This is a genomic window from Microbacterium sp. Cr-K20 (assembly GCF_000708325.1).
Taxonomy (GTDB): Bacteria; Actinomycetota; Actinomycetes; order Actinomycetales; family Microbacteriaceae; genus Microbacterium.
Window position 1 is genome coordinate 1 of sequence record NZ_JARE01000004.1, and the last position, 54,361, is coordinate 54,361.

Sequence of the window (54,361 nt, forward strand, 5' to 3'; positions counted from 1 at the left end):
GTGCAGGGCGCGGTCGCGCTTGCGGTGGGTTCTCCTGCGACTCGCGCGATGGCCGCGGTCCGCGCGCGCCGGGCGCCGTCCGGCGGAGGCACCTGGTCCGATGCGTCGACGGACTACACGCTCGAGCCGAACCCGTTCGACGACTCCCTCCGGCGCTGAATCGGCGGTCTCAGCGCCCGAGGAGGGCGACGATCTGACGGTCGATGTCGTCGACGAGCTCGTCGACGGTCAGGCCGACGTTCGTGCTCGCCGTCAGGGTGAGGAACATGATGGCGGACACGATACGGGCGAGGGCGGCGGCACGTTCCTCGCTCGTCTTCGGGTCGCGGCGGAGGATCGACGCCACGGCGTCCTCGGTCTCGCCCACGATGCGGAGCGCTTCGGCATGGTGCCCGTCAGAGGGTTCGGCGAACACCATCTCGCGCAGGTAGGTGCGTCCGTTCTCGACCTGAACGCGGTTGCACTCGACGATCGGTCGCAACAGTGCGAAGATCGCCGCGCGCGCATCGGGAGTCGCTTCGGCCGCAGCGATGCCCTTCTCGAGGGCGACGGCATAGTGCGCGTTCTGCACGAGCAGCAGCAGCTCGCCCTTGGTCTTCGCGTAGAGGAACAGGGTGCCGGTGCCGACATCGGCCCGCTCGGCGATCTGCTGGGTCGTGACATCGTCGATGCCGTGCTCGGCGAAGAGCTCCGCCGCCGCGGCCGTGATCCGTTCGAGTTTCTGCTGCTTGTTGCGCTCGCGACGACCGAGGGCGTTCGAAGCGGACGTCGACATGCTTTTCCTCCGGGAATAGAAACTGATTACGCTCAGTTATGACGAGAGTCGCTTATGCGCACGCTCAACTATCACTCATCATCGCAAAGAAGAGAGCAGTCCATGCCTTCACTCCACGGAGCCGTCGTCCTCGTCACCGGAGCGAACGGAGGCATTGGCACGCAGTTCGTCCACCAGGCGCTCGCGCGCGGAGCCGCCAAGGTCTACGCCAGCGCCCGCACCCCGCGCACCTGGGACGACGAGCGCGTCGTCCCTCTCGCCCTCGATGTGACGGATGCCGCGTCGATCCGTGCCGCCGTCGACGCGGCGCCCGACGTGACGGTGCTGATCAACAACGCGGGCGCCTCGGTGCCGACCGCGGGAATCCTCACCCACTCCGACGAGGACATCCGTCGGAACGTGGAAACGAACTTCCTCGGGCCGCTCTTCCTCGCGCGCGCCTACGCACCGCTTCTCGCCGGGCGCCCCGGGGCCGCGATCATCGACATCCACTCCGCCCTCGCCTGGTACGCCGTCGGCGGGATCTACAGCGCGACCAAGGCGGCGCTGTGGTCGGCGACGAACTCGCTCCGCCTCGAGCTCGCTCCGGCGGGGGTGCACGTCGTGGGGGTGCACGTCGGCTACGTCGACACCGCAATGGCCGAGCACGTCACCGACCCCAAGACCGATCCGGCCGACCTCGTCCGGGCCGTGCTGGACGCGACCGAACGCGACGAGTATGAGGTGCTCGCGGATGAGATCTCGGTGCAGGTCAAGGCCGGGCTGAGCGCTCCGCTCGAAGCGGTCTACCCGCAGCTGCGGGCGAGCGCCTGAGGAGCCGTCATGCGTGCATTCGTCGTCGACAAGTACAAGCAGCCGCTCGAGGAGCGGGAGGTCGCCGAACCCGAAGTCGGTGACCGAGACGTCCTCGTGCGGGTGGAGGCCGCGGGGCTCAACCAGCTGGACGAGAAGATCCGCCAGGGGGAGTTCGCGCAGATCCTGCCCTATGACCTGCCCCTGGTCCTCGGCAACGACGTGGCGGGGACGGTAATCCGCGTGGGCCGGCTCGTCGACGGAATCCGGCCCGGCGACCGCGTGTACGCCCGTCCCGACGCCGCCCGCATCGGGACGTTCGCCGAGCGGATTGCCGTCTCCGAGAAAGATCTCGCCCCCGTGCCCGCCGGTCTCTCGATGGCCGAGGCCGGGTCGCTCCCGCTCGTCGCCCTCACGGCCTGGCAGGCCCTGGTCGAGCGCGGCGGGGTCACGGCGGGGCAGAAGGTGCTCATCCACGCCGGCGCCGGTGGGGTCGGATCCATCGCGATCCAGCTCGCCGCGCACCTCGGAGCCACGGTCGCCACGACGGCCAGTGCGGCGAACGCGGACTTCGTCCGTGAGCTCGGTGCCGACGTCGTGATCGACTACCGTCGGCAGGGCTTCGCCGAGGAGCTGTCGGGCTACGACTTCGTGCTGGACAGCCTCGGCGGCGAGAACCTCGAGAAGTCGCTGCGGGTGCTGAAGCCGGGTGGGTTGGTCGTCGGGATATCGGGACCGCCCGACCCCGCGTTCGCCCGTGCCCAGGGGTTGAACCTCGTCGTGCGGCTGGCCGTCGCGGCGCTCAGCCGCAAGGTTCGGCGGCAGGCGAAGAAGCTCGGCGTGCGGTACGAGTTCCTCTTCATGCATGCGGACGGCGACCAGCTGCGCGAGATCACGGCGCTCGTCGACAGCGGCGCGATCCGCCCCGTCGTCGCGAAGACGTACCCGTTCGACCGTCTGCCCGAGGCCCTCGCCGACCTCGTCGCCGGGGTGAGCCGGGGCAAGGTCGTGGTCACGAACGACTGAACCCTCGGAGTCGGCAGCCGAAACCCAGACGCACCGTGCTGCCGCCGGCGCGTCGCGGGTGGACACGCCGACGGTGCGCCGCTGCGTCTGGGTTTTCGCATCCAGGCGGCGGCGCACCGTCGGGCCGGGTCAGTTGCTGCGGCGGATGGCGCGCACCCCGACGATCAGTCCGACCACCGCGACCGCGAGTGCGGACACCCAGCCCCACAGCACGGTCATGTCGCCGAGGTCTCCGGCGAACAGCGCCCGCTCGGCCTGCACGACCCAGTTCACCGGGTTGACCGATGCGACGGCCCGCATCCACTCCGGAGCATCGTCGAGCGGCAGCAGCATCCCCGACAGGATCAGCAGCGGGAAGATCAGCGACTGCTGCACTCCCCAGAACAGCCACTCCCGGTCCTTCGTCGCCAGTGCCAGCGAATACGACAGCGAGCCGAGTCCCACACCGAACACGGCCAACAGCGCCAGCCCGATGAGCAGCCCGGGGATGTCGGCCGCGAAGCCGAACGGCCAGGCGATCAGTACGATCACGAGCGCCTGCACCACGATCGGCGCGATCTCCTTGAGCGCTCGCCCGACCAGCAGCGAGGAGCGGGCGAGCGGGGCGACCAGGGTGCGCTCGTGCGAGCCGGTCATCATCTCGTACTGCAGGTTCGAACCGGTGGCACCGGTGCCGAACAGCACGATCATCACGAGCACGCCCGGCACGAACCAGGCCAGGGTCTCGCCGGCCGGCTGCCCCGAGTCGCCGATCAGCAGCGGAGCGAACAGACCGAGGAAGACGAGCGGCTGCAGCAGGCTGAAGATCAAGGTGAACGGATCGCGGACCACGGGCTTGAGCTCGCGCGTCAGCACGTTGCGGGTGTCGCGCGCGAGGTTCGGGCGCACGAGCGTGTCGGTGGCGGTCATGAGAGGACTCCTGTCGTGCTGTTCGCAGCGGTCGTGCTGTTCGCGGAGGTCGTGCTGGTGTCGGCGGAATCGGATGCTTCGCCCGCGGCATCCGTTCCTTCGCCGGCGTCACGCAGTGTGCGGCCGGTGAGGGCGAGGAACACGTCGTCGAGCGTGGGCGGGACGCCGGTCGCGCGGCGGACGAGGATGCCGGCGGCGTCGAGCTCGCGCACGATCACCGGCAGCAGTCGGTCGCCGTCCTGCACCGCGAGCGAGATGGACTCGCCCTCGACCGTGACCTCGGCGCTGCTGAGGCGGGCGACCACGGCGCGGGCGCTCGCCGCTTCGGCAGCATCCGCGAACCCGAAGGTGAGCACGTCGCCGGCCAGCGTCGCCTTGAGGGAGGCGGCGTCGTCGTCGGCGATGATGCGCCCCTTATCCATGACCATCACGCGCTCGGCGTAGCGGTCGGCCTCTTCCAGGTAGTGCGTGGTGAGGAAGACCGTGGTGCCGTGCTGCGTGCGCAGGTCGAGGATGTGCTCCCACAGGTTCGCCCGGCTCTGCGGGTCGAGTCCGGTGGAAGGCTCGTCGAGGAAGATCAGCGGCGGCGCATGCATGAGCCCGAGCGCGATGTCGAGTCGGCGCTTCTGCCCGCCGCTGAGCTGCTGCACGGTCCGCGTCGCGAAGGAGGTGAGGTCGAGCGACTCGATCAGCTCGTCGGCCCGCTTCGCGCTGTCCCTCCGCGTCATCCCGTAGAAGGCGCCCTGGCTCAGCAGTTCGTCGCGCACCCGCTGCGAGAAGCTTCCGCTGGTGAGCTGGCCGACGTAGCCGATGCGGGCGCGCACCCCGGCGGCATCCGTGCGGATGTCGTGGCCGACGACGCGTGCGCTCCCCGAGGTGGGCGGGATGAGGGTGGTCAGCATCCGCAGGGTGGTCGACTTGCCGGCGCCGTTCGGGCCGAGGAAGGCGACGAGCTCGCCGCGCACGGCGGTGAAGGAGACGTCGGTCACGGCATGCACCGGCGTCTTCTTGACGGTGAAGACCTTGGTCAGGCCTTCGGTCTCGATGAGGGATTCGTTCATGGGGAGAGCGTAGAAACCCATGCGGACAGATCCTGTCCGCATCATCTGGCAATCTGAGACGCATGACCGACACCACCTCGCGTGCATTGGCTCTGCTCAACCTGCTGCAGACGCACCGGCACTGGCCGGGGACCGAGCTCGCCACCCGGCTGGGCGTGACCGAGCGCACCGTGCGCCGCGACGTCGACCGTCTGCGCGAGCTCGGGTACCGCGTGGAATCGACGCCGGGCATCGCCGGAGGCTACCGACTCGAGGCCGGGAGCGCGGTGCCGCCGCTGCTGCTCAACGACGACGAAGCCGTCACGATGGCCATCGGGCTACGGGTCGCCGCCACCCAGCAGCTCGTCGGTGGACCCGAGGTCACGCTCACCGCCCTGGCCAAGCTCGAGCAGGTGCTGCCGTCGGCGCTGCGCCAGCGGGTCAACGCGCTCGCCGCATCGGTGCAGGCACCGCGCATCGGAGACGGTCCGGTCGTCTCGCCCGAGGTGCTGGGGGAGATAGCACTCGCCACCCGCGACACCGAGCGGCTGCGGCTGCGGTACGTGGATGGCGAAGGGCGCGAGAGCGTGCGCCGGGTCGAGCCGCACGCCCTGGCGCCGGCCGGTCGCAAGTGGTTCCTGCTCTGTTGGGACCTCGACCGCGAGGACTGGCGCACGTTCCGCGTCGACCGCATCGCTGCCGTCGAGCACACCCGCGTGCTGTTCGCCCGCCGTGACATCACCGAGGAGGAGATCGAGGAGCGCGTGCTGATCGCCTCGTCGTGGTCGCCGCAGAAGGTCGAGGCAGCCGCGGTGATGGAGCTGCCGCTCGCCGAGATGCAGGAGCGCTTCGGTCCCTGGTCGCAGGGAGCGACGGCGGTGGGCGACGACCGCACGCGGTGGCCGTTCGGAGGCTCGGACTGGCGCGAGGCGATGTATGCACTGCTGTGGATCCCCGAGGGTGTCGAGTACGCGGTGGCGCTCGCCGAACCGCACCGGAGCGAGCTGCGCGAGGCTGTCGCCCGGCTGCTGCGCGCCCTCGACGCCCCGGAGCCGGATGACGCCGAGTGACCGGCATCCGTCATCCTCAGACTCATAGGGTTATCCCAGGCAACGGTCCTGGCGGGTCAGATCACGGCCGGGTAACGTCATTCCCATCGCGGCGATCCGGGCGGTCCCGGGCCTCAGCTCATATCTGACGGCGTTGCGGGTTCGACTCCCGCCGTCGCGTCCAAATCAAGTCAGTCAGAGCCGCCAGCCGGAACCGTCAGCGGTTCCGTCGCTTCGAACGGATCGTGAGCGCCTGAGACAGCACCACGCAGGCCATTGCGACGACGGTGAACCACAGGGTCGGGCTCAGCACCTCGGTGAGGATCAGCACCGCGCAGGTCAGCCCGAAGAGGGCGCCGAAGGCGAGCAGCCCCCAGTGGATGCCGGTGCTGGTGCCGTTGCCTCGCATCCTTCCAGCCTGTCAGTCGGGTGCGTCGATGTCGACCGGGGATCCGTCCTCGTGGCGAGCGGACGACACGCCGAGCGGCCTGTTGCATATCGGTGGAGAACGGTTCTCCGGGCGAGGTCATGCTTAGCATCGGAGGATGCGAACGCGACGAACTGTGCAGGTCTACGTCGATGGTTTCGCGCTCTACAAGGGGCTGCTTCAGCGCAGGTTCCCCGAGCACAAGTGGCTGGATCTGAATTCCCTTTCCCAGAGGCTCTTCCCACATCGAGAGGTGGTCGGCGTCAAGTTCTTCACGGCGCAGCTCAAGCCGCAAACGAACGATCCAGGCGTCGGACAGCGCCAGCAGGTGTATTGGCGAGCCCTGCGCACGGTAGGTGTCGACATCATCGAGGGAACGTTCCGGTTCAACCGCCAGTACCTGCCGAAGTCGCCCGAGGAGCTGGACGCGTCGAGGAAGGTGGTCACGGTGAAGGTGAAGCGCCCAGAAGAGAAGGGCAGCGACGTCGCGCTCGCCTCGCATCTGATCATTGATGCGTTCGAGATGGTCGCCGACTCATACGCCGTGATCACGAATGACTCTGACCTGGTGGCTCCCGTTCGTATGCTCAGCGAACGAGGGCACGCATTAGCACTCGTGTCTGTAGCGAGCGGAATGTACAACAAAGCGTTCGACTGCGTGGGTCTTGAGACCGTGCGCCAGATTCGGCGGGGAACGTTGTCTGCGTCACAGTTCCCGACCGAACTCATCGGTGTTGACGGGAAGACCATTCGGAAGCCATCGACCTGGCCCTAAAAAAGCAGGCCCTCCGATCTCTCGGAGGGCCGCGCCCGGTAGTCGAAACATCCGGGTGGTTATGAGTCAAGGATACCTCAGCAGCGGCGTAACTGCTCAGGTTTGTCCGCATCGCAGGGAACGCTGGTCTCGTCAGTGTGCACCTGCCCCCTCTACAACCCCAACTGATCCAGCCGTTCCTCGAAGCGCACCTGCACATCTTCGGGCTCGTCGCCCTCGGCATCGGCCCAGATCGCATCCAACTCCTTCTGCACCGAGTCGGGGAGCGCGGAGAACTTCTCGTCCCAGGCGGCGACGGGGGTCCAGTAACCGACGACCTTGAAGCGGGTCGCGGGCAGGCCGAGCTCCTTGCGCAGGTACTTGCGCACGTCGCGCAGCGCCACGGTCTCGCCGGCCACCCACACGTACCCCTCGTCGAGGGGGAGCCGGTCGTCGACGATGCCGCGCACGAGCGGGCCGAGCGCGCTGGGGCCGTGGCCGTTGCCGCCGACCACCCAGGTGACCTCGACGTCGGGGCCGACCTCGAGCGGCACACGGTCCGCCTCGCTCGGCACCTCGAGCACGACCCGGGTGCGCACGCCCGACGGCACCTCGGCGATGATGCGCGCCACGGCGGGAAGCCCGGTGAGGTCGGCGACGAGCACCTGCCATGTGATGTCTTCCGGCGGTGAGTACAGGCCGGTCGGGGAGTTCAGGCCGAGCACGTGCCCCGGTTCCGCGCGCGCCGCCCACGGCCCCGCGACGCCCGCCTCATGGATCACGAAGTCGATGTCGAGTTCGCCGGCATCCGGACGCACACCGCTGATCGTGTACGTGCGCATCGGGGCTTCCGGCGCGCCCTCTGGCGTCTCCCACCAGTCGCCCGCGGGCACGGGAAGCGAGACATCCTTCGGGTCCTCGCCGTGCGGGAAGAACACCCGCACGTACTCGTCGCCGATGCCGGTGCTGAGGAAGTCGGTGATGCCGTCGCCGCCGAGCGTGACCCGGACCAGGGTCGGAGTGAGGGTGGTGGTGCTGATGACGATGCCGCGGTGGATGCTCACGGAGTCTCCGTCTCTGTGGTGGGGGTCTGGCCGGCAGGGGTGTGGCCGGTGGGGATGTGGCCGGTGGGGATGTGGCCGGTGGGGGTGTGCGGATGGGGAGCGCTGCGGGTCTGGGCGAGCCAGGAGTCGCGGTAGAGACCCGCCGTGGCGATGAGCTCGTCGTGCGTGCCGCGCTGCGTCGGCCTGCCGTCGGCGAACACGACGATCTGCTCGGCGGTGACGGCCTGCTGCAGCCGGTGCGCGATGAGCACGGCGGTGCGGCCCTTGCGCAGCGCCGCGATCGCGTGTTCCACGGCTTCGCGGTGATGGAGACCGACGTCGGCGGTGGCCTCATCGAGGATCACGACGTCGGGGTCGGCGAGGAACGCCCGCGCGACCGCGAGCTGCTGGATGCGTCCCTCGTCGAGCGGCACGGCGGACGCGGATGCGGCACCGCCGTCCCGCTCGAGGACCATCGCCTCGACCGCCCACTCCGCGCCGACCGCCCGCAATGCGGCGACGATCTCGTCGTCGCTCGCCTCGGGGGCGACCAGCCGCAGGTTGTCGGCGATCGTGCCCCGGAAGTGATGAAGCTCCTGCGACAAGTAGTACGGGGCCTCCGCGCTCGACGCGAGGTGCACGCTGCCCGAGGTCGGCGGATGATGCCCGGCGATCACACGCGCGAGCGTGCTCTTGCCCGACCCCGAGGTGCCGACCAGCGCCGCCGTGGTGCCCTGGTCGACCCGCAAGTTCACATCGCTGATGCCGCGACCGGTGGTCGGATAGTGGAAGGTCAGGTCCCGCACCTCGATGCCGACCGATGCCCGTGGTGCCGCATCCGTCTCCTCGTCCCGTGGGGCCGAGGCGGGCGCGAGGTCGATGACCCCGACGAGTCGCGCGAGCCCGATCGCCGCACGCTGGATGTCGTTGAGCCCGAAGATCAGCTGCCCGACCGGGCCGAACAAGCGGTGGAACAGCAACGCGGCCGTGGTGACGGCTCCCACCGTGATCGCGCCTGCCGACTGCAGGAGGAACCCGGTGCCGAGGATCGCAGCCAGCCCGACGAGCTCGCCGCCGTTGATCCACCGGAACAGCCGGTTCGTCACCCGCACGCCCTCGATCTGCATGTGGATCGATGCTTCGGCGCGCTCACGGACCCGCTCGAGCGCGGGTTCCTGCTCGTTGAAGGCGGTGAGCGTCTCGATGCCCTCGACCGCGTCGAGCACGGCCTGACTGCGCGCGGCCTCGCGCACCCGTACCTCGCGGAACACCACGCGCGACCTGCGGAGGAAGGCCCGAGTACCGAGCACATAGAACGGTGCCGAGGCGATTCCGGCGAGGGCGAGCCACGGGTCGAGGGCGGTCAGCGCGACCACCGAGACCCCGATCGCGAAGCTCGCCGACAGGAGCGTCGGGGCGACGTTGCCGCCGGCCTCGGCCACGGCATCCACGTCTCCGGTGACGCGGGAGAGCAGGTCGGCGCTCTCGCCATCGTCGACCTCGCCGACCGGCAACCGCATCGCCGAGGCGAACACGTCTTCGCGCAGGGTGGCGAGCATGTGCTGCACCAGGCCGGTGAGCACGCGCACGGCCCACAGCATCATCACGGTCGCGCCGATCGCGCCGAGGCCCGCTCCGGCCACCCAGCCGGAGATGGTCGCGAAGCCGGCATCCGACGCGACCGCATCCACGATCCGGCCGAGGCATGCGGGCATCACGATCCCTAGAGCGGATGCCGCGAGGAAGAGCGCGGCGACGGCGGCGACCCGGCCCGGATGCTGCCGCAGCAGCCCGCCGACGACGGCCCGAACACGGGCCCCGGAGGCGATGGGCAGCAGAGCGGCGGTCGGGGTCGTGTCACTCATGGGGAGCATCCGATCCGGGAGAGGGGAGGTCGATGACCCGGTCGCAGGCGTCGAGCAGCACGGGGGAGGTGGTGATCACGATCACGGTCTCCTCGTGCGCGGCGAGGGCGTGGGCGATGTGCGCCTCGGTGAGGGCATCGACGGCCGAGGTCGGCTCGTCGAGCACCAGCACGTCGGCCTCCGCGTGCAGGGCGCGGGCGATCCCGATGCGCTGGCGCTGTCCGCCCGAGAGCCGTCGACCGGCCTCGCCGACCTGCGATTCCCAGCCGCCCACCTGCGCCACGGTGTCGTGCAGTGCTGCCATCTCGATGAACGGCGGATGCGCGGGTCCGTCCGCCCCGTGGCCGCGCACGGCCTCGCGCAGAGACCCGCTCACGATCGTCTGCTCGTGTGGCGGGGCGACGACCCGACGGCGGTACTCGACGGGGTCGAGGGTGGTCAGATCACGGAGTCCGCCGTCGACGGCGACCGACACCAGCCCGGGCTCGGCGCGCGAGCGCAGCCCGAGCAGGCGGGAGAGCGCGCGGGCCGCGTCGCTGTCGGCGGGACGGATGCCGAGCACCTCACGCTCGCGCACCTCCACGAGCGGGGATCCCGAGCCGGCGCGGAAAGCCAGCACGACATCGCCGGCCGGCTCTGTCGGGGAAGACGCGGCGGGCGGGTCGAGCAGATCCTCGGCGTCGATCACCTCGGCGAGGCGCTTGGCCGAGGCGAGCTTGTGGATCCAGTTGCTCGGGAACGAGCCCGCGTACGCGAGATACCCGCTGATGAACTGGGCGAGTCCGAGCACGGTCACCAGTTCGCCGATGCTGATGCGGCCCTCCGCCGCGAACCACGCAGACATGCCGGCGAGGGCCGTCGTCGCGACCGCGGCCAGGGTGCCGCTCACCGCTTCGTACGAGGCGAGCGATCTTCCGGCGGCCGTCGCGGCACGGCGGGAGGTGTCGCTCGCCGCGATGTACCGCCGCACGGCCTCTTCGCGCGCACCGATTCCCACGAGCACCCGGAAGCCGCTCATGAAGTCGGCTGCGACCGCCCCGGCCTCGGTCGCGGCGTGCTGCTCGGCGAAGCCGCGACGCTCCAACGGGCGCGAGACCACCTGCATCACGAACATCATCGCGATGGTCGAGCCGAACACCACGAGCGTCGCGACGGGCGAGATCACGAGCATCGCGAGACCTGCCCCGATGATCGCGGCGATCGTCGAGCACTGCTGCGCGACCGACCAGGCGACTCCGGCCACGCGGTAGGTGTCGGAAGTGACGAACGTGAGTGCTTCGCCCGGAGTGACCGCGCGACGGGAGAGCCGGGGGCGCAGCATCCGCGACAGGGCGAGGTGGCGCAGCGCCTGCTCGCCGTAGCCGTAGATCGAGACCATGAGTCGGGAGGCCGCCTGGTAGCTCGCGGTCAACACGAGGAACGTGCCGACCAGCACGCCGAGCCAGAGCGCGAGGGCTGCGGGGTCGGCGGGCAGCACGGCGCGGTCGATCGTCGCCCCGATGAGGACAGGGATGGTCGCCTCGGCGAGGGAGTGCACGATGAGCAGCGCGGTAGCCCCGGCGAGGGCGATGCCGCGCCCCTCGGACTTCAGTGCGATCCCGAACAGCCTTCGCGGAGTGGACGTCACGGCGTCCGCCGTCCGAGCGGCAGCACCAGCGGGGTGCACGACACCGGGTCCGTGATGACCTTGCAGGGCAGGTCGTACACGGCCTGGACGAGCTCGGCGGTGATGATCTCGCGCGGGTCGCCCTGCGCCACGATGGCGCCGTCACGCATCGCCACGAGGTGCGTCGCGTAGCGGGCGGCATGGTTGAGGTCGTGCAGCACGGCGACGAGCGTCGTGCCGTCGCGGTGCAGGTCGGCGAACAGCTCCATCAGGTCGATCTGGTGCGCGATGTCGAGGAACGTCATCGGCTCGTCGAGCAGCAGGTGCTTCGTCTGCTGGGCGAGGGCCATCGCCACCCAGACCCGCTGCCGCTGCCCGCCCGAGAGCTCATCGACCAGGCGTCGCGACAGGTCGGTGACCCCGGTCGCGGCCATGGCCTCGGACACTGCGCGCTCGTCGGCGCTGCTCCAGGTGCGCATGGCGCTCTGGTGCGGGAAGCGTCCGCGCCCGACGAGGTCGGCGACGGTGATGCCGTCGGGGGCGATGGACGACTGCGGCAGCAGGCCGAGCTTGCGGGCGGCCTCCTTCGGCTTGAGCGAGCGCAGCTCGTCACCGTCGAGGAGCACCGCTCCGGTCGTCGGGCGCAGCAGGCGGGCGAACCCGCGCAGCAGGGTCGACTTTCCGCACGCGTTCGGTCCGATGATGATCGTGAACGAGCCGTCGGGGACCTCGAGCGACAGGTCGGAGATGATGGGGGTCTCTCCGTAGCCCAGCGTGATGTCGCGGGCCAGCAGCGAAGCGGTCATGGGTGTTCCTTTCAGGTGCGGCGCGCGTACTGGGCGGCCAGCAGCCAGGCGAGATAGATGCCGCCGACCGAGACCGTCACCACGCCGACCGGTACGGCGACGAGCTGGGCGACGGCATCCGACACCACGACGAGGGCTGCGCCGGTCAGCATCACGGGCATCGTGCCCATCGGGGTGTTCGAGCGGGTGAGCCGCTGCGAGATCTGCGGGGCCGCGAGGGCGATGAACGAGATGGGGCCGGCGGCGGCGGTGACGAGAGCGACCAGGGCCACGCCGAAGATCATGGCCGCGAGGCGGGTGCGCCCCGGGCTGATGCCGAGCGCGGTGGCCGCGTCGTCGCCCATCTCCAGCACCGGCAGCGTGCGGGCGAGGGGGAGGGAGAGCACGGTCACGATCGCGAACACGATCGCCGCCGGGATCAGCTGGTCGAAGCCGAGCGAGGCGAGCGAGCCCGCGCCCCAGGTCGCGGCCATCATCGCCTTCTCGACGCTGACCGAGATGAGGATCCACGAGGTGAGCGACCCGAGGCCGGCCGAGACGCCGATGCCGACGATGATGAGGCGGAACGACGACATCGTGTTCTTGTTGGCCAGCACGTAGACGAGCAGCGCGGTGAGCAGACCGCCGACGAGGGCTCCCGCCGCCTTGATCATGTAGGTGTTCAGCTCGAGCACGATCATCACGAGCGTCACGCCGAACTGGGCTCCGATCCCGAAGCCGATGATGTCGGGGGAGCCGAGCGGGTTGCGCGTGAGGGACTGGAAGATCCCGCCGGCGAGGGCCAGCGCTGCTCCGCACAGCACCGCGAAGAGCACGCGCGGCAGGCGCCACTCGAAGACCACCTGGCGGATGTCGGGGTCGGATGCCGGATCGACGATGGCGCGCAGGACTGCGGGGAAGTCGACCTCGTAGGCGCCGATGGTCATCGAGGCCAGGCCGGTTCCGACGATGACGATGACGAGCACGACGCTGACGATGACGGAGCGCACCGGGATGAGGGCGGCGATGCGCCGGGTCTCGATCCGGATCAGGCGACGCCCGTGATCGACCGGGGCGAACTCGGTGTGCGAAGAGTCGATGGCGGGCAGGGCGACGGGCTTCTGGTCGATGCTCACAGTCCGCTCACCCGCTTCCGGCGCACGAGGATGATCAGGATCGGGGCGCCGAGCAGAGCGGTCACGATCCCGACGCGCATCTCCCCGTTCGGGAGCACGATGCGGCCGAGGATGTCGGCGAACAGCAGGAACGCCGGGCCGATGACCATCGAGTAGGTCAGCACCCAGCGCTGATCGGGACCGGTGAACCAGCGGACGATGTGCGGGATCATGAGCCCGACGAAGGCGATGGGGCCGGCAGCGGCGACGCTGGTTCCCGCCAGCAGGGTGACGGCGATGATGACGAGGATCCGCGTCACGCGCACGCGTGCGCCGAGCGCCTGCGCGAGGTCATCGCCCAGGGCGAGGGCGTTCAGCGAGCGCGCGCACAGGAGACCGATCAGCAGACCGATCGCGATCAGTGGTGCCGCCCACGCGAGCTGGTCGAGGGTGCGTCCGCCGATCGAGCCGACACCCCAGAACCGCATGACCTGGAGGGTGCCGAGGTCGCGCAGCACGATCGCGGTGGTGAATCCGGTGAAGGCCGCGCCGAGGGCGACTCCGGCGAGCGTGAGCTTCATGGGGGTCGCACCCGACGCCCCGAACGAGCCGAGCACGTAGACGAGCACCGTCAGGACGACGGCGCCCGCGAGGGCGAACGGCACGTAGGCGCCGGGTGCCGTCAGGCCGAGCACGCCGACCGCGAAGGTGACGGCGAAGGAGGCGCCGGCGTTGACTCCGAGGATGCCGGGGTCGGCCAGCGGGTTGCGGGTGAAGGCCTGGATGAGTCCGCCGCACACGGCGAGGGCGGCACCGACGACGATGCCGAGCAGCGTGCGCGGCACCCGCAGTTCCATGACCATCAGGTGCAGCGGGTTCTCGTCGTCGTAGGAGAAGAGGGACTGCAGCACGGTGAGGGGGTCGATCGCGCGGCTGCCGATCGCGAGCGAGGCGATGACGGCGACCACCAGCACCACGGTGGAGACGATGAGTCCCAGCACCAGCGTCCCGTTGCGGTGCGGGGAGTCGTCGCTGCGACTCCCCGCACCTGTGTTCGAGACGTCCGTGTCGTCTTGCGTCGCCAGGGACATCTCGCGGGTCACTTCCCGTCGATGGTCGGCTCGCCCTGCAGTGCGGCTGCGAGGTCGTCGACGTACTTCGGGAGGATGTACTTCAGCGACAGCACGGTCGGTGCGCTGATCGCGGAGGCCTCGGCGTCGTTCGCGTAGATCACGTACGACCCGTCGGCGATCGGCTCCCAACGGGAGACGACCTTGTTCTCGACCGTGTACTTCCCCTCATCCGCGCTGCCGCCCCAGGCTGCGAACAGGTCGGCCTGCACGTCGTAGAGGTTCTCGAGGCTGACGCCGGTGTACCAGTTGTCGCCCTCGGCGCTCGCGAGGAAGCTGTCCATCGCCGAGGTGGAGGTGAAGCCCAGCGCCTCGGTGATGCGCACGCGCGGGTCGTACTCGAGGTAGACGCCGAGGTCGGTGCCGCCCTCGTTCAGGGTCAGGCCCCAGACGAAGGTCTTGTCCTGGAACTCGGGGTGCTCTCCGGAGAGGGTGGTGATCTGCTCCTCGGTCTCGGCGATCAGCTCCTCGGCCTTCGTCTCCTCCGACAGGGCCTTGCCGACCGTGCGGGTCATGCCCTCCCAGGTGCCCGGGTTCCACGGCCCCTCGATGTACGGCACCGTCGGAGCGATCTCGCTCAGGCGCTCGTACTCGATGTCGGTGACGCCCGAGTAGAGGCTCAGGATGAGGTCGGGCTTGAGTTCCTTGATGGCCTCGTAGTTCGGGCCGTCCTCGACGAAGGGGACGATCTCGGGGGTCTCGCCGTATTCCTCGGTGACGTACTCCTCGAACCAGGGCTGGTAGCCGCTCTCGTCGGCGCCCCAGACCTCTTCGATGCCGACCGGGTTGGTGCCGAGGGCCGCGACGATGTCAGGCGTCATCCAGCCGAGGGCGACCACGCGCTGCGGCTTCTCGGGGATCACGGTCTCCCCGTGGCCATGCTCGATGACCACCCCGTCGACGGCGGCCGACGTGGCTGCGGATTCGGCGGCTTCACCGGATGCCGTGCACCCCGCCAGGGTGAGGACGGCGGCGAGGGCCGCGGCGACGAGGGCAGAGCCTCGGCGGATCTTCGGGCGCGCAGAAGCGAGCGACATGGTTCTCCTTCGGGAAGGGGGGAGGGGTGTGCCGCGTCAACGCGGCGAGAAGTTAGGTAAGCATGCCCTAACAGGACGATGTTAGAACGCGGATGACTCGCTCAGTGTCGCCGGAGCGACGAGTTGTGTCGCGGATCCGACAATGGCGGTCGGTGCGGCTACGGCCGTCACCGCCAGTAGAGCTGATGTGCCGCGTCGGCCTGCACACGTGCGACGTGCTGACGGGGAGTGAGCCCGAACCGTTCCTTGAAAGCTGCGGAGAATGCGCTCGTGGTCGCGTAGCCGCAGCGATGCGCGGCGGCGCCGATGGGGGTGCCGTCGACGATCAGGCGCGCCCCCAGGGTCATCCGGACTCCCGTGCGCCACCGGCCGAAGCTCATGCCGACGTCGTTCTGGAAGATGCGCAGGACCGTGCGTTCGTGGAGCCCGTGCGCGAGGAACAGCTCGACGGAACGTCGCGGATCGCCGGGGTCGGCGAGTACGGCCTGCACCAGTGCGGCGACGCGCTCGTCGGCGGGCATCGGTACCTCGCCCCATTCGCTCGCGGCTTCGGGCAGCGGCTGCTGCAGCATCTCGATGAGCACCGACTGGATGCGTACGCGCAGGTCGGTGGGCATGTCGTTGATGCCGAGGTGGAGGAGCATCTCCTGCACCGCCCGCGGCACCAGCACGCGGGTGATGTCGTCGATCGGGGCGATCAGGGCGGAGTCCGGGATGTACGTGTAGCAGCCGGTGGAATCGGGCTCGTGATGGGCGGTGTGCGGGGTGTTCGCGGGGATCCACACTCCCTGCCCCGGGGCCAGGCGCCACCGCGCGTCCTGCAGGTGCACCCAGACCGTGCCGCGGTAGCACCAGGCCAGCATCGGATCGGCATGACTGTGCGGAGGGGAGAGTGGGCGGGAGCCGGTGTCCTCGGCCGTGACGACACCCGTGCCCATGAGATAGGGCTCTGCCACGGTCGACGGAAACGAGGGGCTCGCCGCCCAGTCGTCCTGCCGGTATGAGTTCATTCGCGCTCCGCGTGAGGGCCGCGCGTGCAGCCGTGGAGCGGATGCCGCGCGGCTCGCCGTACCCCGCAATGCTAGCCGGGCTGCAGCGGGAGGCTGCGTGAGGCCCGATGATGGAGACATGCCTTCCGCCCATCGCCCCGGTCTGCGGGTCTCGTCGGGTCTCACGATCCCCGAGGCCGAGCTGTCGTGGCGCTTCTCGCGGTCGTCGGGTCCGGGAGGGCAGGGCGTGAACACCGCCGACTCGCGTGCGGAACTCGTCTGGGACGCGGCGAACTCCACTGCGCTCACGCCGTATCAGCGCGAGCGGCTCCTCGATCGGCTGAGCGGCCGTCTGGTCGACGGGGTGCTGACGATCGCGGCATCCGAGCATCGTGCGCAGCTGCGCAACCGCGACGCCGCGCGCGACCGGCTGGTCGCGCTGGTAGCCGAGGCGCTGCGCCCGCCGGCGCCCCCGCGTCGTGCGACCAAGCCGAGTCGCGGGTCGAAGGAGCGTCGCCTCAAAGCCAAGCAGCGACGCACCGACGTCAAGAGCCTGCGCCGCCGACCTCGCGACGACTGAGTCAGCGCGGCAGCCAGCTCCCGATGCCGTCGAGCGGCGCGTATGTGCTGGCCGGCGAGCTCGGGCGTGCGGCCGGAGATCATGCCGCGGCCTTCGCCCGCTACGAGGAGATCATGCGCCCCTACGTCGCGACTGCCACACGCTGGCACCCGGTGGTGTGGACGGCTTCCTTCCGCGCGGTCGATTCATGCTCCGGATGCGGGTGTTCACCGCTCGGCTCATGCACCACTGGCCGATGCGGCAGATCGTCGCGCGGATGCTCGACAAGTCCGAGGCGATCGAGCTCCCGGACTACGCCTCGGCCTCGGTCACTGTCGCCTGATCGCGGTCTCGTCGCCGTCGATCGGCTCCGCGCGCAGCGGTCCGAGGCGGTCGACGTCTGGCAGGGGTGGTCCTGATCTCGGAGTCCGCGCCGCAGTATCAGGCCCGCCGACGCGGTTGCTGCGTTCGGTGAGCGCGACGAGGGCCAGGTGGCGATCGGCGGTCCAGCACACGAGCCGTCCGCGCTGGTCCTTGGTGCGGGACAGGATGTCGGCGTCGGCCAGCAGCGTGAGGGCTCGATGGGCGGCCGTGGTCGAGACGCCGTGGCGCTCGGCGACCGAATCGAGCGTCAGGACCGGCTCGGCCGCAAGGTGCTCCAGGATGCGGAGGGCCACGGAGTCGCGTCTCGGCACGGCAGGCGCGAGGCCTTGCGCGCGGCGGTAGGTGATGAAGTCGGCCTTGATCTGTGCGTCCAGCGAGGCGATGTCATCCGCGAGGCGCACCGCGTTGGTGGCGGCGATCTCAGTCGCCCTCGCGAAGCCGAGCACCCATTCGTCGAGGCGCGGAGGGTCCGCTCGGAAGGCCGAGAGGCCGGCGATGTATGAATCCGTATCGGCGGCGAAGACGGTACTGATCGGGATCAGTGCATGGCGCACGGCATCCGCACGTCGCAGTACCGTGTGGATGAGCGCCCGCCCGGTGCGCCCGTTGCCGTCGATGAAAGGGTGGATCGTCTCGAACTGGGCATGGGCGATGGCGGCACGGACCACGGCATTGCCTGAGGTCTCGGTGAGGAATCCGGCGAGGTCGGACACCAGCCGTTCGACCTCGGACTCGGGCGGCGGAACGAACTCGGCGCGGAGGGGGCTCCAGCCGGCTCCCCCGACCCAGTTCTGCTCGGTCCGGAGCCCGCGCTCGAGGGAAGGCTCGATCACGTGTTGCAGGTCTTCGATGTCGGAGATGACGATCGCGCGACGGTGGTCGGCGAGGGTGTCGATCGCATCTTCGGTTGCGCGGACGTTGGCGATCACATCGAGCACGACGCGCGGGCCGTGATGGAGGAGCTCGGCCACCGCGAGGCGCTTGGGTGTGATGCGGTTGCCTTCGATCCATGATGACGAAATGCTCTCCGACCGGATGAGCAGGTGGTTCAGGTAAGAGGATCGGGATCTGATGCGCTCGTCGGCGCGTGCGAGCACAGTGAGGGCGTCTTCCGCAGCAGCCTGGGCCTCGGGCCCGATCTGGGGGAGCGCAGACCCGAGCTCATCGGGGATGTAGGCGCGGTAGTGGCCGGCGGCGCGGTCGCGTCGACTCAGCTGACCGTACTCTGCCGGGTTCCACAGGCGTTCGACGAAACGTGCCATGGTCACCTCCTAAGGTGGGCGACCGTGTCGCTTGATTAACTTTAGCGCATCTAAAGTTAATCAAGCCCGGGATTCGGTGATCTTGGCTTCGATCGGCGCCCAGCCGCTGTCGAGCAGCCGGAATCCTGCGTCCAGGGTGCCGAGGGGGTCGTCGCTGTCGTTGACGAGCAGCTGCATCTGCAGCACGAACCGGGCGTAGACGCGGATCTCGGCGATCGGTTCGGCGAGACCGAGTTCTTCGGCGATGGCGTCGGCGAGCGCGTCTTCGTGCCGGAGCCACATCTTCGCCGCGTAGTCGCGCAGTGCCGGCGTCTCGTTGAGGAAGCGCAGGAACACGCGGGTGACGTCGTTGCCGTGTTCGTCGACGTTCGCGCGGAGTTCCGCCGTATAGAAGTCGTGGATCGCACGGTTGATCGTGGTGCCCGTCGGCCGGTCTCGGACGGTGGAGACGAGGCGGTCGCGCTGCTCGTCGTCCTCGTCGAAGACGAGGGCTTCCTTCTGCGGGAAGTGCGCGAAGACGGTGGTGGGGGAGACGTCGGCGGCGTCGGCGACCTCGCGGATGCTCACGTTGTCGAAGCCGCGCTCGAGGAACATCATCGTCGCGACGTCGGAGATCGCCTTGCGGGTCGCGGCCTTCTTCCGTTCGCGGCGCCCGAGGGGCTCTGGGGTCGTCATGTCCTCACCTTATCGTGAACTGACCACAAAACTGGCTTGACACCAAAACTGGTATCGCTACACTTTCGGTATGACTTCACATAACACCCTCACGCGCCGGGAACAGAACCGCGCGTGGATCATGCTCATCGTGCTGACGATGCTGACTGTCATCGGAATGACGGTCGTCCTGCCCGTACTTCCGTTCGTCGTGCTGCAGTACGTCTCGCACGAGAGCGACCTCGCCATCTGGGTGGGCGTGCTCGAGGCGATCAACGGACTGTGCGCCTTCCTGGCCGCACCGTTCCTCGGCCGTCTCTCCGACCGGTTCGGCCGTCGGCCCGTGATCATCGTCGCCGCGTTCGGTGCCGCCTTCTCGATGGCGCTGTTCGGCTTCGGCGGTGCGATCTGGGTCCTCGTCCTGGCCCGGGTCATCCAGGGCCTGACGGCCGGCGACCTCCCCGCCCTCTTCGCCTACCTTGCCGACATCACCCCGCCAGAGCAGCGGGCCAAGCGCTTCGGCCTCCTCGGTGCGCTGTCCGGCATCGGGACCATGATCGGCCCGGCGATCGGCGGACTCCTGGCCACGGTGAGTCTTCAGCTCCCCGTCTTCCTCACTGCCGCCGTCGCCCTCACGATCGCGATCCTCAGCATCTTCCTGCTTCCCGAGAGCCTGAAGCCCGGGAACCGCATCGCCACGATCAAGCTCCGTGACGTGCAGCCGTTCGCGGTCTTCAAGGAGGCTTTCGGCCGCAAGGAGCTGCGCGGGCTCATGATCGGCTTCGGCCTGCTCGCCCTGCCGTTCGGCTTCTTCGTGAACAACTTCAGCGTGCTGGCGCTCGACTCGATCCAGTGGGGGCCGACGCAGATCGGACTCCTGACCGCGGCGGTCGGCATCATCGACATCCTCATCCAGGGCGTGCTGCTCGGCATCCTGCTCCCGCGCATCGGGGAGCGCGGTGTGATCGTGAGCGGCATCGTTGCGCAGATGATCGGCCTCGCAGCCCTCGCCATCGTGGCGTCGATCTTCGCCCAGCCGTGGGTGTTCATCGTCGGCGCCCTCATGCTCGCCGCCGGCCAGGGTGCTTCGCAGGCCGCGATGGACGGCGCCATGTCGAACGCCGTCGGCGACGACGAACAGGGCTGGCTCGGCGGGGCGACGCAGTCGCTGAACGCGGCCATGGGCACGGCGGCCCCGCTCATCGCGGGCGCGCTCTACGCACTGGTCAGCCCCGCCGCCCCGTACTGGCTGGGCGTCGCGATCATGATCGTCGCCGTGGTCGTGGTCAGCCGCGCTCACATCGCGAACACCGCCAAGCGTCCTGGCGGTGCGGGCGCGGATGCCCCGCGGGAGTCCGTCGCGTCGCGTGAGCCGTCGGCTGGTGTGTTGACAGATTGATACACCACGGGCAGACTCTGTATCACCTGAGTGATACACGGAGGCAGAACCATGGCGGGGATCGCGCTTGTCGGATACATCGTTTGCGTCGCGGCGGTGGTCGCCGTCGTGTGGTTGGTCGTCCGTGGCCGTCCACGGCGTACGGAGCCGCTGGCGGCATCAGTCCAGTCGCTTCTCGACGCGGCCAGGCGGCGGGCGGTGATCGCCGTCGTCTTCTCCGGCGTCGTGATCGTCGCCCTCTTCCTGGCGGGGTCCTTCCTGCAGTCGTTGGCGGGACTTCCGATCGCTCTCGCCCCTGCCCTGGGCGGCTCGGCGGGCCTGCTTCTCTACTCCGCCACCCCGCCTCGTGCGGTCGTGGTCGCCTCCGGCGCCGCACGCGAAGCATCCCTGGCGCCCCGGACACCCCTGTCGTTCGTGCCCCCGGTGGGGACGGGCCTGCTCGCGGCGGCCGTGATCCTCCAGGTCGCGTTCCTCATCTTCACGGGGGTGACGTCGAGTCCGGACGGATCGGGCCGCTACCGGACCATCGCCTTCCAGACCGCGGACTCCGCCAGCTCCAGCAGCCCCTATCCCGGCTGGTTCTATGGTGTTCCTCTTCTCGTGGCGACGGTGGTCCTCGTGGCAGCCACGTTCCTCGCACTCTGGCGCGTCAGCTCCACACCCGCACTGCCCCAGCGCGAGCGCGCCGACGTGGATGCCGGCTGGCGGCGGGCGACCAATCGGATCATCCTCGCCGTCGGCGGCGCGATGCTCCTGCTCCAGTTCGGCGGTACCGCCCTCCAATCGGGGTCGGCGATGCACAACACCTATTTCGAAGGCGTCCCCCCGATCTGGGACGTGCTCGGTCAGACGCTCGCGGGAGCGGGACTCGTCCTGATGATCGGCAGCATCGTCGTCCTCACGCTCGCCACGCTCTGGGCCTTCACGCTCCCGGACGCGGCGCTCGCCGCCGGAGCACCGGCCGGTCCGCGGAACGCCGAGACCGCGCCTGCGGGACTGCCTCGATGATCATCTTCGATCCGCAGAGCAGCGTCGTCCCCTTCGAGCAGATCCGCGGGCAGATCACCGACCTGATCCGCTCCGGGGACCTCGCCGACGGCCAGAGACTGCCCTCCATACGCCAACTCGCCGCCGATCTGCGCGTCGCGGCCGGGACGGTGGCGAAGGCCTACGCGACCCTCGAATCCGAAGGTCTCATCGAAACCAGCAGAACTCGAGGAACCCGAGTCGCGCCGGGGAAAGCACATCCTCCAGAGGTTCAGCGTGCGGCGAAGCGCTATGTGAGCACCATCGGCGATCTCGACCTCGACCAGGCGCTCAGCGCCGTCCGGACCGCCTGGCTCGCACTACACCCCCAGACGCCCGCGGCGCACTGAGCCGATCCGGGGTCTTCGGGCGTCGCGTGGTTTCGTCAGCGGACATCCGCCGCGTGGGCGACCGGTCGCGGGAGTTCCCGCAGCCGCGCGATCGATGAGAGCAGCTCTTCAGGGGCGGTGCCGAGGCTCCCGAGCGCCTCGGCGGCAGCCGCACTGAACCCGCGGGTGTCGATCGGCAGGCGCGCGACGTTCGTGACGAGCCCCTTCTCGTTGGTGATCCAGTTGCCGGCCGAGGCGTGCCAGGCGTGCGCGGTGAGCATGGTGGTCGTGGTCCCGCACAGCGACACGTAGGCGACGTCACCGGACTTCGCACCCTTCAGGGCGGCGTTCAGCAGGAAGTCGACCTGCCAGAGGTTCGTGAGGAACGCGTCCCGCAGAGCCTCCGGGTAGGGGGTCACGCTGCGGGCGAGGCCGATCAGGATCCCCTCCGGGTCGCGTAGCGGCACACTCGTCGCGACCTCGCCGGCGTAGGCGACGTCGAGGAAGCCGAGCGGATGCCCCGGCTGGGCGTGGAAGGCGAACTCGCCCCTCGCGGCGCGAGCGCACTGCTCCGCCACCCGGTCCACGTCGCGGAGGATGAGATCGACCGGCACGCCGTCGACGATCAGCCAGGCGCCGCCGTCGACCCATGGACCCCAGCCGCCCCGTTCGGCGATCTCGACGGGCGCACCCGTCCAGCTGCTCGCCACACGACCCAGGCCCGCGCGGTCGACGTCCGCGTCGACATAGAGACCCAGGTCGATGTCGGAGTCCGGGCGATGCGTTCCCCGGGCTCGGCTGCCTCCGAGTGTGACGGCGCGCACACCGGGCACGCCGGTGAGTTCGTCGGCCATGGAACGGAGGCGGTCTTCATCGAGCACGACACCGATCGTACTCACGTCGTGCCCGCCGGGTGCGGGGCGGGTGATATCCGGAAATCCGCATAGCGTTGTGTTATCCGGAAAACGTAGTAGTCAGTCCTTCCCACCGCCGCGGACGAGTTCGAGTCCGGCCCCGGCGAACTGCCGCAGGGTGGCATCCGGCAGGAACGCCCGCGTGAGCGCGCCGCCGATGCGGGTGAGGTCGCTCTCGTCGCGGAACAGGAGGTACATGGTCTCGTAGCGCGGGTGGAACTTCTGCTTGAAACGGTGCAGTGAGCCGAAGCCGTAGACCGGCTCCAGGGCATCCGCGAGTCGCTCGCTCAGCGCGGCGATCACACCGGCATCCGGCGGATAGTCGTGGGCGAGGGGAGCGCCGGAGAGCGACATGATCTCGGCCCCCTCCTCGGAGAACTGCTTCGCTGAGGATCCGATGAGATATTCCATCACCGGGCCGAACCCGCCGTCGCGGCGGCGCATCAGATCGAGCGTCCACCCGCGCACCGCACCGTCGCCGCCGTACACGGGCAGCCACGAGAGGAACCCGTCGATGTCGCCGTTGGGGGCGACGGCCAGCGCGAGGCGCACCGCCGGGTCCTCCGCCTCATCGAGCGTGCCGAGGGTGAAGCGCATCTCCGGCAGATCCTTGTCGCCGACCCAGGCTTCGGAGATCGCCCGCAGCTGCTGCTGCACACCCCAGGACTCGGCCTTCAGGTGCGTCATCCGGAAGGTCATGTCGTCGCGGCCGGCTCTGTTGAGTGAGGTGCGCACGGAGTTCCACCGCTTACCCGTGAACTCCAGCCCCGGCAGGTCGACGATCGTGTCGTCGGCCACGACGATGCTGCGCCAGGTCGAGGGCACGGCGGCCCGGGTGGCCTCATCGGCGCTGAAGAAGCACGGCACGAGACCTGCCTGCTCAGCGGTGCGGATGAACTCCGTCACGGCCTCGGCGCGAGAATCCGCCGGGCCGATCGGGTCGGCGAGCGCCAGAGCCACGCCGTTGCGCCGCTGGTACGCGACGATGCCGCCGGTCACCCGGGCGTAGCTGTTGCCGTCCCAGGTCGTCATCCACGACAGGGTGCCTCCGCCGTGCGTGCGCAGCTCCTTCTTCATGTCGTCCGCCGTGGGGGAGGGCTGGATGCCGAGCTTCGTCTTGCGCCTGGCCCCGAACGCCCGGCGCACCCAGATGAGGTAGACGAGCATGACCAGCCAGAGGAAACCGTTCGCCAGGGAGAGCTCGGTCTCCCCGTCCCAGCGGAAGTCCACCTGGGCCTGGCTGAAGACGGTGATGAGGGTGAGCACGAGCGCCGCGACCAGGACGTTGAAGATTCCGAGCAGCAGTGCGAGCACCCAGGTCCAGCGGCGGCCGCGGCGCAGACCGTTCACGAGCACCAGGATCACGACGACGTCGATCGCGAGGTCGATGAAGCCACCCGATGCGGGTTCGGTCGGGCCGAACGGGCCGTCGGTGGGGAGGAGGGTCGTGATGATCTCGACCGCGCCGAGCACGAGGATGGCGATCACCGCGATCAGCCTCTGCTCGCGGACGGTCGTGTGCCGTACGCGCAGCGAGCGGTCGACCACGAGGATCAGCAGCACGGCGAGCAGGTGCTCGAGGTCGGCGATCTTGCCCCAGAACAGCATCGCGATGAACACGAAGCCGAGCAGGATCAGCCAGCCGCGCACCCGCCACGGTGGGCGGAACAGGCCGACGGCCGCGGCGATGCACGCCATGGTTCCGCCTGATGCTCCGACGTCGAGCGCCTGCGCCTGGGTCGTGGCCCATTCCCAGGGGAACTGCGAGAGCAGGAGGAGCAGCAGCGCGGTGGCGAAGATCGCGAACAGCTGACCGATCCAGTAGTACGCGAGTGCGACCCGCGATCCGCACCGGAACTCCAGGTACGCCATGCCCCAGCAGCCGGCGATCGTGAACACGTAGACCCACGGCTGGTTCACGAAGAACGTGCCGGTCAGCGGGGTCCACCACTTGCCGTCGACGAGGTTCGGCAGACCGTAGGCCACGGTCGAGAACAGCTTCGTGTCCTCGAACGGTGCCCAGAGCCCGTTCCAGGCGACCCCGACGATGAGGATCAGCAGCACCATGATCAGCGTCGCCGGGATGCGGCGGACGACGGCGATGGCCGGACGGGGCGTGGGGGAGCGCTCCTCAGTCATGCGCTCAGCGTAGCGAGGGGACTCCGTGCTGTGGCTACTCGCCGCGCAGCACCCGGCGGAGCTCCGCGATCTCATCGTTCGTCATGCCGCCGCTGCGCAGATAGCCCGAGACGTCGCCGTGGTTCGCGTCGATCCACTCCAGGGCCGCCTCGATGGCCGAGGCGGGAGACTCGGTCGCCAGCGTCTTGAGGGCGGGAGTGAGGGGGACGCCGAGGGAGGTGATGAGTCCGGTGAGCGCCTCGGCGAAACCGAGAGCCAGGTTCCTCTCCGTCTGCGTGTAGTCCTCGACGATCACCTCGCGCGGCACGCCGGCGACCGACAGCAGGATCGCCGCGGCGAGTCCGGTGCGATCCTTGCCCGCCGTGCAGTGGAACAGCACGCCGGGGCGGTCGGTGCGCGACGCGGTGAGCACGGTGCGCGCCACCGTCGCGAACTGCACGGCGCTCGCCTCCAGGATGGCCACGTACAGTCCCTCCAGCGTCGGCACCTGCTTCAGCACGTCGGCTACCTGGGTCACGGACAGGCTCGCACCACCGACCGCGGGAAGCAGCTGCTTCACCATCTCGTCCATGGCGCCGCCCTGCATCGGCAGGGGCAGCAGGGTGACGCTGCCGTCTTCGGGAAGCCGGTCCGCCGCGCGGGAGCGCTCGCCGTCGGTGCGCAGGTCGATCACGGTCCCGATGCGGAGGTCGACGAGTTCCTGCAGCCCCTCGTCGGTGAGCCCTGCGAGGGCGTCGGAGCGGAAGAGGAGACCGGAGGCGAGCGTTCCGCCGCCGGTGAGCGGGAGCCCGGTGAGCTCTCGAGCGTTGTGCGTCCCCTGCAGAATCGACGTCAGTTCCATGGTCGTCCGGGCCCTCTCCCTGATTTTGGTCTCAGCGTATCGGGAGTGCACATCCGGCGTTCTCACCGTTTCGGGGTGGGCGTGGACGTTTCGTCCTGTGCTGCACATATACAGGTATGGAGCGAATCGAGGAGAACGAGATGCGCGGCATCGGGGATGACGATCTGGACCGCGCGCTGCAGGTCGCGGGCGAGCTGATCGCGCCGCGAACGCCGGAGCTGGAATGGGAGCTGGCGAGGCTCTCGGTCGCGACGAGAACGCGTGGTCGGCGAACTCGGTCCCATCGGGTCGGAGCGATCGCGGCCGCCGGTGGTGTCGCCCTCCTGTTGGCGGGCGGCGCAGCGGCCGCGGCCACAGGCCTCTGGCGGCCGTGGGCGGAGACGCCGGACGGGACGTTCACCTATGTGCTGCCCAGCGGGATCGAATGCGAGGAGCGGGTGGGCGAGATCACGGCAGAGAATCCCGAGGTGCGCGCGGCGATCCAGAGCATCTTCCGGGACACCGACGTCGTCGCGGCGGCCGATCCCGCGCAGTGGGAGCGTCGGCTGGAAGCGCAGCCCGACGTCACCGAGACCGCCCGCTCGTGGATCGAATCGGGCCGCTCCACCCTCCCCACAGTCGACGACGTCATCGCGCAGATGGCCATGTCGCGCGCGGTGAACGACGTCGTCATCACCGAACTCGAGGAGCGCGGGTTCGACCCCGAGCGGCCGGACAACATGATCGCCTCGAGCGGGCAGGCGATCTGCACGGAGGAGGGCCGGTGAACCCGGTGTCGGGAGGGGGCGCCCGAGCCCGTGCCCTCGATTGCATCTCGGCATGCTCGCCGGATCTGCTGGCGTATTTCGAACGGAGAACGGCGAGCGCTGACGCCGCCGATCTCCTGTCCGAGACGATGCTCACGGCATGGCGGCGTATCGACGACCTGCCGAAGGACGACATCGAGGCGCGGATGTGGCTGTTCGGGGTCGCGAGGCGGATCCCCGCGAACGCCGAACGGGCATCCGTGCGGCGGTGGAAGCTCGCGGAGCGACTGCGGGGCCACCTGGCCACCCACCCGCACACGCACGACGATGCCCAGGCGATCGATGTGCGTGATGCGGTCCGCCGGCTCCCGGACGATCTGAGGGATCTGATCGGGCTCGTGCATTGGGAAGGCTTCACGCTCGAGGAGGCGGCGCGCATCATCGGCATCCCCGCGTCCACGGCGAGGGGGCGGTATCGGAATGCCCGGCGCCGGCTCGCTGACATGCTGCTGTCGCCCGAGGCTGCCGGCTCAAGCGCTTCGGTCTCCGATGGCGCCTGAGCCGGCGTGCCGGTCAGCCGTTGACGGCCTTCTCGATCGCCTGCTCGAGGTCGTCCCACTCCTGCAGCTCGACCTTTCGGCCGTCGACGAAGAACGACGGGGTGCTGCTCACCTCGAGCTTCTCGCCGTCGCTCTTGTCGGCCTGCACGCGTTCCGCGGTGGCGGGGTCGGCGATCGCGGCGTCGTAGGCAGCCATGTCGAGGCCCAGGTCCTCGGCGAAGCCACGGAACACCTCTGGTGTCTCCTCGGGCTGCTCGCCCCACTGCGCCTGGGTCTCGAACAGCCGGTGATACATGTCCTCGAATCGGTCCTGCTGCGCCGCCGCCTCGGCGGCGAGGGCGGCCTGGGTGGAGTTGATGTGCCCCGGCAGCGGGAAGTAGCGGACGACGTAGGTGATCTCGCCGTCGAACTTCTCGCGCAGCTCTTCGACGATCGGGTAGAACGCCCCGCACGCCTCACACTCGAAGTCGAGGAATTCGACCACGGTGACGGCGCCCTCGCCGCCGTCGTCGAGCACGTGCGAGTCGGTGCGCACGGTCTGCAGCCCCTCGCCTTCGGGTGGTGCGGTGGTCGCCTTCTGGTTGAGGGCGAACACGATGCCGACGATCAGCAGCACGATGGCGACGGCGATGGCGATCAGGGTCGCTTTGACAGAGTTCTTCATGGGGTCTCCAGACACAGGGGTACGACGGGGAAGGATGCCGCGCGAGGCGGCTCGCTGCACACGCCGGGGGTCAGGTGCGGGAGATCGAGAGCTGTGTCAGGGAGAGGGCGGGGACGACGAGGCGCGGGCCGGCGCGGCTCGGCGACGTCAGGCGGGGAGCGCGGGTGCGGAGGGGCCGTGAGCCCCGACCGCGAAGCCGGAGGAACAGCAGCACCAGTGCGACGCCGCACAGCACGGCGAGCACGCAGACGCCGATGTCGGAGGAGAGCACGTCGATGGCCGTCGCGCTGTCGGGGCCACCACCGGCGGACACGGTGTCAGTCGGAGACGAGACGCCGGACGCGAGGCAGAGGGTGGCGTGCACATCGGCCGGGCCGTGGGAGCTGGACCAGGCGCCGATCACCAGCAGGAGCGCGAGGCCGACGGCGGTGATCGCGCGGGCGATCAGCGTCCGATCAGCCCGCGCTCGCAGCATCCGATCCGGCGGTGAGGGCAGCATTTCCCGCGCAGTCTAGCAACGGTGCCTCTGTCTCTCCGGGGCCGGGCCACCGCTGACACGCCTACACTGGAGGGGTGGCGAGACTACTGATCGTCGGCGGCTTCCTCGCCGCCGTGTTCTGGGTGTACAGCATCGTCGATTGCGCAGTGCAGCCGGCGACGCGGCACCGGGGTGTGTCCAAGGCCGCCTGGATCGCGATCGTGGTGCTCCTCCCCGTGATCGGTGGAATCCTCTGGTTCGTGATCGGCCGGCGCCGTGCGAACGATTCCGGTACCCGCCCCGTCATCGCGCCGGACGACGACCCTGCGTTCCTGCGCAGCATCAGCAAGACCGAGCAGGATGCCCGCATCCGCCGCCTCGAAGAGGAGCTCGCCCGTCTGGACGAGGAGACCGACGAGCCTCCCGCCTCGGACCCGCGCCCGTGACGTCGTCGCCGGCGATGGAGGCCGCGGCTTCCCTGATCGCCGACCTCGTCGCGAACGGTGTGCGCGACATCGTGCTGTCGCCGGGCTCGCGCTCGCAGGCGCTCGCGCTCGCCGCCGTGCGCTTCGCCGATGACGGGCACGTGCGCGTCCACGTGCGCATCGATGAACGCGTCGCCGGGTTCACCGCGCTCGGGATCGCCCGGGAGACGGGTGTGCCCGCTGCCGTGATCTGCACCTCGGGCACGGCCGTCGCCAACCTGCTTCCTGCGGTGCTGGAGGCGTTCCACTCCGGTGTCCCACTGCTGCTGCTGACCGCCGACCGTCCGCCCGAACTCCGCGGCGTCGGAGCGAATCAGGCGACGCGCCAAGAAGGTCTCTTCGACCCCTGGGTGCGTGACCAGATCGATGCCCCGGTGCCGGGGGACGGTGAATGGGCCGGGCTCGCCGAGCGTGCTGTGGCGGGCGCGATGGGAGCGCGCGAGGTCGATGGCGCGCTGCTCGGCGTCGCGGGCCCCGTGCACCTCAACCTCCCCGCCAGGGAACCGCTCTCGGGCGACCTCACCGCGATCACGGCAGCCCCGGGCGACGCGCCCCGTCCGCTCGCGGAGGAGCCGTTCGCACTCGAGCGCGGTCCGCGCACCGTCGTGATCGCGGGCGCCGATGCGGGAGCGGATGCCGAGGAGGTCGCCTACGCGGGCGGCTGGCCGCTGATCGCGGAGATCGTCAGCGGCGCGCGGTTCGGGCGACAGCTCGTGCACGGGTACCGCCGACTGCTGGCGCGCGAAGACCTCGGCGGCCGGATCGAACGCGTCGTCGTGCTCGGGCACCCGACGCTCAGCCGTGAAGCGGCAGCTCTCCTCGCGCGCGCGGATGTCGACGTGATCGCGGTGCGCCGGGGCGGGGAGGAGCTGAACCTCAACCATCGCACCCGTGCCGTCGGCGCCGTGTCCGTCGCGCCCGGTCCCGCCGATCGCGCCTGGCTCGGCGACTGGCTCCAGGCCTCGGCCGCCGAGGTCGTCGACCTGAGCGAGAACGCTCCCGACCCCGACGGGCTGGCCTCCACGGACTTCGCCGCCCGCAGGGACGCCGTCAAGGCCGAGCTCGACGCCGTCCGCCGCCCGCTCGACCGTGCACTCCTGGTCGACGCCGTGTGGCGGGCCACCTGGCCTCACGACCGGCTGGTGTTCGGCTCTTCGCGGCTGGTGCGCGTCGCCGATCAGGTGCTCGGCGGCAAGAAGGTGCCCGTGCACGCCAATCGCGGACTCGCCGGGATCGACGGCACCATCGCGACGGCGACCGGCATCGCACTCGCCAGTCAGGCGGCCGGAGCCCCCGGTGTGACGAGGGTGCTGCTGGGCGACCTCGCCTTCCTGCACGATGTCGGCGCACTGCTGCTGCCCCCGGACGAGACCGAACCGCGGCTCCAGGTGATCGTCGGCAACGACGGCGGCGGCACCATCTTCGATTCCCTGGAGGTCGCAGGTTCCGCGTCGCCGGCCGACCTCGATCGCGCTTTCTACACCCCGCACACCGTGCGCCTGGAGCACCTCGCGTCGGCCTACGGCTGGGAGTACCAGAGGGTCACGACCCGCACGGCGCTCGACCAGGCGCTGACCACTCCGCGCGGCGGGCGTCAGATCATCGAGGTGCCGCTGCCGCGTTGACTGGCAGGATGTGCGTATGGACGCGCACAGCTGGACGCAGACGCTACGAGTGGGCGAGGGATTCCGCCTCGCCGATCTCGACCCCGACACCAAGCCCGGATACGTCGGCGGCAAGTCGCACGGCGCCCGTGACCTCGCGGCGGGGCTCGAGAAGCTGAACGGTCTGCAGGAGAGGTTGTTCGCCGAGAGCCGGGTCGGGGTGGCGAAGGATGCCGTACTGCTGGTGCTGCAGGCGATGGACTCGGCCGGCAAGGGCGGGATCGTGCGGCACGTGGTCGGCGGGGTCGATCCCCAGGGCGTCGCGCTCGCCGCGTTCAAGGCGCCGACACCCGAGGAGCGCAGCCACGACTTCCTGTGGCGTATCGAGAAGCGTCTGCCGGAGCCGGGCTTCATCGGGGTGTTCGACCGCTCCCACTACGAAGACGTCCTGATCGGCAAGGTGCGCGAGCTGGCGGACGCCGCGGAGATCGAGCGCCGGTACGACGCGATCAACGAGTTCGAGGCGCGCGTCGCGGCATCCGGCACCCGCATCATCAAGGTCATGCTGCACATCTCGCCGGAGGAGCAGAAGGAGCGGCTCATGGAGCGGCTCGAACGCCCGGACAAGTACTGGAAGTACAACCCCGGCGATGTGGACGAGCGGATGCTGTGGCCGCAGTACATGCAGGCGTACCAGACCGTGTTCGACCGCACCTCCACCGAGGCGGCCCCGTGGCACGTGATCCCGGCGAACGCCAAGTGGTACGCCCGCCTCGCGGTGCAGGAGCTGCTGCTCGCAGCCCTGGAGGACATCGACCCGCAGTGGCCGGTCGCCGACTTCGACGTCGAGGCCGAGAAGAAGCGCCTCGCCGCGAGCTGAGCGCGCTCAGGCCAGCGCGTCGACCAGCGGCCGGAACTTCACCCGCGTCTCGAGCAGTTCGCTCTCGGGGTCCGAGCCCGCGACGATCCCAGCGCCGGCGTATGCCGTCACCCCGATCTCCCCGGATCCTGCCGTGAACTGTGCGCAGCGCAGGGCGATCGCCCATTCGCCGTTGCCCGCGGCGTCCACCCAGCCGACCGGGCCGGCGTAACGTCCGCGGTCGAAGGGCTCGAGCTCGCGGATGGCGGCGATGGCCGCGGGCGTCGGGGTGCCGGCGACGGCGGCGGTCGGATGCAGCACCTGCACCAGGTCGAGCGCCGATTCGCCGTCGGCGAGCTCGCCCTCGACGTCTGTCGCGAGATGGAAGAGGTTCGGCAGCTTCAAGAGGAAGGGCTGCTCGCTCGCGGCCAACGCCCGCGTGTGCGTCCGCAGCGAGGCGAGCACGCTCTGCACGGCGTACTGGTGCTCGTCGAGATCCTTCGTGCTCGAGGCGAGGTGGGAGGATGCCGCGGTGTCGGCGTCCGCATCCGCTCCCCGGCCGATGGTGCCGGCGAGTACACGAGCGGTCACGGTGCCGTCGTGCACCGTGACGAGGGTCTCCGGGCTCGCGCCGATCAGCCCGTCAACGGCGAAGGCCCAGGTGTCGGGGTAGCCGGTCGACAGGGCACGCACGAGACGGCGCAGGTCCGACCCGGCCGGGATGCTGCCGGTGAGGTCGCGCGCGAGCACGACCTTGCTCAGCTCGCCGTCGGCGATGCGGGTGAGCGCGAGGCGCACCGAGTCCTGGTAGGCCTGCGGGCTCTGGGCGCCCGGGCCGACGGTGCCGGCCCAGTGCGGACCGTACGGCTGGGTCGCGAACGGCTCCTCGGAGACGGGCGATGCGGCGAGGCGGATGCGGGTCTCCCAGAACCGATCGCCGTGGCGCCCGAGCACCTGACTCGGCACGACGAGCACGCTGTCGGCCGCCGACTCCTCGTCGAAGGCGAACGCGCCGAAAGCCACCAGCCCGCTGCCCGGCAGGCCCACGGGGTCGGAGATCTCGGCCTGTGCCACCATGCCTCGCCAGGCGTTCGCGAGCGCCGCGGTGCGCGACAGTCCGGCCGCCGACGGCTGACGGACCTCGGCGAGCGGTTCTCCGACCGCGACGATGCCGTCTCCGCGCCGCAGCCAGGCGAGCGGGCGGGCGGGATCCGCGTAGGCGAGGAGGTCTTCGACCGGGTCGATCTCTCGGGTCTCCACGACCAGGTGGGTGGTGTGCACGCATCCAGCCTATGCCGCTCTCACGGCACGGATCTGCGCCGACGTAGGGTGAACGGATGAGCGCTGCACGCCCCGCACCCGGCACCGAGATGGTCTTCCAGTGGCGCAAGTGGGACGGGTCGCCGCACTGGCGGCACGAGTGCGTGTATCTCGGCGCCGACGAGTGGGGTGACTGGATCGGGCAGCCGGTGGGTTGGCACAGCTTCCGGCCCGGGGCCGAGTTCCATGCGGGCGGACCCAACGTCACGCTCGTTCCGGCGAGCGGCGACCACGCCGTGACGGTGAACCGTCGCCACCGCCGCGGCATGCGGATCTACATCGACCTGGGGTGGGACATCCACTGGTCCGACGACCCGCTCCTCGCGACCGGCATCGACATGGACCTCGATGTCGTGCGCGTGGCCGGGGCCCGGGGCACCTGGGTCGACGACCGCGACGAGTGGGCCGAGCACAGCGTCCGCTACGGCTATCCCGTCGACGTCATGGAGCATCTCGAGACGCTCGCGCTCGACCTGGAGGATCGGGTGCGCGCGCAGGTCGCACCGTTCGACGATGCCACCGCCGATCCGTGGCTCGACCGCCTCGAAGCCCTGGGCCTCGCGCCTAGACTGAACGCGTGACTTCGAACGAGAAGAACCGCGCCGATCTCGGCAAGGACCCCGCCCGCGTCAGCGGCATGTTCGACCAGGTCGCCGCCGGGTACGACCGCACCAACACGGCCATGACCTTCGGCAACGACGTGCTGTGGCGCGCGGCGACCACCCGTGCGGTCGCCCCGAAGCCGGGGGAGCGGATCCTCGACCTCGGGGCAGGTACCGCGTCGTCGTCGGCGTCGCTCGCCCGCAGCGGTGCTGACGTCGTCGCGGCCGACTTCTCACCCGGGATGCTGGCCGAGGGTGAACGTCGCCACGGTGCGATGCGCAACCTCTCGTTCGTGCAGGCGGACGCCACGGCGCTGCCGTTCGCGGATGCCGAGTTCGACGCGGTCACGATGTCGTACGCGCTGCGCAACGTCAACGATCCGAAGAAGGCGCTGCGCGAGCTGTATCGGGTGACCAAGCCCGGCGGCCGGCTCGTGATCAACGAGTTCTCCACGCCTCCGGGGAAGCTGTTCCGCGGCGCATACCGGTTCTACAACGCGCAGGTGCTGCCCCGTGTCGCCCGGGTGGCAGGCACGAACGGCGACGCGTACGACTACCTGAACGAGTCGATCCGCGAGTGGCCCGACCAGAAGAAGCTGTCGGCCTGGATCCGCGAGGCGGGTTGGGGCGACGTGGCCTACCGCAACCTCACGTTCGGCATCGTCGCCCTGCACCGAGCGCGCAAGCCCGCGTGAGCGCCGTGCACGCAACTGCGGCATCCCGGCGCAGGTAGGCTGGGACCGTGACTTCGAGCCCCATCGCCCCGGGTTCGCGGCTGGCCAGCCGTCTGGGGTTCAGCGACCGCGTGTTCATCGGCCCTGCCGCACGCAAGGTCGCGCGCGCGATCGAAGACGGCCTCGAGCTCGTCGAGACCGGCCTCGCCCAAGACGTCCGGGTCGCCGACCCGCTGGCCGATGCGGCCAGTCGCTATCTGTACGAGGCGGGCGGCAAGCGCATCCGTCCCGTGCTCACGCTGCTCGCCGCCCAGCTCGGCGACGGCAACACCTCCGAGGTGATCGATGTCGCCAAGGCGCTGGAGATCACCCACCTGGGTTCGCTGTATCACGACGACGTCATGGACGGCGCCGACCGCCGTCGTGGCGTGCCGGCGGCGCATGCCGTGTGGGGCAACAACATCGCCATCCTCACCGGCGACATCCTCTTCTCCCGCGCCAGCCAGCTGATGTCCCGGCTCGGTGAGCGCGCCATCCGGCTCCAGGCCGACACGTTCGAGCGCCTGGTCCTCGGTCAGATGCACGAGACCCTCGGGCCGCAGCAGGACGACGACCCGATCGCGTTCTACATCCAGGTGCTCGCCGACAAGACCGGCTCTCTCATCGCCGCCGCCACGCAGGGCGGTGTGATCTTCTCCAACGCGCCGAGCGAGTACGAGGAGCCGCTGCGCGTGTACGGCGAGAAGATCGGCGTCGCGTTCCAGCTGCTCGACGATGTGATCGACCTGTCGGCCAAGCCCGAAGAGACCGGGAAGGTGCCGGGTACCGATCTCCGCGCCGGCGTCCCGACCATGCCGTACCTGCTGCTGAAGGCCGAGCCCGATGACGCCGCCGTCGACCTCGCGGCGCGCATCGATGACGGGGTGGCCCTCATCGCCGATGGCGCCGACCCCGCGATCCTCGACGGCCCGCTCGACGAGCTGCGCGATCACCGGGTGACGCAGAAGACCCTCGAACTCGCGCACGCCTGGACGCGGGATGCCGTCGACGCGCTCGCACCGCTGCCGCGTGGGACCGTGCGCGAGGCGCTGACCCGATTCGCAGAGACCCTCGCCGAACGCTCCAGCTGATCGCGCGCGACCGTCGGGTCGCGCGCCGGTTGCGTCGGCATACGAAAGGACCTCCCATGACCAAGCTCAGACTGGCCATCGTCGGTGCGGGCCCCGCCGGCATCTATGCCGCGGACATCCTGCTGAAGGCCGAGCGCAAGTTCGACGTCTCGATCGACCTCTTCGAACAGCTCCCTGCACCGTATGGACTCGTGCGCTACGGCGTCGCCCCCGATCACCCTCGCATCAAGGGCATCGTCAACGCGCTGCGAGACGTGCTCGACCGCGGGGACATCCGCCTGTTCGGCAACGTGCGCTTCGGTGAGGACATCACTCTCGACGACCTGAAGAAGCACTACAACGCCGTCGTCTTCGCGACCGGCGCGATCCGCGATACCTCGATGGACATCCCCGGGATCGATGCGGTCGCCTCCTACGGTGCCGCCGACTACGTCAGCTGGTTCGACGGACACCCGGACGTGCCGCGCGAGTGGCCGCTGGATGCCGCATCCGTCGGTGTGCTCGGCAACGGCAACGTGGCGCTCGACGTCGCGCGCATGCTCGCGAAGCACGCCGAGGATCTGCTCGTCACCGAGGTGCCGGCCAATGTCTACGAGGGACTCAAGGCCAGCGAGATCACCGACGTGCACGTCTTCGGTCGCCGCGGCCCGGCGCAGGTGAAGTTCACGCCGCTGGAGCTCCGCGAGCTCGGCGAGCTGCGCGACGTCGACATGGTCGTCTACGACGAGGACTTCGACTACGACGAGGCCTCGAAGGATGCGGTCGCCAGCAACAAGCAGGTCATGGTCATCGACCGCATCCTGCAGTCGTGGCGCAAGCGCGACTCGGTGAACAATGCCGGGGGCACGGCCTCGCGCCGTCTGCACCTGCATTTCTGGGCGCGCCCTGTCGAGGTGCGCAAGGACGAGAACGGCCGCGTCGCGGCACTCGTCTACGAGCGCACGCAGCCCGACGGTCAGGGCGGCGCGGTGGGAACCGGGGAGATGCGTGAGGTGCCGCTCCAGGCGCTGTACCGCGCCATCGGCTACTTCGGTTCGCCCCTTCCCGGTGTGCCGTTCGACAAGAAGCACGGCGTCATCCCGAACCGTGAGGGCCAGGTGCTCGCGAAGGACTCCAACGAGCGGGTCTCCGGCATCTACGCGACCGGGTGGATCAAGCGCGGCCCGGTGGGTCTGATCGGGCACACGAAGTCCGACGCGATGGAGACCGTTCGGCACATCATCAACGACCAGGGCTCCTGGTGGCACCCGGAGGACCCCTCCGAAGAGGCCGTCGTCGAGCTGTTGCGCGAGCGCGGCGTGCGCTGGACCGATCTCGAGGGCTGGCACCGTCTCGACGAGCACGAGATCGCCCTCGGTGCTCCCGAGGAGCGCGCCCGCGTCAAGGTCGTGCCGCGCGACGAGATGGTGCGCGTCTCCCGGGGCGAATAGGAGGTTCGCCTCCGCCGTCCCCGGTCTCGTCGGCTAGCCTGGCGACGACGGGGGAGGAATGCATGACCGAATGGATCCGGGATGTGCTCGGCGATGAGTTCCAGCAGCTGACCCTCGACCTCGGCACCGACGAGCAGGGTCCGGTGGTGGCCACCTTGGTGCGCGCGCTCCCGGCCGAGCCGGACCTCTGGAACCGCATCCGTGGACGGTGGCCGTTGCTCGACGGCGTCGACGTGCTCTACGTGCACGGTTGGTCGGACTACTTCTTCCAGAAACGGCTCGCGCGTTTCTGGACCTCGCGGGGTGCCCGCTTCTTCGCGCTCGACCTCCGCAAATACGGTCGCAGCCTCCGCGACGGACAGACGCCCGGCTACGTCGCCGACCTCGCCACCTACGACGAGGACATCGGGGCGGCGCTGGAAGCGATGGGACGGGGGCAGGGCGGAATCGAGTCGTCCCGGCGTCTGGTGCTGCTCGGACACTCGACCGGCGGGCTCGTCCTGAGCCTCTGGGCGTCTCGTCATCCTGGTGCGGCGGATGCGGTGATCCTGAACAGCCCGTGGCTGGAGTTCCAGTTCGCGCCGGCGCGGGCGGCGATCGCGCCCATGGTGGAGCTGCAGGCTCGCATCCGGCCCATGGAGGCGGCGCCGCAGGTCGACCTGGGCTTCTACACCCGTGCTCAGCTGGAGGTCGCCGACCCGGATGATCCGATGGAGGTGAATCCGCTCTGGCGCCCCGCGCAGACCATGGCGGTGTACGCGGGCTGGTTGCACGCGATCCTCTCCGGGCACAAGGCCGTGGCCGCAGGACTGGGGATCACGGCTCCGGTGTGCGTGTTGCTCTCGGCGCGGTTCGTGCCCCCGACGCGGTGGTCGGAAGAGCTCACCAGCGCAGACTCCGTGCTCGTCGTCGACGACATCGCGCGCGCGGCGCTGCGGCTCGGGGCGAGTGTGACGGTGGAGCGCATCGACGGTGCGCTGCACGACGTCTTCCTCTCGCGCCACGACGCGCGCGAGGACGCCTACCGACGCCTCGAGCGTTGGGTCACGGGCTGGCGCGCGGCGATCTGATCTCGCGTCACAGGTAGTACATCGTCCGGACGAGGCGCTCCGCCTCATCGCCGTCGCCGTCGCGGACGGCGCCCGCGAAGGCGATGTACACGTCGCGCATCCGAGCGCGGTCCGTCACGGGGACCACCCAGTCGCGGAGGTTGCGGAACAGAACCATGCTCGCGTCCTCCATCAGTGTTCGGTGCTGCGCGTTCCCGCTCCGATCTCCGAGATACGAGAACACCGCCCATCGCGCGTCCGAGGTCGTCTCGGGGTGTTCGAGGGACGCGTGCATCGCGGCCACGAGGCGCACGACGTGATCGCGCTGCGCGTCGCTGATGCGCGGCACGGCCAGCCGGGCGGCTATCGCCGCCTGGTACCCGGCGAACTCGAGCGACTGCGCGATCGTCTCCGACGTCACCTCGGTCACCTCGGTGTACCGGCTCGGATACATCGTCACCATCCCCAGCCGCTCCAGACGCTGAAGTGCTTCGCGAACGGGAGTTCGTGACACGTGCAGCTCTTCGGCCACATCGACGTCGCGGATGCGTTCGCCGGCTTCGATCGTGCCCTCGATGATCTGTCTGCCGAGGTGGTGGAACACCTCTTCGGCCAGAAGCTGCTTGCTCTCGCCGACACTCGTCGATCCGATAATGCTCATGGACCTGCCCCCAGTTGCCCTTCATTTCCCGAGCATCCCCATGATTCGCCCCGGGTGGGCCACCGCATCATGAGGTCGCGTCGGTTTCCAACACGATCTACGCCTGTCGACGCGTGTGGGGGCACACGGCTGTCGGCGACCTCTCCAGTCTTGGCCACTCGGGCCGGTATTCCGGTATGCGATCCTACTGCGCGGCTCCGGAAGACCGAAGTCGCGCCCGCGGGCAGACGAAAGGCCCCACTCGGTCTTTCGCCGAATGGGGCCTTTCGTCTTACAGGCGGGAGGTTCGCCTAGCGGTAGTTGATGAACTGCAGGTCGAGATCGAGGTCGGCGCCCTTCAGCAGCGCGATGACCGACTGCAGGTCATCGCGACTCTTGGACTGCACGCGCAGTTCGTCGCCCTGGATCTGGCTCTTGACGCCCTTGGGGCCCTCGTCGCGGATGATCTTGTTGATCTTCTTCGCGTTCTCCGAGGAGATGCCGTCCTTGAGCGTCGAGACGATGCGGAACTCCTTGCCGCTGGCGAACGGGTCGCCCGACTCGAGGCTCTTCAGCGAGATGCCCCGCTTGATGAGCTTGGACTGGAACACGTCGAGCACGGCCTTCGCCCGCTCCTCGGTGTTCGCGATGATGAGGATGCTTTCGCCGCTCCAGGCGATCGACGCACCGGTGCCCTTGAAGTCGTAGCGCTGCTCGATCTCCTTGCGGGCCTGGTTCAGGGCGTTCTCCGCCTCCTGGTGATCCACCTTCGAGACGATGTCAAATGAGCTGTCAGCCATGGTTTCATCCTACTCAGGGGCTGAGCGCGTAGACATTGTCGGAGATCCTGGTGGCTCCGTCGGGAGTCGGGTAGTCGTCCGGCACCGTCGTGAAGTGACCTGCAGGTCCGCTCATCTCCACCGGGCCCCGCTCCCCGCCGCAGCCCATGCCCCACTCGTCCTCGTCGCGGTAGGCGAGTACGCAGACCGTCGACGGCTCGACGCCCCGCAGCAGCCAGATCGAGCTGCCGGAGTGCTCGCCGACCAAGCGCGCCGACGAGAGGTCAGCGACGTCGCCCGAGTCCTGCTCGACCACCCCGTCCGGCACGCTGTCCGCAGCCTCCGCGTCTCGATCCAGCACGGCGTAGTTCGTGGCGAACGCGGTGCAGCCGCTCAGGGCGATCGCCGACAACGTCAGGAGGAGACCCGCCGCTGTCCGCGCGACGCGAAGGGAACGATCCGTCATGGCCCCAGTCTACGAGCGCTCCGTCTCGCGTCCCATGGAAGCGTTTTCACAAGCCTTGCTTCCATTCATCCCGGTCACGGCTTGGTATCGACGCTCTTCTTCGTTGCAAAAGGAGTCGTATCCGATGCATACTGTAAGCGCTTGCAGTCTGTGCAGGCCACCAGCACCGAGAGAGGCACACACCAATGAAGGTGAACAAGAGGGGTATCGCCGCCGCAGGCGCGATCGCCATCGTTTCGACTCTGACGCTTGCCGGCTGCTCCACGGGGACCAGCGGCGACGACACCTCCGACTCCCAGGGGAGCGGCAAGCTGGTCGTCTGGGTCGATGCCGAGCGCGTGGACGCGCTGCAGGACGCGGCGGACTCCTACGAGGACAAGACCGGCGTCAAGGTCGAGCTCGTGGGCAAGTCGGTCGACGACATGAAGGACGACTTCATCCAGCAGGTCCCGACCGGTAAGGGCCCCGATGTCGTCATGGGCGCGCACGACTGGCTGGGGGAGCTCTCCACCAACGGCGTCGTCGCCCCGATCGAGCTCGGCGACAGCTCGGAGGACTACCTTCCCGTCGCGCTGCAGGCCGCAACGTACGAGGGCACCGTCTACATGCTGCCGTACGCGGTCGAGAACATCGCGGTGCTGCGCAACGCCGACCTCGTCCCGGCTGCAGCCACCAGCTTCGACGACATGGTCTCGAAGGGCACCTTCGTCGTCGAGCAGGGCACCGAGGGCAACCCGTACCACCTGTACCCGTTCCAGACCGCGTTCGGTGCTCCGGTCTTCGGCACCGACGACTCGGGGAGCTATGACCCCACCGACCTGCAGCTCGGCAGCGAGGGCGGCTTCGCGTTCGCCGACTGGCTGGGTGTGCAGGGCGCCGCGGGCGTGCTGAACACCGACGTCGACGGCGAGATCGCCAAGCAGCAGTTCCTCGACGGCACGGCAGCCTTCTGGCTGACCGGTCCGTGGAACGTGGGCGCCGCAACCGACGCCGGCATCAACGTCGCGATCGACCCGATCCCGAGCCCGACCGGTGAGACCGCTTCGCCGTTCGCCGGCGTGAAGGGCTTCTTCGTCAGTTCCGAGTCGAAGAACAAGGTCGCCGCGAACGACTTCCTCGTCAACTACATCGGCACCGAAGACGTTCAGCTCGACCTGTTCAAGGCCGGCAACATCCTGCCGGCGCTCACCGCAGCCGCCGACACCGCGGCGTCCGACCCGATCATCGCCGGCTTCCAGGCCGTCGGCGAAGACGCCGTGCCGATGCCGGCCATCCCGGCCATGGGCGCGGTGTGGGAGTTCTGGGGCGTGGCCGAGGCCGCGATCATCAACGGCGCGGACCCGAAGACGACGTGGCAGAAGCTCGTCGACGACGTGACCGCCGCGATCAAGTAACAGCACCCACTGGCCCTGCCGGGGTGGACGCTCCGGTCCGCCCCGGCAGGATCATGACGAGGACGACATGACAGACATCGACGAGCGCACTGCTCCTCCGACCCGACGCCAGCGACAGGCCGCGAAGATCGCCGAGGCCGCGTCCGGCCCGATCGGCTGGATGCTGCTGAAGATCCTCCTGCTGGCCGTCGTCGACGCGATCGCGCTGTACGCGGCGTTCGTGCTCTTCGCCCACCAGGAATGGCTGATCCTCGGCATCGTCGTCGTGGTGGCCGTCTTCGTCAACTACATCTACTTCTCCCGCAAGCGCATCGCGGCGAAGTACCTCACGCCGGGCATCATCTTCCTGATCCTGTTCCAGGTGTTCACGCTGCTCTACACCGGCTACATCGGTTTCACGAACTACGGCACCGGGCACAACGGCACGAAAGACCAGGCCATCTCCTCGCTCCTCGCGTCGGCGCAGGAGCGGGTCGAGGACTCTCCCACCTATCCGGTCACGGTCGTCGAACAGTTCGGCACCTATGGTCTCCTGGTCACCGACCCGGACTCCGGCGACGCGCTTCTCGGCACGGCCGAGCAGCCGCTCGAAGAGGTGGACGCGCAGTTCGAGGGCGGACAGGCCGTCGCGGTCGACGGCTGGACGACGCTCCCGCTGGCCACCGTGTTCACGCTCTCCGAAGAGCTCGAGAAGCTGTCGGTTCCCTTCAGCGATGACCCCAATGACGGCGCCCTGCGGGCTCCGGACGGCCAGAAGGGGTATCTGTACGTCTCGACGCTCGAGTACGACGCGGCCGCCGACACCATCACCGACACCACCACCGGCACGGTTTACTCCGACACCGGCGAGGGAGCCTTCACCGCCGACGACGGCGAGCAGCTGCTCCCGGGATGGCAGACCACCGTCGGCTTCGACAACTTCGTGCGCGCGGTCACCGACTCCTCGATCCGCGGACCGCTCATCGCCGTGACGCTGTGGACCTTCGCGTTCGCGTTGATCTCGGTCGCCACGACGTTCTTCCTCGGGCTCCTGCTCGCGCTGGTCTTCAACAACACCCGGATGCGGTTCCGCAACGGGTACCGGATCATCCTGATCCTCCCGTACGCGTTCCCGGCGTTCCTGTCGGCGCTCGTCTGGGCCGGCATGATGAACGAGAGCTTCGGCTTCATCAACCAGGTCATCTTCGGGGGAGCGGACATCCCGTGGCTCACGGATCCGACGCTGGCCAAGGTGTCGGTGCTGCTGGTGAACCTGTGGCTCGGATTCCCCTACATGTTCCTCGTCTGCATGGGCGCCCTTCAGGGCATCCCGGAGGACGTGAACGAGGCCGCCGTCATGGACGGCGCTAACCCGTGGCAGGTCTTCCGCCGCATCAAGCTGCCGCTGCTGCTCGTCACGGTCGCGCCACTGCTGATCTCGTCCTTCGCGTTCAACTTCAACAACTTCAACCTGATCTACATGCTCACCAAGGGCGGACCCCGCTTCAGCGACGTGTCGATCCCGGTCGGGCACACCGACATCCTGATCTCGATGGTCTACAAGGTGGCGTTCACCGGGCAGACCCGCGACTACGGACTGGCTTCGGCATTCACCATCCTGATCTTCATCGTGGTCGCGACGATCTCGATCATCAGCTTCCGCAAGACCAAGGCCCTCGAGGAGCTGAACTGACATGAGCACCGCCAGCCCCGCCACCGCCACCACCGCCTCCACCGCCTCGAAGACCGATGAGCGCACACCCGGCCCGCGTCGCCGCAGCTTCGGCGCCTGGTTCGCCGATACCGGATGGCGACACCTCGTCGCGATCGTCGTGAGCGCCTTCGCTCTGTTCCCCCTTCTGTACGTCGTCTCGGCGTCGCTGAATCCGAAGGGGACGCTGACCGGATCGAACCAGCTGTTCTCCGCGATCGGGATCGACAGCTACGTGCGCATCCTGAGCGACCCGCAGAACCCGTACGGCACGTGGTTCCTCAACACTCTGCTGATCGCCGTCGTGACCGGGGCGGTCACGGTCTTCATCGGCGCCTGCGCGGCATATGCGTTCTCGCGCATGCGCTTCGCCGGGCGCCGTGTCGGGCTCGTCACGATCGTGGTCGTGCAGATGTTCCCGCAGCTGCTCGCCGTGGTCGCGATCTTCCTGCTCATGTCGACCCTGGGGGACTGGTTCCCCGCCATCGGGCTGAACACGCACACCGGTCTGATCCTGGTGTACCTCGGGGGAGCGCTCGGCGTGAACACGTACTTGATGTACGGGTTCTTCAACACGATCCCCAAGGAGATCGACGAGGCAGCCCGCATCGACGGGGCCGGTCACGCGCGCATCTTCTTCACCATCATCCTGCGCCTGGTCGCGCCCATCCTCGCCGTCGTCGGACTCCTCTCCTTCATCGGCACGGTCAACGAGTACGTGATCGCGAGCGTGATGCTCGTCGACGTGGAGCAGCAGACGCTCGTCGTCGGACTCACCAAGCTCGTGGCGAATCCGCGCTACGCGGACTGGTCGGCATTCTCGGCCGGCGCGGTGATGGCCGCCATCCCGGTGATGATCCTGTTCCTCTTCCTGCAGAAGTACATCGTCGGCGGTCTCACCGCGGGGGCGACGAAGGGCTGACCCTCGGTGGGGTTCACCCGCGGGGCCGGTGTCGCCGGTAGCGTGCATGGCATGGTAGCTTGTCATGCATGACAGCTGACGTCGGATCGCAGATGCGCAAAGGGGTGGTCGAGTACTGCGTGCTCGGACTCCTCGCGCGTGAGCCGATGTACGGCTGGCAGCTGGCCGATGCACTCACCGGCGCCGGACTGATCGCCAGCATCGGCACGCTCTACCCGCTGCTGGGACGGCTGCGGGACAACGGCTGGGTCAGCACGTTCGACCTGCCGTCGGAGAGCGGGCCCGTGCGCAAGTACTACCGGCTCACCGAGTCGGGTACCGAGCAGCTCGAGCGATTCCGAGTGCAGTGGACCCCGTTCGCCCGTGTCGTGACGGGCATAGTCGGAGAGGGACGACCATGACAGAGACGACAGCAGACACACTGCGCGAGGAGTATCTCGCCCGGCTCGACGAGGCGATGCGCGGGCTCCCGCACGGCGTCGCGTCGGACATCCGTGGCGGCATCGTCGAAGAGCTGCAGGGCCTCGACGCCGCGGATACCGCCGCGCGGATCGCTCGGCTCGGTGATCCGGTGGCCATCGCGAGGGAGGCGCAGGACGAGGTGCCGGCGAACCCCGCGATCGTGGTCGCTGCGCCGGTCGCGGCCCCGCCCGCGCCCCGACCGCCGGCGACCTCGACGCGCGGTTTCGCGATCGCTGCCGCGCTGACGCTGAGCTTCGGCGGTTTCCTCGTCCCGGTGCTCGGCTGGTTCGTCGGCGCGGTACTCGTCAGCATCAGCACCCTCTGGAAGACGTGGGAGAAGGTCGTCGCGATCATCGTGCCGTTCGTCTTCGGCGCGGTCTCGTTGTTCCTGGTGCAGTTCATGAGCTTCGTGGAGTTCAGCTCGACCGGCAGCTCGTCCGGCACCGGCACCCCAGCCGATGAGGTCGTGAACAACCCGCTGCTGCCCGGCTTCAGTGCCTGGCACGTCCTCCTTCTCCTTGGGTTCCTCCTCATCCCGGCGTCGGGTCTCTGGCTGCTCTGGCGGCTCCGGGGGCGCGTCGCTCGCTGAGTCACGCCCCGTCACACCGCGTGCATGCTCGGCGTTGCGCCCGGCCAGTATCCCGGTCGGGCCATACCGTGGAGACATGGCACGGGTGGCGGGGCGCAATCTGGCGATGAGCTGGTTCGCCGGCATCGTGTGCGCCGGAATCATCGGGGCGCTCGTCTGGCTGTCCCTCCCGATCCTTCCGACTCTCGCGGAGTTCGCGGGAACCGCGCTCCGCAACGCCCTTCCCTGACGGCTCGCGAGGGGACGCCGACGCGTGTATCCCGACACGTCGGCACGCCTGCGTCGACGGCCGTCGGCCCGGCGGTACCCTCACAATGCACATATCCGATGAGAGGCGCACCCCATGAGTGACCCCGACGCTCCCCAGCCCGAGAAGCCGACTGACGTCGACGACGTCGTCGGCAGCGCGAACGCCGGTCTCGACGCCGCCGCCGCGGCGGGTGCGGATGTCCCCGGTTCCGCCGATGCGCCGGACCACAAACCGGCAGACGCCGTCGACGAGAAGATCGTCGACCCCGATCTCGCCGCGTTCGAAGCCGCAGAGCGCGACCACCCCGGAACGTTCGCGTCCCCGCCTCCCGCCGTCACTCCGGCACCCATCGTCGAGTCGCGCGAGCCCGCGCGCGACGTCCGGGCGGAGGCCGACGCGGAGACCGAATCCTTCTACCCGGAGCCGATCGTGGGCGAGCCCGTGCCGTTCGGTCACGAGCAGTCCGGCCTGGCCGGTGCCGCCTACGCCCAGTACGGTGACGACACCGAGACACGCATCGTGCCGTCGGAGCCGCTGATCGGTGCGACGGGTGTCGCCGCGGCAGCGCAGCCTCAACCCATCTTCGTGCAGGCTCCCGAGCCGCCCCGTGACCGCGGCAACCGCGGCACCGCCGGCCTCATCGGCCTGCTCGCGACCCTGGTTTTCGCCGTGCTGTACCTCGGCACGGCGCTGGGTCTCGGCGCGATCGCCGGCGAGGTGAACGGCGAGAACATCGGTGAGGCCGCGCTGGCACCGCTGATGACCTGGGGGTACTGGACGCCGGTCGTCGTCTTCTTCCTCGGCTTCTGGCTGCTCGGCGCGATCATCAACCGCGGCCGCTGGGGCCTCTGGGTGGTCTTCGGCATCATCGTCGGCGTCATCGCCTATGCGGGCCACATCCTCGGACAGCTGTTCGAGGCGCCGTTCTGGAAGCTCACGTCGTCTCAGGGCCTCGATCTCGTCGGCGAGCAGCTGCTCGCCCCGCTCGCCATCGCCGCATTCGTGTTCGCGCGCGAACTGACCATCTGGTTCGGCGCATGGGTGTCGCGCAGCGGCGCTCGCAAGACCGAACTGAACGCCGAGGCGCAGCGCGAGTACGAGCGCACCCTCGAAGCCGGTCCGACGCTGTCGAGGTAATCACGAACTCCACGACGCCGAACCCCCGCGGGCCCGAGTCCGCGGGGGTTTCGGCTGTCCTGGCCGTGGTGCTCGCGACGATCGGCTTCTTCGCGCTCGCGGTGTTCGGCCTGGGGGCCCTGAGTGTGGCCACCGATACCGACATCATCGCGGTGCGAGGGTTGGGGCAGGCGCCGGGCGCCGTCGGGATGCTGGCGGCGGTCGCGGTCTTCGCGCTCATGCTGTGGTCGACGCTCCGTCGTGGCCATCCCTCCTTCGTGGCGACGATCGCGATCGCTCTCCTCACAGCTCTGGCTCATCTCGCGGCGGTGTGGATCACGGTCGTCCTCGGCTCGTCCGACTTCGTGATCGCGACCGCGGTGGCGGGGGATCTGGTCCGCGGTGGTGCGAGTGCGGTGCTGGTGGTCGCGGGGCTGATAGCAGGCTGGGGTGGCATCGCCCTCCGTCGCACTCGTGCCGAGCATCCGCGCTGGCCTTGGGAGCGCGAAGACGACGAGGAGTGACGCGGCCGCCCCGCCGCGATGCGCGAAATCGCGGTCACGACGGGCGGCGCGCCGTACGCTGGTGGGGTGGAGCGCTCATTGGAGACGCAGGTGGACCAGGCCGTCGAGGCCTGGTTGCGCTGGGTGCCGCGCTGGGAGCCGGCGACCCACCGCGGTCGCGTCGCACCATGCCGCCGCTGTCTGGGATCGCCGATCCTCTCGGCGGCGGGAATCGGTGCGAACACCCCGCACGGTGTGCAGCACGGACTCTCGACGCGCATCAAGACCATCGTCGACCACGCCGTCGCGGACTACACGGCACGGAATCTCCCCATGCTGCAGCGCGAGCTCGATCAGCAGGCCGCCCGGAACCGCGCCCGCAGCTACCGCCCTGCCGAAGACCTCGATCCGGAATTCGACGGCCTCCCGCTCGACCCCGAGCCGGTTCCCGGCGCGCCGTTCCTCTTCACCATCGCCGGGCTCGCCGATGACTCCGCCGCGGAGCTGCCGGCGTTGCCGCCTCTGACCGAGGAAGCCAAGATCGCCCTCCGGCAGGAGGTCGCCCTCGCCGACGAGTACGCCAATATGGTCGGGCGGGAGATCTGCGGCATCCTGCTTCGCCACCGGATCTACATCCAGGCGGCCATCTCGCAGCACGTGGAGCCGCAGATCGAGGCACTGCTCGCCGAGCTGACGGAGTCGTTGGATTCGCCGTTCGACCCCGACCTGCCGTGATGCTCCGAGCGCCGCTCCGCCGTCACACCGGACTTGCGTTCATTTGACCACCACGTTACGCGGCATTACACTTGACCAGGTGTGTGCACGTCTTGACGTGCGCACTGGGCGTCGGCACCATGCCGGTCCGCCCCCACGGCATACCCACCACACCAAAAGCGCGTCGAATCCGGCGTGCCGGTGGGTCATGATGTGAAACCCATCACGCTGTCACCGTGCAGCACTATGAGGAGAGAACGTGCCAACCATTCAGCAGTTGGTTCGCAAGGGTCGCTCGCCCAAGGTCACCAAGACCAAGGCGCCGGCGCTCAAGTCGAACCCGCAGCAGGCCGGGGTCTGCACCCGCGTCTACACCACCACCCCCAAGAAGCCGAACTCGGCGATGCGCAAGGTCGCTCGTGTGAAGCTCCGCAACGGCACCGAGGTCACCGCGTACATCCCCGGCGAGGGTCACAACCTCCAGGAGCACTCGCTGGTGCTCGTCCGTGGCGGTCGTGTCAAGGACCTCCCCGGTGTGCGTTACAAGATCGTCCGTGGCGCCCTGGACACCCAGGCAGTCAAGAACCGTAAGCAGGCTCGTTCCCGCTACGGCGCGAAGAAGGGTTGAGTTAGATGCCTCGTAAGGGACCAGCCCCCAAGCGCCCCGTCGTCAACGACCCGGTATACGGCGCACCGATCGTCACCTCGCTGGTGAACAAGATCCTCGTCGACGGCAAGAAGTCGCTGGCCGAGTCGATCGTCTACGGCGCCCTCCGCGGCGTCGAGGCGAAGAACGGTCAGGACGCCGTCGCCACGCTCAAGAAGGCGCTCGACAACGTGCGCCCGACCCTCGAGGTCCGCAGCCGCCGCGTCGGTGGCTCGACCTACCAGGTGCCGGTCGAGGTCAAGCCTCACCGCGCCAACACGCTCGCTCTGCGCTGGCTCGTGAGCTACGCGAAGGGCCGTCGTGAGAAGACGATGACCGAGCGTCTGCAGAACGAGATCCTCGACGCGTCGAACGGCCTGGGTGCCGCGGTCAAGCGCCGCGAGGACACGCACAAGATGGCCGAGTCGAACCGCGCGTTCGCTCACTACCGCTGGTAACCAGCTTCGCCCGCCCTTCGGCCACTCGCCGAAGGGCGGGCACCCCCTCTTCGCAGTACGACTGCTCCAAAAGATAAGGACACTCCTGTGGCACAAGACGTGCTCACGGACCTGAGCAAGGTCCGCAACATCGGCATCATGGCGCACATCGATGCCGGCAAGACCACGACGACCGAGCGCATCCTGTTCTACACGGGCGTCAACCACAAGCTCGGCGAGACGCACGATGGCGCGTCGACCACCGACTGGATGGAGCAGGAGAAGGAGCGCGGCATCACGATCACGTCTGCCGCCGTGACCTGCTACTGGAACAAGAACCAGATCAACATCATCGACACCCCCGGCCACGTGGACTTCACGGTCGAGGTGGAGCGTTCGCTCCGTGTCCTCGATGGTGCCGTCGCCGTGTTCGACGGCAAGGAGGGCGTCGAGCCCCAGTCCGAGACGGTCTGGCGTCAGGCCGACAAGTACAACGTCCCCCGCATCTGCTTCGTCAACAAGATGGACAAGCTCGGCGCGGACTTCTACTTCACCGTCGACACCATCATCAACCGCTTGGGTGCCAAGCCCCTCGTGATCCAGCTGCCGATCGGTGCGGAGAGCGACTTCATCGGCGTCGTCGACCTGGTCGAGATGCGTGCGCTGGTGTGGGCCGGAGACTCCAAGGGTGACGTCACGATGGGCGCCTCCTACGAGATCCAGGAGATCCCGGAGAACCTCAAGGAGAAGGCGGCGGAGTACCGTCAGCAGCTCCTCGAGACCGTCGCCGAGACCGACGACGCGCTGCTCGAGAAGTTCTTCGGTGGCGAGGAGCTCACGGTCGCCGAGATCAAGGGCGCGATCCGCAAGCTGACCGTCGCTTCCGAGATCTACCCGGTGCTCTGCGGTTCCGCGTTCAAGAACCGCGGCGTCCAGCCGATGCTCGACGCGGTCGTCGACTACCTCCCGAACCCGCTCGACGTGGGCTCGATCGAGGCACACGACCCGAAGGACTACGACACGATCATCGAGCGTCACCCCGACGCCAATGACCCGTTCGCAGCCCTCGCGTTCAAGGTCGCCGTGCACCCGTTCTTCGGTCGCCTCACCTACGTGCGCGTCTACTCGGGTCACCTCGAGTCCGGTTCTGCGGTCATCAACTCGACCAAGAACAAGAAGGAGCGCATCGGGAAGATCTTCCAGATGCACGCCAACAAGGAGATCCCGGTCCCCTCGGTCACCGCGGGTAACATCTACGCGGTCATCGGTCTGAAGGACACCACCACCGGTGACACCCTGACCGACCCGGCAGCTCCGGTCGTCCTCGAGTCGATGACGTTCCCCGAGCCCGTCATCGAGGTCGCGATCGAGCCGAAGACCAAGGCCGACCAGGAGAAGCTGGGTGTCGCCATCCAGAAGCTCGCTGAGGAGGACCCGACCTTCCGCACGGAGCTCAACCCCGAGACCGGTCAGACGACCATCAAGGGCATGGGCGAGCTTCACCTCGACATCCTCGTGGACCGCATGAAGCGCGAGTTCAACGTCGAGGCCAACGTCGGCAAGCCGCAGGTCGCGTACCGCGAGACCCTGAAGAAGGCCGTCGAGAAGCACGACTACACGCACAAGAAGCAGACCGGTGGCTCCGGCCAGTTCGCGAAGATCCAGTTCACCATCGAGCCGATGGACCTGGACTCCGAGAAGACCTACGAGTTCGTGAACGCCGTCACCGGTGGTCGCATCCCTCGTGAGTACATCGGTTCGATCGACGCCGGTTTCCAGGACGCGATGAACGTCGGTGTGCTCGCGGGCTACCCGATGGTCGGCGTCAAGGCGACCATCGTCGATGGTGCGGCGCACGACGTCGACTCCTCGGAGATGGCGTTCAAGATCGCGGGCTCCATGGGCTTCAAGGAGGCCGCTCGCCGTGCCAACCCCGTGCTGCTCGAGCCGCTGATGGCCGTCGAGGTCCGTACTCCTGAGGAGTACATGGGCGACGTCATCGGCGACCTGAACTCGCGTCGTGGCCAGATCCAGTCGATGGAAGACGCCGCAGGCGTCAAGGTCGTCCGCGCTCAGGTCCCGCTGTCCGAGATGTTCGGCTACATCGGCGACCTGCGCTCGAAGACCTCGGGCCGTGCCGTCTACTCCATGGAGTTCCACAGCTACGCTGAGGTTCCCCGCGCAGTGGCCGACGAGATCGTCCAGAAGACCAAGGGCGAGTAATCGCTCTTCTGGGCTCCCCGCGGCGCCGAGCACCGCGAAGCGCAGCGGGGTTCCCAGGTCACCTACAACTTCACATTCCCTCTCTACTAAACTGAGAACCTAACCCGTAGAGAACCGGTCGCAAACCAGTGCCCGGTCACCTTTACAACGACGTCCTGAGGAGGACCCAGTGGCTAAGGCCAAGTTCGAGCGGACCAAGCCGCACGTCAACATCGGAACGATCGGTCACGTCGACCACGGCAAGACCACGCTCTCCGCAGCGATCTCGAAGGTGCTTGCTGACAAGTTCCCGTCCGACACCAACGTGCAGCGTGACTTCGCTTCCATCGACTCGGCGCCGGAAGAGCGCCAGCGTGGAATCACCATCAACATCTCGCACATCGAGTACGAGACCCCCAAGCGCCACTACGCTCACGTCGACGCTCCCGGCCACGCCGACTACGTCAAGAACATGATCACCGGTGCTGCTCAGATGGACGGCGCGATCCTCGTGGTCGCCGCCACCGACGGCCCGATGGCTCAGACGCGTGAGCACGTGCTGCTCGCCAAGCAGGTCGGCGTGCCGTACCTGCTGGTCGCGCTGAACAAGTCGGACATGGTCGACGACGAGGAGATCCTGGAGCTCGTCGAGCTCGAGGTCCGCGAGCTGCTCGCAGCCCAGGGCTTCGACGAGGACGCTCCTGTCGTCCGCGTCTCGGCTCTCAAGGCTCTCGAGGGCGACGAGAAGTGGACCCAGGCGATCCTGGACCTCATGCAGGCTGTCGACGACAGCGTTCCGGACCCGGAGCGTGACCGTGACAAGCCGTTCCTGATGCCCGTCGAGGACGTCTTCACGATCACCGGTCGTGGAACCGTCGTCACGGGTCGCGCCGAGCGTGGCACGCTGGCCATCAACTCCGAGGTCGAGATCGTCGGACTCCGTCCGACCGTCAAGACCACGGTCACGGGTATCGAGATGTTCCACAAGCAGCTCGACGAGGCCTGGGCCGGCGAGAACTGTGGTCTCCTGCTCCGTGGCACGAAGCGTGAGGACGTCGAGCGCGGTCAGGTCATCGTCAAGCCGGGTTCGGTCACGCCGCACACCGACTTCGAGGGCACCGCGTACATCCTGTCCAAGGACGAGGGTGGGCGTCACAACCCCTTCTACACGAACTACCGCCCGCAGTTCTACTTCCGCACCACCGACGTCACCGGCGTCATCTCGCTGCCCGAGGGCACCGAGATGGTCATGCCCGGCGACACCACCGACATGACGGTCGAGCTGATCCAGCCGATCGCCATGGAGGAGGGCCTCGGCTTCGCCATCCGTGAGGGTGGACGCACCGTGGGCGCCGGTACGGTCACGAAGATCGTCAAGTAAGCATCTGCTTCCTCGCAGAGGGGTCGGACCTTCGGGTCCGGCCCCTCTGTGCTTTGTATCGTGTCGGGAGTTTCCTCTCCGCGCCAAGACGTGCACAATGATCTCGTCGGCCTCTCCGTCGACGCACACCTGAGAAGGGGATTCACATGGGTATCGATGACGCGGTGAACAAGGGCAAGGACCTCTACGAGCAGAACAAGGACAAGATCGCCGAGGCCGTCAAGAGCGACCAGGCCGAGGACATCAGTGACAAGGTCCTCGATGGCGTCGCGGACTTCGCGAAGAAGATCGCCCCGGGTGCAGCAGACAAGATCGACGAGATCCGGGACAGCGCGGACAAGGCCGTCGGCAACGAGTAGCAGCCCCGCACTCTTCGAGCGGCGATCCACCACCTGGTGGATCGCCGCTTTCGTATGCAGAGGCACGCCCCCGTTCGATCTAGTGGTCGTCAGATGTGGCGGATTCGCAGATGTATCGAGTAGGATCGTCTCGACCGCCTGGGGATCTTGCGGTCGGGGAAGCCGAAGGGGTTCGGTTTCCCGAAGCACGCGGTCTTTCCGCGTTGAAACTGGGGATAAGCGATCTTGGGGATCATCGTGCGACGCGCGCACTCTGTGCGCCTGAGCGTCATCCTGCCTGCGCGGCGGGTCTTCCGCCGCGCCCTCGAACGAGGAGTTCGGCGTCCCTTCACGCCGGGCTACTCGCGTTCGGTGTGCCCCCTCGCACTGAACGCCCTCCCCAAGCGGGGCGAGGCATGGGGATGCCTCGCCCCGCTATCTCCTTCCTTCTGAGCCGGATTTCGTCGTCGGCCACCGCCTCGCTGAGAGGCGCGACACGCCCGGGTTTGCAGAAGTGAAATCAGCCGTGGCAGAATAGACAGGTTCGATATTCCGTCGCCGCTGTGCGTGCGCCGGATCACTGCCAGGGCAGTGCATAGACGGCGGTTCCTCATGGGGGCTGCAGGGTTCTAGGCCGCGGGTAGCAGAACAGACACCCCGACACCCTTCTCACCGAAGGGTTCGCCGTGCGCGGCGGAGGTCGGGCATCCGGTCGCCTCGCGGCGTCCGGCTGACAGAAGAACAGTGGTGCAGCAGATCGACTCGTGAGAGCCGTTCTCGTGCCGAGGCGCGAACAGCGCCGACGTGCGTCCAATGCCCCAGGGCCACCCGGTCCCGGACGGTATGACGCCTAAAGAGAGAGAGCAGACAATGGCGGGACAGAAGATCCGCATTCGCCTGAAGTCGTATGACCACGAGGTCATCGACACGTCCGCACGCAAGATCGTCGACACCGTGACCCGTGCGGGTGCGACCGTCGTCGGACCCGTGCCCCTTCCGACCGAGAAGAACGTCGTGTGCGTCATCCGGTCGCCGCACAAGTACAAGGACAGCCGCGAGCACTTCGAGATGCGCACCCACAAGCGTCTGATCGACATCGTCGACCCGACGCCCAAGGCCGTCGACTCGCTGATGCGTCTCGACCTGCCTGCCGATGTCAACATCGAGATCAAGCTCTGAGGTCGGACATGGTTGACATCAACTCCAAGATTTCCAAGGGCATGCTGGGCACGAAGCTCGGCATGACACAGGTCTGGAACGAGAGTGGCAAGCTCGTTCCCGTCACCGTCATCGAGCTCGCCTCGAACGTGGTCACGCAGATCCGTACGCCCGAGAAGGACGGCTACAACGCCGTACAGATCGCGTACGGTCAGATCGACCCGCGCAAGGTGAACAAGCCCCTCACGGCCCACTTCGAGGCAGCCGGCGTCACGCCGCGTCGTCACGTCACCGAGATCCGCACCGCGGACGCCGGCGACTACAGCCTGGGCCAGGAGCTCACGGTCGACGGCACCTTCGAAGCCGGCCAGCTCGTCGACGTCGTCGGCACGAGCAAGGGCAAGGGCTTCGCCGGTGTCATGAAGCGTCACAACTTCAAGGGCGTCTCGGCTTCGCACGGTTCGCACCGCAACCACCGCAAGCCCGGCTCCATCGGCGCATCGTCGACCCCGAGCCGCGTCTTCAAGGGCATGCGCATGGCCGGCCGTATGGGTGGCGAGCGTGTGACCGTCCTCAACCTCACGGTGCACGCCATCGACATCGAGAAGGGTCTGCTGCTCGTCAAGGGCGCTGTCCCCGGTGCTCGTGGCCGCATCGTCTATGTCCGCAACGCAGTGAAGGGTGCCTGAACATGGCTGACTCCACTCTCGCGCTCGACGTCCTCAAGGCAGACGGCAAGAAGGCAGGCTCCATCGAGCTTCCCGCCGCGCTGTTCGACGCCAAGACGAACATCCCGCTCATCCACCAGGTCGTCGTCGCGCAGCTCGCGGCGGCTCGCCAGGGCACGCACTCGACCAAGCGTCGTGGCGAGGTCTCCGGTGCCGGCCGCAAGCCCTTCAAGCAGAAGGGCACGGGTAACGCCCGTCAGGGTTCCATCCGCGCGCCGCACATGACCGGTGGTGGCATCGTCCACGGGCCGAAGCCGCGTGACTACTCGCAGCGCACGCCCAAGAAGATGATCGCGGCCGCCCTGCTGGGCGCGCTCAGCGACCGCTTCCGTGGCGACCGCATCCACGCCATCGAGTCCTTCGGGATCGACGGCACGCCCTCGACGAAGACCGCGGTGAACTTCCTCACCAACGTCGTCTCGTCGAAGAACGTGCTCGTCGTGATCGAGCGCAACGACGACGTGACGCTGAAGAGCATCCGCAACCTGTCGAACCT

The 54,361-nt window shown here is 68.6% G+C and carries 59 protein-coding genes and 1 pseudogene (1 of these 60 cut by a window edge); 37 read left to right on the top strand and 23 right to left on the bottom strand.

What is annotated here, in order from left to right:
- Positions 1–169 precede the first annotated feature (169 nt).
- A complete protein-coding gene (locus tag GZ67_RS0100375) occupies positions 170–775 on the bottom strand; it encodes a TetR/AcrR family transcriptional regulator (protein WP_029260870.1) in 606 nt (201 codons plus the stop codon).
- A 102-nt stretch (positions 776–877) separates the two neighbouring features.
- On the opposite strand from GZ67_RS0100375, the gene GZ67_RS0100380 reads away from it, so the two are divergent.
- Both GZ67_RS0100380 and GZ67_RS0100385 read left to right on the top strand, forming a co-directional pair.
- Complete coding sequence (locus GZ67_RS0100380) at positions 878–1,588, top strand: SDR family oxidoreductase (RefSeq protein WP_029260871.1); 711 nt, start codon at positions 878–880, stop codon at positions 1,586–1,588.
- Between the two features lie 9 nt (positions 1,589–1,597).
- Entirely contained in the window at positions 1,598–2,593 is a 996-nt protein-coding gene (locus GZ67_RS0100385) for an NADP-dependent oxidoreductase (protein WP_029260872.1), read from the top strand.
- Positions 2,594–2,722: 129 nt separating this feature from the next.
- Here GZ67_RS0100385 and GZ67_RS0100390 read toward each other — a convergent pair whose 3' ends face one another.
- Positions 2,723–3,502, bottom strand: coding sequence for an ABC transporter permease (locus GZ67_RS0100390; protein WP_029260873.1), 780 nt, complete (start codon positions 3,500–3,502; stop codon positions 2,723–2,725).
- Positions 3,499–4,563: an ABC transporter ATP-binding protein gene (locus tag GZ67_RS0100395; RefSeq protein ID WP_051662259.1), complete on the bottom strand. Its 1,065-nt coding sequence runs from the start codon at positions 4,561–4,563 to the stop codon at positions 3,499–3,501. Before GZ67_RS0100395 ends, GZ67_RS0100390 begins: the two co-directional genes overlap by 4 nt.
- 62 nt (positions 4,564–4,625) lie before the next feature.
- Here GZ67_RS0100395 and GZ67_RS0100400 point away from each other — a divergent pair, with 62 nt between their 5' ends.
- Both GZ67_RS0100400 and GZ67_RS20500 read left to right on the top strand, forming a co-directional pair.
- Complete coding sequence (locus tag GZ67_RS0100400) at positions 4,626–5,612, top strand: helix-turn-helix transcriptional regulator (RefSeq protein ID WP_029260875.1); 987 nt, start codon at positions 4,626–4,628, stop codon at positions 5,610–5,612.
- Between the two features lie 87 nt (positions 5,613–5,699).
- Positions 5,700–5,775: pseudogene (locus GZ67_RS20500) on the top strand.
- Between the two features lie 33 nt (positions 5,776–5,808).
- Here GZ67_RS20500 and GZ67_RS0100405 read toward each other — a convergent pair.
- Positions 5,809–6,000, bottom strand: a complete 192-nt coding sequence (locus tag GZ67_RS0100405) for a hypothetical protein (RefSeq protein ID WP_029260876.1) — start codon at positions 5,998–6,000, stop codon at positions 5,809–5,811.
- Positions 6,001–6,136: 136 nt separating this feature from the next.
- Between GZ67_RS0100405 and GZ67_RS19980 the strand changes: the two genes are divergently transcribed.
- Entirely contained in the window at positions 6,137–6,793 is a 657-nt protein-coding gene (locus GZ67_RS19980; RefSeq protein WP_081859830.1) for an NYN domain-containing protein, read from the top strand.
- 152 nt (positions 6,794–6,945) lie between these two features.
- On the opposite strand, the gene GZ67_RS0100415 is transcribed toward GZ67_RS19980, so the two are convergent.
- From GZ67_RS0100415 to GZ67_RS0100450, 8 genes are all read right to left on the bottom strand, one after another.
- Positions 6,946–7,836, bottom strand: a complete 891-nt coding sequence (locus GZ67_RS0100415; protein ID WP_029260878.1) for a siderophore-interacting protein — start codon at positions 7,834–7,836, stop codon at positions 6,946–6,948.
- On the bottom strand, positions 7,833–9,680 hold the full coding sequence (locus GZ67_RS0100420) for an ABC transporter ATP-binding protein (protein ID WP_168380807.1): 1,848 nt from the start codon (positions 9,678–9,680) through the stop codon (positions 7,833–7,835). Before GZ67_RS0100420 ends, GZ67_RS0100415 begins: the two co-directional genes overlap by 4 nt.
- The gene (locus tag GZ67_RS0100425; protein ID WP_136025913.1) at positions 9,673–11,307 is read right to left on the bottom strand and encodes an ABC transporter ATP-binding protein; all 1,635 of its coding nucleotides are present in this window, start codon (positions 11,305–11,307) and stop codon (positions 9,673–9,675) included. Before GZ67_RS0100425 ends, GZ67_RS0100420 begins: the two co-directional genes overlap by 8 nt.
- A complete protein-coding gene (locus GZ67_RS0100430; RefSeq protein WP_036302858.1) occupies positions 11,304–12,092 on the bottom strand; it encodes an ABC transporter ATP-binding protein in 789 nt (262 codons plus the stop codon). Before GZ67_RS0100430 ends, GZ67_RS0100425 begins: the two co-directional genes overlap by 4 nt.
- A gap of 11 nt (positions 12,093–12,103) precedes the next feature.
- Positions 12,104–13,207, bottom strand: coding sequence for a FecCD family ABC transporter permease (locus GZ67_RS0100435; protein ID WP_051662231.1), 1,104 nt, complete (start codon positions 13,205–13,207; stop codon positions 12,104–12,106).
- Positions 13,204–14,289: a FecCD family ABC transporter permease gene (locus tag GZ67_RS0100440; protein ID WP_081859831.1), complete on the bottom strand. Its 1,086-nt coding sequence runs from the start codon at positions 14,287–14,289 to the stop codon at positions 13,204–13,206. Before GZ67_RS0100440 ends, GZ67_RS0100435 begins: the two co-directional genes overlap by 4 nt.
- Positions 14,286–15,353, bottom strand: a complete 1,068-nt coding sequence (locus GZ67_RS0100445; protein WP_029260884.1) for an ABC transporter substrate-binding protein — start codon at positions 15,351–15,353, stop codon at positions 14,286–14,288. Before GZ67_RS0100445 ends, GZ67_RS0100440 begins: the two co-directional genes overlap by 4 nt.
- 167 nt (positions 15,354–15,520) lie before the next feature.
- On the bottom strand, positions 15,521–16,363 hold the full coding sequence (locus GZ67_RS0100450; RefSeq protein ID WP_029260885.1) for a helix-turn-helix transcriptional regulator: 843 nt from the start codon (positions 16,361–16,363) through the stop codon (positions 15,521–15,523).
- Positions 16,364–16,481: 118 nt separating this feature from the next.
- On the opposite strand from GZ67_RS0100450, the gene arfB reads away from it, so the two are divergent.
- Positions 16,482–16,922, top strand: a complete 441-nt coding sequence (gene arfB, locus GZ67_RS0100455) for an alternative ribosome rescue aminoacyl-tRNA hydrolase ArfB (protein ID WP_029260886.1) — start codon at positions 16,482–16,484, stop codon at positions 16,920–16,922.
- A gap of 187 nt (positions 16,923–17,109) precedes the next feature.
- Positions 17,110–17,244, top strand: a complete 135-nt coding sequence (locus tag GZ67_RS21100) for a hypothetical protein (RefSeq protein WP_269319677.1) — start codon at positions 17,110–17,112, stop codon at positions 17,242–17,244.
- On the opposite strand, the gene GZ67_RS0100465 is transcribed toward GZ67_RS21100, so the two are convergent.
- Together GZ67_RS0100465 and GZ67_RS0100470 are read right to left on the bottom strand one after the other, a co-directional pair.
- Complete coding sequence (locus GZ67_RS0100465) at positions 17,231–18,547, bottom strand: Fic family protein (RefSeq protein ID WP_029260887.1); 1,317 nt, start codon at positions 18,545–18,547, stop codon at positions 17,231–17,233. The genes GZ67_RS21100 and GZ67_RS0100465 overlap by 14 nt on opposite strands.
- A gap of 60 nt (positions 18,548–18,607) precedes the next feature.
- Complete coding sequence (locus GZ67_RS0100470) at positions 18,608–19,222, bottom strand: TetR/AcrR family transcriptional regulator (RefSeq protein WP_029260888.1); 615 nt, start codon at positions 19,220–19,222, stop codon at positions 18,608–18,610.
- 70 nt (positions 19,223–19,292) lie between these two features.
- On the opposite strand from GZ67_RS0100470, the gene tet(42) reads away from it, so the two are divergent.
- From tet(42) to GZ67_RS0100485, 3 genes are read left to right on the top strand one after another with little or no spacing between them, the layout of a single operon-like run.
- Entirely contained in the window at positions 19,293–20,600 is a 1,308-nt protein-coding gene (tet(42), locus tag GZ67_RS0100475; RefSeq protein ID WP_231481648.1) for a tetracycline efflux MFS transporter Tet(42), read from the top strand.
- 51 nt (positions 20,601–20,651) lie between these two features.
- The gene (locus GZ67_RS0100480) at positions 20,652–21,608 is read left to right on the top strand and encodes a hypothetical protein (RefSeq protein WP_029260890.1); all 957 of its coding nucleotides are present in this window, start codon (positions 20,652–20,654) and stop codon (positions 21,606–21,608) included.
- Positions 21,605–21,976, top strand: a complete 372-nt coding sequence (locus GZ67_RS0100485) for a GntR family transcriptional regulator (RefSeq protein ID WP_036302860.1) — start codon at positions 21,605–21,607, stop codon at positions 21,974–21,976. Before GZ67_RS0100480 ends, GZ67_RS0100485 begins: the two co-directional genes overlap by 4 nt.
- A 35-nt stretch (positions 21,977–22,011) precedes the next feature.
- Here the strand turns inward: GZ67_RS0100485 and GZ67_RS0100490 are convergent, their stop codons facing one another.
- The 3 genes from GZ67_RS0100490 to GZ67_RS0100500 all read right to left on the bottom strand — a co-directional run bounded on the left by GZ67_RS0100490 (position 22,012) and on the right by GZ67_RS0100500 (position 25,849).
- Positions 22,012–22,836, bottom strand: coding sequence for a nucleotidyltransferase domain-containing protein (locus tag GZ67_RS0100490; protein ID WP_051662261.1), 825 nt, complete (start codon positions 22,834–22,836; stop codon positions 22,012–22,014).
- Positions 22,837–22,929: 93 nt separating this feature from the next.
- The gene (locus tag GZ67_RS0100495; protein ID WP_029260893.1) at positions 22,930–25,008 is read right to left on the bottom strand and encodes a bifunctional lysylphosphatidylglycerol flippase/synthetase MprF; all 2,079 of its coding nucleotides are present in this window, start codon (positions 25,006–25,008) and stop codon (positions 22,930–22,932) included.
- Positions 25,009–25,042: 34 nt separating this feature from the next.
- Entirely contained in the window at positions 25,043–25,849 is an 807-nt protein-coding gene (locus tag GZ67_RS0100500; protein WP_029260894.1) for a tyrosine-protein phosphatase, read from the bottom strand.
- 140 nt (positions 25,850–25,989) lie between these two features.
- Between GZ67_RS0100500 and GZ67_RS20955 the strand changes: the two genes are divergently transcribed.
- Entirely contained in the window at positions 25,990–26,616 is a 627-nt protein-coding gene (locus tag GZ67_RS20955; protein WP_231481651.1) for a hypothetical protein, read from the top strand.
- Entirely contained in the window at positions 26,613–27,155 is a 543-nt protein-coding gene (locus tag GZ67_RS20960; RefSeq protein ID WP_231481654.1) for an RNA polymerase sigma factor, read from the top strand. Before GZ67_RS20955 ends, GZ67_RS20960 begins: the two co-directional genes overlap by 4 nt.
- A gap of 13 nt (positions 27,156–27,168) precedes the next feature.
- On the opposite strand, the gene GZ67_RS0100515 is transcribed toward GZ67_RS20960, so the two are convergent.
- Together GZ67_RS0100515 and GZ67_RS0100520 are read right to left on the bottom strand one after the other, a co-directional pair.
- Entirely contained in the window at positions 27,169–27,819 is a 651-nt protein-coding gene (locus GZ67_RS0100515; protein ID WP_029260897.1) for a DsbA family protein, read from the bottom strand.
- 70 nt (positions 27,820–27,889) lie between these two features.
- Positions 27,890–28,318 carry a hypothetical protein gene (locus tag GZ67_RS0100520; RefSeq protein ID WP_231481656.1) on the bottom strand — a complete coding sequence of 143 codons (429 nt, stop codon included), beginning with the start codon at positions 28,316–28,318 and terminating at the stop codon, positions 27,890–27,892.
- A gap of 74 nt (positions 28,319–28,392) precedes the next feature.
- Between GZ67_RS0100520 and GZ67_RS0100525 the strand changes: the two genes are divergently transcribed.
- The 3 genes from GZ67_RS0100525 to GZ67_RS0100535 are packed head-to-tail and all read left to right on the top strand — an operon-like array spanning position 28,393 to position 31,266.
- On the top strand, positions 28,393–28,743 hold the full coding sequence (locus tag GZ67_RS0100525) for a PLD nuclease N-terminal domain-containing protein (protein ID WP_029260899.1): 351 nt from the start codon (positions 28,393–28,395) through the stop codon (positions 28,741–28,743).
- 14 nt (positions 28,744–28,757) lie between these two features.
- Positions 28,758–30,407 (top strand): 2-succinyl-5-enolpyruvyl-6-hydroxy-3-cyclohexene-1-carboxylic-acid synthase, encoded by a 1,650-nt coding sequence (gene menD / locus GZ67_RS0100530; RefSeq protein WP_051662263.1) that lies wholly within the window; start codon positions 28,758–28,760, stop codon positions 30,405–30,407.
- A 16-nt stretch (positions 30,408–30,423) separates the two neighbouring features.
- The gene (locus GZ67_RS0100535; RefSeq protein ID WP_029260901.1) at positions 30,424–31,266 is read left to right on the top strand and encodes a polyphosphate kinase 2 family protein; all 843 of its coding nucleotides are present in this window, start codon (positions 30,424–30,426) and stop codon (positions 31,264–31,266) included.
- A gap of 6 nt (positions 31,267–31,272) precedes the next feature.
- On the opposite strand, the gene GZ67_RS0100540 is transcribed toward GZ67_RS0100535, so the two are convergent.
- The gene (locus GZ67_RS0100540) at positions 31,273–32,526 is read right to left on the bottom strand and encodes an isochorismate synthase (RefSeq protein ID WP_029260902.1); all 1,254 of its coding nucleotides are present in this window, start codon (positions 32,524–32,526) and stop codon (positions 31,273–31,275) included.
- 56 nt (positions 32,527–32,582) lie between these two features.
- On the opposite strand from GZ67_RS0100540, the gene GZ67_RS0100545 reads away from it, so the two are divergent.
- From GZ67_RS0100545 to GZ67_RS0100565, 5 genes are all read left to right on the top strand, one after another.
- A complete protein-coding gene (locus GZ67_RS0100545) occupies positions 32,583–33,146 on the top strand; it encodes a hypothetical protein (protein WP_029260903.1) in 564 nt (187 codons plus the stop codon).
- Positions 33,143–33,862 carry a class I SAM-dependent methyltransferase gene (locus GZ67_RS0100550; RefSeq protein WP_029260904.1) on the top strand — a complete coding sequence of 240 codons (720 nt, stop codon included), beginning with the start codon at positions 33,143–33,145 and terminating at the stop codon, positions 33,860–33,862. The genes GZ67_RS0100545 and GZ67_RS0100550 overlap by 4 nt, the downstream gene beginning before the upstream one ends.
- A 47-nt stretch (positions 33,863–33,909) precedes the next feature.
- Positions 33,910–34,971 carry a polyprenyl synthetase family protein gene (locus GZ67_RS0100555; protein WP_029260905.1) on the top strand — a complete coding sequence of 354 codons (1,062 nt, stop codon included), beginning with the start codon at positions 33,910–33,912 and terminating at the stop codon, positions 34,969–34,971.
- A gap of 56 nt (positions 34,972–35,027) precedes the next feature.
- Positions 35,028–36,401 (top strand): FAD-dependent oxidoreductase, encoded by a 1,374-nt coding sequence (locus GZ67_RS0100560; protein ID WP_029260906.1) that lies wholly within the window; start codon positions 35,028–35,030, stop codon positions 36,399–36,401.
- Positions 36,402–36,463: 62 nt separating this feature from the next.
- The gene (locus GZ67_RS0100565; protein WP_029260907.1) at positions 36,464–37,471 is read left to right on the top strand and encodes an alpha/beta hydrolase; all 1,008 of its coding nucleotides are present in this window, start codon (positions 36,464–36,466) and stop codon (positions 37,469–37,471) included.
- Between the two features lie 7 nt (positions 37,472–37,478).
- On the opposite strand, the gene GZ67_RS0100570 is transcribed toward GZ67_RS0100565, so the two are convergent.
- From GZ67_RS0100570 to GZ67_RS0100580, 3 genes are all read right to left on the bottom strand, one after another.
- Positions 37,479–38,111, bottom strand: coding sequence for a GntR family transcriptional regulator (locus GZ67_RS0100570; protein WP_029260908.1), 633 nt, complete (start codon positions 38,109–38,111; stop codon positions 37,479–37,481).
- Between the two features lie 290 nt (positions 38,112–38,401).
- Complete coding sequence (locus GZ67_RS0100575; RefSeq protein WP_017829222.1) at positions 38,402–38,890, bottom strand: YajQ family cyclic di-GMP-binding protein; 489 nt, start codon at positions 38,888–38,890, stop codon at positions 38,402–38,404.
- A 13-nt stretch (positions 38,891–38,903) separates the two neighbouring features.
- On the bottom strand, positions 38,904–39,335 hold the full coding sequence (locus GZ67_RS0100580) for a hypothetical protein (protein WP_029260909.1): 432 nt from the start codon (positions 39,333–39,335) through the stop codon (positions 38,904–38,906).
- 185 nt (positions 39,336–39,520) lie between these two features.
- Between GZ67_RS0100580 and GZ67_RS0100585 the strand changes: the two genes are divergently transcribed.
- From GZ67_RS0100585 to rplD, 17 genes are all read left to right on the top strand, one after another.
- Positions 39,521–40,729: a sugar ABC transporter substrate-binding protein gene (locus GZ67_RS0100585; protein WP_029260910.1), complete on the top strand. Its 1,209-nt coding sequence runs from the start codon at positions 39,521–39,523 to the stop codon at positions 40,727–40,729.
- Between the two features lie 67 nt (positions 40,730–40,796).
- Positions 40,797–42,401 (top strand): ABC transporter permease subunit, encoded by a 1,605-nt coding sequence (locus GZ67_RS0100590; protein WP_029260911.1) that lies wholly within the window; start codon positions 40,797–40,799, stop codon positions 42,399–42,401.
- Between the two features lies 1 nt (position 42,402).
- Positions 42,403–43,341: a sugar ABC transporter permease gene (locus GZ67_RS0100595; RefSeq protein ID WP_029260912.1), complete on the top strand. Its 939-nt coding sequence runs from the start codon at positions 42,403–42,405 to the stop codon at positions 43,339–43,341.
- Positions 43,342–43,409: 68 nt separating this feature from the next.
- Positions 43,410–43,742: a PadR family transcriptional regulator gene (locus GZ67_RS0100600; protein ID WP_029260913.1), complete on the top strand. Its 333-nt coding sequence runs from the start codon at positions 43,410–43,412 to the stop codon at positions 43,740–43,742.
- Positions 43,739–44,392: an HAAS signaling domain-containing protein gene (locus GZ67_RS0100605; protein WP_029260914.1), complete on the top strand. Its 654-nt coding sequence runs from the start codon at positions 43,739–43,741 to the stop codon at positions 44,390–44,392. The genes GZ67_RS0100600 and GZ67_RS0100605 overlap by 4 nt, the downstream gene beginning before the upstream one ends.
- Before the next feature lie 76 nt (positions 44,393–44,468).
- Positions 44,469–44,621 carry a hypothetical protein gene (locus GZ67_RS20505; protein WP_156027125.1) on the top strand — a complete coding sequence of 51 codons (153 nt, stop codon included), beginning with the start codon at positions 44,469–44,471 and terminating at the stop codon, positions 44,619–44,621.
- 114 nt (positions 44,622–44,735) lie between these two features.
- Complete coding sequence (locus GZ67_RS0100615; RefSeq protein ID WP_029260915.1) at positions 44,736–45,779, top strand: ABC transporter; 1,044 nt, start codon at positions 44,736–44,738, stop codon at positions 45,777–45,779.
- A gap of 68 nt (positions 45,780–45,847) precedes the next feature.
- On the top strand, positions 45,848–46,282 hold the full coding sequence (locus GZ67_RS0100620) for a hypothetical protein (protein ID WP_029260916.1): 435 nt from the start codon (positions 45,848–45,850) through the stop codon (positions 46,280–46,282).
- Positions 46,283–46,348: 66 nt separating this feature from the next.
- Entirely contained in the window at positions 46,349–46,996 is a 648-nt protein-coding gene (locus tag GZ67_RS0100625; protein ID WP_029260917.1) for a hypothetical protein, read from the top strand.
- Between the two features lie 238 nt (positions 46,997–47,234).
- Positions 47,235–47,603, top strand: coding sequence for a 30S ribosomal protein S12 (rpsL, locus tag GZ67_RS0100630; protein WP_017201609.1), 369 nt, complete (start codon positions 47,235–47,237; stop codon positions 47,601–47,603).
- 5 nt (positions 47,604–47,608) lie between these two features.
- A complete protein-coding gene (gene rpsG, locus GZ67_RS0100635) occupies positions 47,609–48,079 on the top strand; it encodes a 30S ribosomal protein S7 (RefSeq protein ID WP_017201608.1) in 471 nt (156 codons plus the stop codon).
- Positions 48,080–48,166: 87 nt separating this feature from the next.
- Positions 48,167–50,281: an elongation factor G gene (gene fusA / locus GZ67_RS0100640; protein ID WP_029260918.1), complete on the top strand. Its 2,115-nt coding sequence runs from the start codon at positions 48,167–48,169 to the stop codon at positions 50,279–50,281.
- 169 nt (positions 50,282–50,450) lie between these two features.
- A complete protein-coding gene (gene tuf / locus GZ67_RS0100645) occupies positions 50,451–51,641 on the top strand; it encodes an elongation factor Tu (protein ID WP_028502475.1) in 1,191 nt (396 codons plus the stop codon).
- Positions 51,642–51,787: 146 nt separating this feature from the next.
- Positions 51,788–52,000 (top strand): hypothetical protein, encoded by a 213-nt coding sequence (locus GZ67_RS0100650; protein WP_029260920.1) that lies wholly within the window; start codon positions 51,788–51,790, stop codon positions 51,998–52,000.
- 849 nt (positions 52,001–52,849) lie between these two features.
- On the top strand, positions 52,850–53,158 hold the full coding sequence (rpsJ, locus tag GZ67_RS0100655; RefSeq protein ID WP_017201594.1) for a 30S ribosomal protein S10: 309 nt from the start codon (positions 52,850–52,852) through the stop codon (positions 53,156–53,158).
- An 8-nt stretch (positions 53,159–53,166) separates the two neighbouring features.
- Complete coding sequence (gene rplC, locus GZ67_RS0100660; protein WP_029260921.1) at positions 53,167–53,826, top strand: 50S ribosomal protein L3; 660 nt, start codon at positions 53,167–53,169, stop codon at positions 53,824–53,826.
- Positions 53,827–53,828: 2 nt separating this feature from the next.
- A protein-coding gene (rplD, locus tag GZ67_RS0100665; RefSeq protein WP_021201122.1) for a 50S ribosomal protein L4 crosses the window boundary here: on the top strand, positions 53,829–54,361 show its 5' portion. The gene runs 130 nt beyond the window's last position; only the first 533 of its 663 coding nucleotides appear in the window; the start codon lies at positions 53,829–53,831; its stop codon lies beyond the right edge, outside the window.

Bases quoted from the DNA above. Each gene is read 5' to 3' on its own strand.
- GZ67_RS0100375 (WP_029260870.1), bottom strand. From the start codon at position 775: ATGTCGACGTCCGCTTCGAACGCCCTCGGTCGTCGCGAGCGCAACAAG.
- GZ67_RS0100380 (WP_029260871.1), top strand. From the start codon at position 878: ATGCCTTCACTCCACGGAGCCGTCGTCCTCGTCACCGGAGCGAACGGA.
- GZ67_RS0100385 (WP_029260872.1), top strand. From the start codon at position 1,598: ATGCGTGCATTCGTCGTCGACAAGTACAAGCAGCCGCTCGAGGAGCGG.
- GZ67_RS0100390 (WP_029260873.1), bottom strand. From the start codon at position 3,502: ATGACCGCCACCGACACGCTCGTGCGCCCGAACCTCGCGCGCGACACC.
- GZ67_RS0100395 (WP_051662259.1), bottom strand. From the start codon at position 4,563: ATGAACGAATCCCTCATCGAGACCGAAGGCCTGACCAAGGTCTTCACC.
- GZ67_RS0100400 (WP_029260875.1), top strand. From the start codon at position 4,626: ATGACCGACACCACCTCGCGTGCATTGGCTCTGCTCAACCTGCTGCAG.
- GZ67_RS0100405 (WP_029260876.1), bottom strand. From the start codon at position 6,000: ATGCGAGGCAACGGCACCAGCACCGGCATCCACTGGGGGCTGCTCGCC.
- GZ67_RS19980 (WP_081859830.1), top strand. From the start codon at position 6,137: ATGCGAACGCGACGAACTGTGCAGGTCTACGTCGATGGTTTCGCGCTC.
- GZ67_RS0100420 (WP_168380807.1), bottom strand. From the start codon at position 9,680: ATGAGTGACACGACCCCGACCGCCGCTCTGCTGCCCATCGCCTCCGGG.
- GZ67_RS0100430 (WP_036302858.1), bottom strand. From the start codon at position 12,092: ATGACCGCTTCGCTGCTGGCCCGCGACATCACGCTGGGCTACGGAGAG.
- GZ67_RS0100445 (WP_029260884.1), bottom strand. From the start codon at position 15,353: ATGTCGCTCGCTTCTGCGCGCCCGAAGATCCGCCGAGGCTCTGCCCTC.
- GZ67_RS0100450 (WP_029260885.1), bottom strand. From the start codon at position 16,363: ATGAACTCATACCGGCAGGACGACTGGGCGGCGAGCCCCTCGTTTCCG.
- arfB (WP_029260886.1), top strand. From the start codon at position 16,482: ATGCCTTCCGCCCATCGCCCCGGTCTGCGGGTCTCGTCGGGTCTCACG.
- GZ67_RS21100 (WP_269319677.1), top strand. From the start codon at position 17,110: ATGCTCCGGATGCGGGTGTTCACCGCTCGGCTCATGCACCACTGGCCG.
- GZ67_RS0100465 (WP_029260887.1), bottom strand. From the start codon at position 18,547: ATGGCACGTTTCGTCGAACGCCTGTGGAACCCGGCAGAGTACGGTCAG.
- GZ67_RS0100470 (WP_029260888.1), bottom strand. From the start codon at position 19,222: ATGACGACCCCAGAGCCCCTCGGGCGCCGCGAACGGAAGAAGGCCGCG.
- GZ67_RS0100480 (WP_029260890.1), top strand. From the start codon at position 20,652: ATGGCGGGGATCGCGCTTGTCGGATACATCGTTTGCGTCGCGGCGGTG.
- GZ67_RS0100485 (WP_036302860.1), top strand. From the start codon at position 21,605: ATGATCATCTTCGATCCGCAGAGCAGCGTCGTCCCCTTCGAGCAGATC.
- GZ67_RS0100495 (WP_029260893.1), bottom strand. From the start codon at position 25,008: ATGACTGAGGAGCGCTCCCCCACGCCCCGTCCGGCCATCGCCGTCGTC.
- GZ67_RS0100500 (WP_029260894.1), bottom strand. From the start codon at position 25,849: ATGGAACTGACGTCGATTCTGCAGGGGACGCACAACGCTCGAGAGCTC.
- GZ67_RS20955 (WP_231481651.1), top strand. From the start codon at position 25,990: ATGCGCGGCATCGGGGATGACGATCTGGACCGCGCGCTGCAGGTCGCG.
- GZ67_RS0100515 (WP_029260897.1), bottom strand. From the start codon at position 27,819: ATGAAGAACTCTGTCAAAGCGACCCTGATCGCCATCGCCGTCGCCATC.
- GZ67_RS0100520 (WP_231481656.1), bottom strand. From the start codon at position 28,318: ATGCTGCCCTCACCGCCGGATCGGATGCTGCGAGCGCGGGCTGATCGG.
- menD (WP_051662263.1), top strand. From the start codon at position 28,758: ATGGAGGCCGCGGCTTCCCTGATCGCCGACCTCGTCGCGAACGGTGTG.
- GZ67_RS0100535 (WP_029260901.1), top strand. From the start codon at position 30,424: ATGGACGCGCACAGCTGGACGCAGACGCTACGAGTGGGCGAGGGATTC.
- GZ67_RS0100545 (WP_029260903.1), top strand. From the start codon at position 32,583: ATGAGCGCTGCACGCCCCGCACCCGGCACCGAGATGGTCTTCCAGTGG.
- GZ67_RS0100560 (WP_029260906.1), top strand. From the start codon at position 35,028: ATGACCAAGCTCAGACTGGCCATCGTCGGTGCGGGCCCCGCCGGCATC.
- GZ67_RS0100565 (WP_029260907.1), top strand. From the start codon at position 36,464: ATGACCGAATGGATCCGGGATGTGCTCGGCGATGAGTTCCAGCAGCTG.
- GZ67_RS0100570 (WP_029260908.1), bottom strand. From the start codon at position 38,111: ATGAGCATTATCGGATCGACGAGTGTCGGCGAGAGCAAGCAGCTTCTG.
- GZ67_RS0100575 (WP_017829222.1), bottom strand. From the start codon at position 38,890: ATGGCTGACAGCTCATTTGACATCGTCTCGAAGGTGGATCACCAGGAG.
- GZ67_RS0100580 (WP_029260909.1), bottom strand. From the start codon at position 39,335: ATGACGGATCGTTCCCTTCGCGTCGCGCGGACAGCGGCGGGTCTCCTC.
- GZ67_RS0100585 (WP_029260910.1), top strand. From the start codon at position 39,521: ATGAAGGTGAACAAGAGGGGTATCGCCGCCGCAGGCGCGATCGCCATC.
- GZ67_RS0100590 (WP_029260911.1), top strand. From the start codon at position 40,797: ATGACAGACATCGACGAGCGCACTGCTCCTCCGACCCGACGCCAGCGA.
- GZ67_RS0100595 (WP_029260912.1), top strand. From the start codon at position 42,403: ATGAGCACCGCCAGCCCCGCCACCGCCACCACCGCCTCCACCGCCTCG.
- GZ67_RS0100600 (WP_029260913.1), top strand. From the start codon at position 43,410: ATGACAGCTGACGTCGGATCGCAGATGCGCAAAGGGGTGGTCGAGTAC.
- GZ67_RS0100605 (WP_029260914.1), top strand. From the start codon at position 43,739: ATGACAGAGACGACAGCAGACACACTGCGCGAGGAGTATCTCGCCCGG.
- GZ67_RS20505 (WP_156027125.1), top strand. From the start codon at position 44,469: ATGGCACGGGTGGCGGGGCGCAATCTGGCGATGAGCTGGTTCGCCGGC.
- GZ67_RS0100615 (WP_029260915.1), top strand. From the start codon at position 44,736: ATGAGTGACCCCGACGCTCCCCAGCCCGAGAAGCCGACTGACGTCGAC.
- rpsG (WP_017201608.1), top strand. From the start codon at position 47,609: ATGCCTCGTAAGGGACCAGCCCCCAAGCGCCCCGTCGTCAACGACCCG.
- GZ67_RS0100650 (WP_029260920.1), top strand. From the start codon at position 51,788: ATGGGTATCGATGACGCGGTGAACAAGGGCAAGGACCTCTACGAGCAG.
- rpsJ (WP_017201594.1), top strand. From the start codon at position 52,850: ATGGCGGGACAGAAGATCCGCATTCGCCTGAAGTCGTATGACCACGAG.
- rplC (WP_029260921.1), top strand. From the start codon at position 53,167: ATGGTTGACATCAACTCCAAGATTTCCAAGGGCATGCTGGGCACGAAG.